Source organism: Paenibacillus ginsengihumi DSM 21568, assembly GCF_000380965.1.
GTDB lineage: Bacteria > Bacillota > Bacilli > Paenibacillales > NBRC-103111 > Paenibacillus_G > Paenibacillus_G ginsengihumi.
Genome location: NZ_KB905590.1, coordinates 1 through 41,718, shown reverse-complemented (window position 1 = coordinate 41,718; position 41,718 = coordinate 1). Strand labels below are relative to the sequence as shown.

The following is a 41,718-nucleotide window of genomic DNA, read 5'->3' as shown; positions in this document are numbered from 1 at the left end:
CCTTGTACGGATCGAGTTTCGATCCCCGTTTTGCACGCTCCTTCGCCTCCGGAATATGACCGTCCCGTACATATTTTCGCACGGTGTTTCGGGAGTGGCCGGTTTCTTTGGCAATTTGACGAAGACTCTTCCCATCCGCTTTCATTTCGTGTAATCTCAAGACAGTCCCGCCTTTCAGCACTTGATATTCTCCTCTCTCAGGTTCCTTGGTCGGAAATCTCTGAGAGAGAGATTCGCTGAAGGTGGGTCATTTTCATTCCGGCGCCGGTGGGTCAATTATAACCCGGCTGTGACATCCGCAAGTACTTCATCGTACTATCGATTGACTCATGACCGAGAAGCTTGGACAGGGTGTAGATGTCGATTCCTGCTTCAAGGCCATGAATTGCAAAAGAATGCCGAAATGAGTGGGGGCCTAATCGATCTTTGTCTTCATCTTTTATTGATCGAGCCTCTCTGATGATGCTTTTCATAAATTGCTGGATGGCTCTGGAAGTGATAGGTTTATTTCCTCCGGTGCAAGAGAATATATAAAGCTGCTGATAATCGGTATCGGACATCACTTCACGAGCTTGACTGTACTTCTTCTCAATGAAATCTGTGACCATCATGAGTGCAAGTTGATTGATCTTTCGAGCTTTTTTGGTATTCTCAGCACCCTTGGGTATTACTTTGATGGTTTGGGTTTCCGGATCGATGTCTCCGATCTTCAAGTGACAGAGCTCGTTAATTCGAATTCCGCTTCCGAGGAAAGTCCAGATGATTGCCGTGTATAGACTGTCGTGGTTACGGGACTGGGCGATTCGCAAGATTTCAGCAATCTGAACTTTGGTAAAGGCTTTTGGAGCTTCGTCGTTTGACCATCGAACTCGAAGAATGGTTTTTAAATCCCCTAAATCTTGATGGCCATAGAATTTTTTATAGGTGTTCTTAATAAAGGTGCGAAGAAATGAGGATTTCTTTGCTTTCGTATTTATATCCGATTGCAGATGAATGTAATCGGATAAGAATTCGCCGTTAGTCACATCTTTAAATTGAGGATTATCACCTAAATGCTCCTTCACATATTGCTGAAACAGCTTCATCTCCGAGCGATATGTAGTTTGGGTCGTCTGACTAAATCCAATAAATTTACAGCTTTCAAAAAAAGCATCAACCGCCTCAAGAAATGAAACATCTCGCGTCACTGTTGTGAACTCCACCGTTGAGTGTGACTGAACAGGCAGCGTTTCCATCACAAGCCGCATTTTTTCGGGACCGTAATGGCTTAGAAGCTGGTTCAATTGTTCTTTGAGTTCGGAAAACTTCGTATCGTGAATTACTTTCGGCATGGGAATCTCTCCTTTAGTAGTTGATTTTGTTCACAGCATTTTGTAATTGGGACGTACTTCGATGAACGTATCGGGCAGTGTTTTCCGGTCGGTCATGTCTCGCAAGATACATTAACAATTGTGGCGGACAATCTGCACGATCCGACAATCTACTGATAAATACATGTCGGAGTAAATGGGGACCTCCCGGGTAATTCCAGCCTGAAACAAAAGTATAAAGCTTGTAACGTTTGCGTAATTCACGAATGAAAGCTTGGATATTGTCTCCAAATACATAGCTATCCTGAGAGTGCCCTCCAGAGAGGTTTGCGAAGTACTCTTGTAATGGTTCAGGAAGAGGAAGAATCACAGACTTCTCATTTTTCCCGAAAATTGAGATGGTTTTATTCTCCAAATTAACATCCTTATACCGGGTGCCTGCCACTTCATGGATTCGCAAACCAAGACAGAGCATCAACCCAAAGGCTGTTAGTTCTGTTACAGGGTCATCGGAATAGCGTTGAATCGTTTGGAAAAAACGCTGAAGTTCTGTATCACTTGGCAAATCCCGATGAAGATACTTATCATAGGCGATCCCTGTAATATCCAAAGTAATATCCCTGGAAAGCCATCCTAATTTGTATAGGTTTGACATCAGGGAACGGATATCGTAAAAACGATCGCTGACCGTGTGCTTGCTGTAGACACCTTTCGTTGCCAACCGTAATAAGTACTGTTTAAATTCGAGCAGATGCTCTTCTGTAACTTTGGATAGAGGGATGTCATCGGGTGAAATGCTCTGGAACTGGACGTAATTGTAATGCAGCCAGTGCAAAAACATGGCATAACTGGCCTTGTATTTGTTATGCACTGACTTTGCTTTCACCCCCGATCGGAGCAAATCTTTTATATGCGCGTTGATAGCGGGATGATTAATCTCTTGGTTCCGCCCTCTCGTGGAACGATTGTGCATAGATGTCTGAAATTCAAGCTTATGCGAGAGTAATTTTTTATCAAGAGTAAAAATTAGATCTCTCTGGACGAAGTTTGGATAAGATTGCTCTGCGAACTTCATGAGGATATCTTTGTTTGCCAGTTCTTTGTCGCCAATGAATCGAGCATCAAGTTCCAAGTGAGTTTTGAAAAAATGAATGAGCTCCAGTGCGTACTCAGTTATGGAAAAGAAGCTGGTGGATTTCATCTTTTTTTTCTTTTCCAAGTAATCAAGTAGAACAGGGGCAAAAATTTGGCCTTGGATATGGGTTGTAAAGATCCATTCATTCAAACCAGGAGAACCTGAAGAACAAGTCTTGGCATTATGTTCAGGCCAAGCGAATGCGTACATGCTATTCAAGAACGAGAGCACCTTCTCCCAACTTAGGTTCTTGATATCATGGTTTCCGATATCTTCCTTTGTTAAACATTCTTGCGAAATAGAGTTCTTTGTTGAAGCATTCGACGAGAGAGTTTTCGCTAATTGCTTCCAATGTTCCGATTGGAATAAGCCATAGATGTAGCTGTTCGAAGTTTTCGTATGTTCGTCCATCATTAAGCAACTCCTATCAGATTCAGTTTTTCTCGACCATTCTCAGCCCAAGTTTTTGTGATTGATAAAGGAGGTGGAGCCAATGGTCTTCATGTTATTCGTAAAGTATCATTTACTGCTCACACTGTCCCGTTTGCTCCACAAATGGAGCATAAACTTGTTGGAAATAGAAGCGGTAAGGTTCTTTTCGGTCGATGCAAAGCTGAATCTGTTCCATTTATGGAGTTTCGATGATGGAGCGGCTTGAACAGGACTATAATGTTGGGGAGTAAAACATAAGTTGAAAGAAAGCCGTCTTCTTCAAAGATTCATGAATAATGAAATTGAAGAAACGACTTTAATGAATAGGCTAGGTAAAGATTGGGATCAGCTAAAGGAAATTGCATACACTGATCCTGATAGATTTGGAAATCTATTAAGAAAATTATCTTTGCCGAATCGGCGGAGATTTCTAATCCAAGTGTTTAACTTGGGTTCTGCGGAATTACGACTGTTGCTGCTTGGCAAATACTCAAGGTCTGCTTCAACTATTTCTGATCTATCCAATCCATTAAAGGCGGGAAGAAGGTTCAGTAATGAACTGTTAGCAAAGTTTGCAATTTTAACTCGAGTACCTTTCGACTATGTATACAAGAATCAAATAGGCAGAAATCGATGGGACTATAAAAGTTTTGACTTTGCTGGAAAAGTCGTTTTCAGTATCGAGGAAATAAAGGATCGACTCATGTTTGCTGCAGGAGAATATAGACAAATCAATGGATATGTTCTGGAATCGAGTGATGGACAGGTCTACTATCTCCGTTTAGAGAGGCGAACAGAAGCCATTATTGTGGATTTATATAATCCTGACATGATCCAAATGAGTCATTTCATGAACTTACTGAAAGCTACTTCCCTCACATGGTCGGTATTTATCAATCAATCCGTTGTACCAGGGTACTGGCACTGGATGTTCATTGGAGCTGAACATGAATCAGCTATTATCCGGATAAAGGAAACGGAGTTCAAATCTATTCAACATACAATGCGGTTGTGCTAGGACAATCGTCCGGCGGAATAAGGTGTATTGAGGTGAGGAGTATGGAGCGAATGCCGACTATTAAAATCGTATATGTGCCTCAGCCTTTCGCGGTTCCAAAACCCTCAAGCGCCTTATCCGCCAACGAAGCCAAAAGCGCAGTAATCGACTATATCTTAAAACGATTGATCTTGAAACCGACTGAATAAGCCGGTTTTTTTGTTGCTTGGGATGTCAATACTTGGTTGTGTAAGCAAGGGTTAGAAGGGAGCATATTTCATGTACACCGCGATCTACTCCAGGGTTTCAACGGGTATGCAAGCGTCGGAAGGCACCAGCCTGGATGCGCAAGTTGAGATTTGCTTTCGAAAAGCCAGAGACATGGGGCTTTCAGAAGGAATGCTAAAGGTATATCGTGAAGAGGGCTTTACGGGCGAGGATATCGACCGTCCGGCGTTGAATGAATTAAGGCAGGATGTCGCGCAAGGAATCATCGATCGATTGATTGTTACTCATCCCGACCGTTTGACTAGAGATTTGACCGATAAATTAATCCTCTGCCGCGAACTGGAGAGAAGCGATGTCGAACTGGTTTTCGTGGATACGGAGTACCGAAATACTCCGGAGGGGCAGCTGTTTTTCAATCTAATGAGTTCGATTGCTCAATATGAGTTGTCCTTAATTAAAAAACGGACCGTTCGCGGCAGACTCAAAGCGGTGGAGAAAGAGAAAAAAATTATGCCGATGAGGGTGGCACCGTACGGATATGACCTTAACGAGCATACGTTAGTGATCAATGAAGAGGAAGCCGAATTTGTTCGCAAAATGTATCATTGGTATGTCTACGATAATTATACGCTTAGGGAGATCGGGGAACGTCTGTATTCGCTCGGAGCCGTGCCGAAACGCGGCGAAAGCCGAAATTGGAGCGCCAGTTCCATTCGGCGCGTGTTAACGTCAGAAGTGTATATTGGCAAGTTTTATTATAATCGTCGGGAAACACGCAAAATTCGGGGAGAAAAAACGAAGAACGGGACGCCGAAAAAAACCTATAAGTTCCGCGGTGAAAATGACTGGATCTTGGTCGAGGTGCCTCCCATTATTGACCCGCAATTATTTGCATTGGCGCAAGCGCAGAAAGAGAAAAACATGAAGAAATCGGGAAATGTCAAATATGATTACTTGTTAAAATCAATGATCCGTTGCGGACATTGCGGTCGGATGTGGCAGGCAACGACTTACACCGGTCGAATGAATAAAGCAACGGGTGAAAAAATCCGTTACACCTGTTATCGGTGTCCCAATAAATTTCCCAAAAAGTATGGCGAAGGCGTCGAAAAGTGTCCAACCCAAACGCTGCGCGCCGATATGCTCGATGATTACGTATGGCGGCTAATCTTGGAAACACTGTCCAACCCCGATGATTATATCGAAAGGCTACACAGCCGATCGCAAGAAATTCATCAGGAGTTGCGGTCTGCCGCGGACCAAATCAAACGGCAAATCGAGCAAAAAGAAAAGGAAAAAGAAAAAATTAAAGTCATGTTTAAGCGGGAAGTCATCGACGAGCAAGAGATGTTAAGCGAAATGCAGCACATCAACGCCGGGTTAAAGTCGCTGCAACAAGAGCTCGCCGTGTACGAAAAGCAACTAACCGAATTGTTGGAGAAAGAGCTTTCCGCGACCCGAATGGCTGAGCTGACGCAAACGATCCGCATGTTTGTGGAGAGCGGCGGAGATCAACTGACCTTTGAGGATAAACGTCATATCGTGGAAACGTTGGTTGATGAGATCCTGATCCGTTTTGACGGAAATGAAGTACAGGTCACGGCCGTGGGCGCCCTTGACGATTTGAAACGGCAACAGTTTCTTCAACATGAGAATGACATCGGTTCGTGTTCACAACCTCAAGAAATTCGACAACACCGGGGAAGACCTTGAGGATTTGATCTCCATCGGGACGATCGGGCTGATCAAGGCGATCGAATCGTTCAGTCCAGACAAGGGGACGAAGCTGGCGACCTTCGCCGCGCGCTGCATCGAGAACGAAATCCTCATGCATCTGCGTTCGCTCAAAAAAACGCGCAAAGACGTCTCGCTTCATGATCCCATCGGGACGGACAAGGAGGGAAATGAAATTTCGCTCATCGACATTCTCGGTACGGAGGCCGACGATGTCGTGGATAAGGTGCAGCTGAAAATCGAGAAATCCAAAATATACAAAAACCTGGACATTCTTGACGAAAGAGAACGCGAGGTCGTCGTCGGCCGGTTCGGGCTGGAGGCGGGTGGCGAGGAGCGGACGCAGCGGGAAATTGCCAAGGAACTCGGTATCTCGCGGTCGTATGTGTCGCGGATCGAGAAGCGGGCGCTGATGAAGCTGTATCATGAGTTTTATAAGCAAAAAAGGTGACAATGGATCAATGCGGTCTTGATATAAGGCTGCATTGATTCTTCTCGTCGCGGATCAAGAAGCTTGCTGACGAAGCTGTATCTGCTTGATTTTATATCTGTAGGAAAATAATGGTTGAAGAGCAAACGCCCGCATGTTATCTTTTAAGTGCAGTAAACACATAGGAATTAACGGTTATCTACCGGAAAACTGGAGACCACACCTTTAACGGTGCTGTGTCTCCTTTTTTTGTTGGAAAACCGGGTCTGGATTGAGGGGCTTGGGTGAGGGATAACGGTGTTTATGCCCTATCGTGTTTACTTATAAAATCCGGGGAGGAATAAACATGAGTGAAATTGTACGGGAGAACAAGGTGGCGCTTCGCTTTCAGCCGGCTGCCGGAAGGATCGGAGCCATCGTCACTGGCGTGCGTCTATCGGCTGATTTGAGCGCCGACGTTGTGGAGGAATTAAACAAGGCGCTGCTTAAGTATAAGGTTCTATTCTTCCGCGATCAAAATCATTTGCAGGACGCCGACCAGGAAGCGTTAGCGAGCCTGTTCGGGGAACCGGTTGCCCATCCGACCGTGCCGAATAAAGAAGGAACGAGCTACACGCTTGAGCTTGATTCCAATCATGGGGGGCGCGCAGATTCTTGGCATACGGATGTGACGTTCGTGGACGCATATCCGAAAGCCTCCATTCTACGGGCCGTTATCGTGCCTGAGAGCGGTGGAGATACCGTTTGGGCGAATACGGCGACCGCTTATGACAATTTGCCGGAGCAGCTGAAGCAGCTTGCCGATCAGCTTTGGGCGCTGCATACGAATGACTACGATTATGCGGCACGCCGGGCATCGACGACTCCGGAGGAAGTCAAGCGGCATAGAGAGGTGTTTGCCTCCAGGATTATCGAGACGGAGCATCCAGTCGTTCGCGTGCATCCGGAAACAGGAGAGCGCACGCTGGTGCTCGGCCATTTTGTGAAAAAATTTATAGGGCTGTCCGTTGACGATTCTGCGCAGCTTTTCTCGGTTTTGCAGAACCATATCACCAAGCTGGAGAATACGGTGCGCTGGCGTTGGTCTGCCGGAGATGTCGTCATTTGGGATAACCGGGCGACCCAACATTATGCGGTCAATGACTATGGAAACCAGCATAGGGTCGTTCGCCGCGTTACCGTTGCCGGAGAGGTGCCTGTCGGTGTAGACGGAAGGAGAAGCGTGACGCGGTCTCCAGGCTCCGAGCATGGAGCATCGGCATAGACAGCCGGGAAACGAAAACATACGATTTCAGAGGCTGCATTTTGGATTGCAGGCCTGCTTGGCGTCCCCAAAATCTAAGGGAGCCGCTTAAAAATAAATGTGTTGACATAGACAAATGCCATGTGATATTATCCTTTTAAATCACAGAAATTCGATGGGAATTGAATGAATAATCCACAACCGTCGTCGACTGGAAAACCGGAGACACAGCATTCGCGGAATGTTGTGTCTCTTTTTTTATAGAAGGGGAGATTTGAATGTCTACTGCCAATCGGGACCTTGCCTTGAAGAAGATCGAGCTTGTGCCAGGCAAGAGGGTACGCCAAAAATCGAAGCTGCTGCAGTACATCTGGTTTAACCGATATCTGTACTTGATGCTGGCTCCAGCGGTCATCTACTATCTGATTTTTCATTACGCCCCCATGTATGGAGCCGTTGTGGCCTTCAAAGATTTCAGCATCACGAAGGGGATTCTTGGCAGCGACTGGGCCGGATTCAAACACTTCGAGTATTTGTTTTCGCAGGATAAATTTTGGCAGGTTATTCAAAACACCATCATTATTTCCGTTTACCGGCTTATCTTCGGTTTTCCTGCGCCGATCATTGTTGCCTTATTGCTGAACGAGGTGAGGGCGAGGCTGTTCAAGCGAACGGTGCAAACGGTGATCTATCTGCCGCATTTTATATCCTGGGTCATCCTTGGAGGAATCCTGATCAATTTGCTTTCAACCGACAACGGGGTGATCAATAACATCATTAAAGCGTTCGGCGGCACACCGATTGGCTTTATGAGCGATGAAACTTATTTTCGCGGCACGCTTGTGTTCTCGATGATCTGGAAGGAATTCGGGTGGAACACGATTATCTACATGGCAGCCCTGGCCGGAATTCCTCCGCAGCTTTACGAGGCCGCAGTGATCGACGGGGCAAGCCGCTGGCAGCGTCTCCTTCATGTGACGATTCCGCTCATCCGAAGCACGATCATCCTGATCCTTATTCTCCGGCTGGGAGGCATCATGGAAGCGGGCTTCGAGCAAATATTCGTGCTCTATCATCCCGGTGTATACAGCGTCGCGGATATTATCGACACCTATGTATACCGCATCGGCTTAACGGAAGGCAGATTCAGCATTGCGGCGGCGGTAGGACTGTTCAAGTCCGCGATCAACTTCGCTCTTCTGGTTCTTGCCAACAGGCTCGCACGGTTGATGGGGGAACAAGGGGTTTATTGACACAAAGGAGGAAGCGACAATGCACCGCACCAGCCTTGCCGGGAAAATATTCGATACGTCCAATCTGCTGTTTTTAACCGTCGTTGCCATCGTCACGGTATACCCTTTTTGGGACACCTTGGTCGTATCCGTTATTCCGCTTGAAGAGTACTTAAGCTCAAGCATCCATCTGTTTCCGAAAAGCGTAACGTTCGAGGCTTATGCCTATTTGTTCTCGATGAAGGAGCTGTGGACTTCGTACGGCGTAACCTTATTCGTGACCGTTGTAGGCACGGCGATGAATATGGCGCTCACCGTGATGGCCGCTTATGCGCTGTCGAAGCCTCAGCTGAAGGGCCACCGCTTGATCATGTTTCTGTTCGTTTTTACGATGATGTTCAGCGGAGGGATTATCCCGACTTATCTCGTCGTGAAAAATTTAGGGATGATGAATACCGTCTGGGCTTTGATCATCCCAAGCGCCATCAATACGTATAACCTGATCATCATGAAAAACTTTTTTTCAACGCTGCCGGAAGGTCTTATTGACGCGGCCCGAATCGACGGCTGCAACGATATGACGGTGCTTGTTAAAATCGTCATCCCTTTATCCATGCCGGCCATCTCCACGATCACGTTGTTTTACGCGGTTTCCCGGTGGAACGAGTTTTTTAACGCCATCTTTTTTATCAGCGACAAAAATCTTTGGCCGCTGCAGCTATTTTTACGAAGCATGCTTTTCGAGAACGAATCGTCGTACTCCGGCGGCGGGGACAGCCTTTTCCTGCTGGGTCCGTCGATCAAAATGGCTACAGTCATGGCGGCATCGATTCCGGTCATGCTCATCTATCCATTTTTTCAAAAGTACTTCATTAATGGCGTGTTGATCGGCGGGGTCAAGGAATAATTCCTTATTCCAAAAAAATAAAAAAATCTTACCCGGTATGGAGGAGGAAAGATGAGGAAATTAGAACGTTCGCAATCGAAAAAATGGATCGCCGGCGCAGGAGCGGCTGCTTTACTGGCCGCGTCAGGCTGCTCCAGCCTGCAGGCGGCGGGTGACGCCAAGGACGGCGGTTCCGGCTCCAATGAGCCGTACGAACTCGTTTACTTGACGACGGGGGACCAGGGAGCGAAGCCTTTGGTGCCGAACGACCGCATTATCGCCGAAATCAATAAGCGGCTTAATATTAAGCTGACCGTAAAAATAGTGCCGGAGTTTTCTTACGACAAAATTAACGTTGCCATTGCCAGCGGCGACCTTCCGGACGTCGTCACCACCCGGTACCCTTCCAATTCCGTCTCCCAATGGATCAAGGAAGGAATCATTGTTCCTTTGAACGACTATTTGAACGATACGCCGACATTGAAGGCTAAGCTCGAAGATGGCCTGCAGTGGACTGCGGTGGACGGCCAATATTACGGATATCCGTTTGTGAGCGGACGGGATAAGTCGAACTACACCGTTCAGTTCCGGCAGGATTGGCTCGATCGGCTCGGCATACCGCATCCGAAGACGCTGGAGGAATTTCACGACGCACTGAAAGCCGTTGTCGAGAAAGACCCGGACGGCAACGGCAAGGCGGATACGTTCGGATACGTGACCAATAAGCCTGCTGAAGGCGATCCTTTGACCGCCTTCGATTTTGTCCTGTATGCCCATGGACTTCCTTATGCGGACTATGCCTTGAACGACCAAGGGGAGGTGATTCCGAGGTTCGAGCATCCGTCCTTCAAGGCAGGGATGCTGGAGCTGAGAAAATGGTACGCCGAGAAGCTGATTGATCCGGAATTTATCGTATATGACCGCCCGACCAAGGAGCAGAAATTTTTCCAAGGCAAGGCCGGCTTCATGGACGGTCCGTTGTTCCGCCACGTGAGCCGTATTGAAGGCAGCCTGCAGCAGGTCAATCCGCAGGGGAAGCTCGGGTATGCGCCGCCGCCGGCAGGACCGGAGGGCAAGCAGGGAATGGCAGTCCGTTCGAAAAATGCGCTGTTCACCTCCATCACGAGAAAGGCGGAAAATCCGCAAAAAGCGGCGCAGTTTATCGACTTTTTGCTTTCTAAAGAAGGCCGCGATCTGCTTCAGTTAGGAATTGAAGGCGTTCATTATACGAAAGAGGGCGATAAGATCATCTACAACGAAGCCGAGCGCGAAAAGGACGGTTTTGCCGCAAACGGATGGAGCCATCCGCTCGCTTGGGGCAACGTGACATGGCCGATCGACGAGAACTACCTGCCGCAAACGGAGCCTAGAATCGAGCGGGCCCTTGACTCGGTCAAGGTCGCTTCCCAATATTTCGTTCCGAATCTCGTGAACAGGAAAACCGATGCGGAGATTGAATACGGCAAAGCGGCCAACGAAGTATACAACCAATATTTTGTGAACCTGCTGAACGGCAAGCTTGACATCGACAAAGGAATTGCCGAGCTCGGTCAGAAGTGGCGCCAAGCCGGCGGCGACAAGATCCTTAAGGAGGTCGGCGAAGAATACAAGAAGCAGGAAGCCCCGAAGTAACGGTAAAGCAGGCATCGCGAAGAAATTTCTACTATATATAAGTGAGGAGAATGTCCCATGGCAGAGATCATTGCGAATCAGGAGCGTCCGCTTCAAATCCCCGACCGCGGTATCAAGGGAGGGCCCCGCATCATTCGGCGTTTGCCGGAAGGAGTAGAGGAGAAGCCTTACACTCTGTTCCGTGTCAAGCCTTACGGACCGCTCATCGGTGCCGAAATCGAAGGGGTGGATCTGCGAAATCCGGTATCCCCGGAGCTCCAAAAGGAGCTGAACCGCGCCCTGCTGGAGTGGAAGGTAATATTTTTCCGCAATCAGGACATTACCAGCGAACAGCAGCGGGCGTTTGCCCGTCTGTGGGGGGAGCTCGAAACGCATCCGTTCCTGCCTCAAGGAAATTCGGATGAGGTGGTGAGGTTCGCCAAAAATGAAACAAACAAAGGCCACGAGAACAATTGGCATTCGGACGTCAGCTGGAGGCTGACGCCGGCTCTCGGAGCCATCCTCCGTGTCACGGAGGTTCCGCCATTAGGTGGCGACACGCTGTGGGCGGACATGGCTGCCGCTTACGATAATCTCCCGGATGAGGCGAAGGAGCGAATTGACGGTCTGACAGCTATCCATGATTTTACCCATGTGTTCGGGGTCAGGCTTTCTCCCGAGGAGCTGCGGATTCGTCAGCAGGAGTTCCCGGCCGCCGAGCATCCTGTCGTGCGCACCCATCCGGAAACGGGCCGCAAGACGCTGTATGTGAACCCGAACTTTACCGTGCGGATTGTCGGTCTGGAGCAGGAGGAAAGCGAAGCGCTATTGGCGTACTTATTCCGGCATTCGCAGCTGCCTGAATTTCAGGTTCGTTTCCGGTGGGAAGCGAATTCCATTGCCTTTTGGGATAACCGCGCGACTCAGCATTATGCGGCATCGGATTATTACCCGAACCGCCGTGTAGCGGAACGCGTGGCGATTGTAGGAGACCGTCCTTATTGATTGGAGGTGCATTTTGGAGGAGCATTTTAACGTGTCAGCGAATGTTGCAATTTATGCAACAAAATGGGGGGAATGAACCGCATGTGCGGGTCAATGCTGTATAAAGTGCAACATTTCGGGCGATTATCACCGATTTGAAGCCGGTCGATCCCAAATTGCTGCACGAAATACAACATTCCCCTTTCTTAGCAACGAAGGATGGGGAAAATGTTGTAGTTTTTACAGGATTCATCCCATAAAGAACCTCGCCGAGGGCGAGGTTTTTTCATATTACCAGATATTTAGTTATGATGAATCTTCCTGAATTGGTTGGGACTGATTTGTTCGAGCTTTTTAAAGACGGAGCAAAAATAGTTCGCATCTTCAAAACCGACCAAAGCGGCGATTTCTTTAATTTGCATAGGGGGGGGTTGCAGCAGAAGCTCTTTGCTTTTCTTGATTCTAACGGAATGAATATATTGGAATATTCGTATATTTGTTGATTTTTTAAAGACGGTGCATAGGTGCTGCGGCGTCATTCCGGTAATTTCGGCCAGATCCTCCAGAGCAAGAGGCTTGTTAAAGTTCTGTTCAATATAATGGAACAAGGGCTTAAGCTTGAAATTCAGATTACTGGCGCTATTGTTAGCATTTACAGAGGTATATTGCACAATGTCCGTAAGCAGGGAGTAGATAACGCTGGAGCATTGAATGCTTTTTAACGTAATCTCCGACTGCAGGATATCCAATGCGCTTTGAATTTTCGACAGGAACATATCGGGCTTGGACACATAGAACACGCCGGAGGTAGGAATCCCTGCCGTACGCTTTAAAAAAGGCTCGACCTGATGCCCGTCAAAGACGATCCAATCGACAATCCAGGAAGGGCTTACGGCGTAATACTCGTGGGGGACCCCCTTGAACAGGAGCATGGCCATGCCTTCCTTCACTCGATACGTTCTTCCCTCCGTCAGCAATTCCCCTTCGCCCTTGATGCATTGAATCCACTGGTACAAATACCCCTTCGGTCGTACGACATGTTCCTGGTTCCAATTCGACCCCACATCGACAAGATAATAGGGAAGCTCTTTATCCGATTCTGTAATGACAGGGATGCGCCTCTTGTACATTCGATCACCTTAATATTTTGCTATTACTCTTAATATTGTTAGGTTGTACGGCTTATTATTGAATCCTATAATGTGAATATAACAAAGTAATTTCTATAAGGCAACGAAAGGATGGCAATCCGTATGAGCCGAATTGAGACCAAAATGATGAGCGGTTGGGAATTTACATTAAAAGAGCCGGAAGATCAAAACTTCGAGCCGGTTCAGCTGCCTCACGATTGGGCAATCGCTGCCCCGATCAATAAGAACATGAAACAGGGGGCTGCTCAAGGATTTAGAGACCGGTGGGGAATGGGATGGTACAGAAAAACGGTGGTTTTTAAAGAAATCAAGGAGGATTATGTTTACCAGCTCCAATTTGACGGAGTTTACGAAAACAGCACGGTATGGGTCAACGGTCAAGAAGCGGGCGGGCGAAAATACGGATATTCCCGATTTACGCTGGATATTACGGATTACATTCATGAAGGCGATAACCTCATCCTGGTGAAGGTGGATAACACAGCTTTCCCGGCAGACCGATGGTATTCAGGGGCAGGCATTTACAGAACCGTCAAGCTGCTGGAGCTGCATAAACATCATCTCAAACCGGAAGCCATTCAAGTGAAAACCGCAATCAACGGGGATACGGGCATCGTTACGATCATGACAGGGGTCTCATCCTTGGTAAAAGCATGTATTTCGGATGAAAATGTGCGCATTACTGGCGAATCGGACAGCGGACTGATTCGTGTTGAAATCCCTAGCGTCAAGCTGTGGAGTCCTGAGCAGCCGCATCTGTATCATTTGGAATTATCGCTTTTTGAGGGAAATCGGCTCGTCGATACGTATGGGTTGCGCATCGGTGTCAGAGAAATCAAGATGATTCCCGGCAAAGGCATGTACATGAATGGCAAATCAATAAAGATAAAGGGACTATGCATTCACCAGGATGCGGGCTGTCTCGGAGTTGCCGTCCCGCCGGAAATCTGGAAGGATAGACTGATCCAATTCAAAGCTATAGGATGCAATGCGATTCGCACGGCTCATCACATGCCCGCATCGGAGCTTCTGGATCTATGCGATGAACTCGGACTGCTTGTCTATGAAGAGCCGTTTGACAAATGGACCGGCGGCGCGTACAGAAGGTATTTTGAGACGGAATGGCAATCCGACCTGGAATGCATGGTCACAAGGGACCGCAACCATCCGTGTATCTTTATGTGGGGCGTCGGCAACGAGGTTGAAAATCAAGGGCAGGAATCCATGCTCCAAATACTGAAAATGCTTAAAGAGCATCTGGTAACGCTCGACGATACGAGACCGGTTTCTTATGCGATGAACCCTCACTTTAAATACGAGAGTAACGCGGATCTTTCCAAGGTGAAGGATATACAACAGTTTGTAGATGAAGTGAGCGATACGGAAATTTATGATTTGGGGGAGCGAATTGAGCGTATCCGCAGAATTGCCGAGCATGTCGATGTGATCAGCTGCAATTATCAGGAGCAGTGGTATCCTGCCATCCACGAGGCTATTCCCGATAAATTGATTTTGGGAACGGAGACTTACCAATTTTTCCGGGGGCATTCCGATCAGATGCAAAACTTCAGCGAGGAAGTCCCTTGGATGGATGTGGAAAAGCATGATTATGTCATCGGCGGCATGCTCTGGACAGGTATTGATTATCTGGGTGAATCGATGGGATATCCTTCTAAAGGCTGGGCCGGTTCATTGTTCTGGACGAACAACGAGCGCAAGCCGCTTTCTTATCTTTATGAAAGCTATTGGTCTGAGGAACCGATGGTCTATTTGGCCGTTATGGACTATTCCTTGCAGGATGAAGGGGTGAAAGAGCATTGGGATGCTCCAAGATATGCGAGCCATTGGAACTTCCCTCAGTTTCACAAGACGGTCATTCCCTATATGATCGCGACGAATTGTGAAGAAGTCGCCGTCGATTTGAACGGGAAACGATTCTATGTGAATAAACCGTCTTCGTTCCCCAACCGGATGATGACAGGCTATCTTCCCTACTTGCCGGGAACCGTTACGGTCAGAGGCTTCATTGGCGGACGTGAAGTATGTCAGCATACGTTGAAAACAGCGGGGCCGGCGGCGAGACTCGGCTTTGATGCAGAAGAAATCAGACTGGAAGCAGGGGAAGGCTATCAAAAATTGTTTACCGTTCGGGCAAAGGACAGCGAGGGAACGCCGGTCTTTCGCGAAAGCTCCAAAGTCATTTTCAAGGTTGACGGACCGGCGGAGATCATTGCTGTAGATAACGGGGATCTTAGTTCAAGCGAGCCGTACAACAGCGATTGGATGCATATGTATCGCGGATGTGTCAGTACGGTCATCCGATTCACGGGAGACCGAGGGCGTGTCGTCTTGTCCGCGTTCTCCGAAGGAATGGTTCCTGCTCAGCTTGTTATCCATGTTATTTGAATGATATCTAGAAATAGTAAGCAGTTATCATTCGGAGTTATTCAATCTGCATCCCAAGAATTTAAGCAGCAAAGCCGTACTAATATCCAGCAGGGGATATAAATCAAACAAAAGCGAGCTTACCCATCAAGCCTCCGGTCCATTAAATCGTATCATTTCGTATTTGGAGAAGATCTCCTCGTCCCAGATCGTTGTTAACGAACCGATCAGGCAAGTGATAGAAACCGAGAACGGGTATACCCTGCGATCAGATACGAATAAGTATACATCTCGCGCAGTCATCATGGCGATTCCGCCAACCGTTGCGAGCCGATTGACTTTTAGCGAAGGCTTGAAGGGACGTTTCCATCAAGCTTTCAACAGTTATACCGACGGAGCGACGATAAAAATAACTTGGGTATATCCCAAAGCGTTCTGGCATGAATACCTTCTCGAAGGCGCGACCAAGCGAGTAAAGGGCGTTATCTTTACGGATCCAATGGGGATTACCGTAGTCGATTCGTCGAAAATCCATGAGGAAAGCCGCTTGACGATGTTTATTGGGGCGGATACGGCGAAACAGCTGGCAAAAGAGAATAAAGAAAGAAGGATCGCTTTCGCCATCAAGCTTTTGGAGAATGTTTTTGGAGAAGAGGCACATCATTATTCGGATATGGAAGAAAGCGTATGGGTGGACGATCCGTACTGCGGCGGCGGATACAGCGCTAAAATTCATTATACCGGATTGTATGATGCGGCTGATTTGCTCAGACAACCGTATCAAAAGGTTATATTCGCAAGCAGCGAAATATCGCAGGCGTTTCCTCATTTTATGGAAGGCGCCGTGCGATCGGGCCAATACGCCGCTCGCTGTATATTAGAAAAATTGAATAAACCTACTTCCCCTGAGCCTCAATGACACTCCTCAGCACCTTAATAAACTCCTGCGCCGCCTTCGAGACATGCTTGCTTTTGAGGCGGATCCAGCCGAACGAAAGCGTCAGATCGTTATCTTTGATATCCAGCAGAATGATGTCCCCTGACAGCACGTAGGGGTCCTTTTTGATGGAGAAATCCGGGTAAAATCCGATGGCGACGCCTTCGGCGATCAATTTTTTGGCCGCTTCCGTATAGCCGATGGTCAGCAGCACATTCAGCCGATCGGTCTTCAGCAGCTTCTTCAAATATTCCTCCTGCCGGTAATTGGGCTTGAACGTGATGATCGGTTCCTCGGCAATCGCTTCGGCGGGCATCGGGTTGTACAGAGGAACGGGAGAATGCTTGCCGATGCAAACCATATACGTCCCGGTCAGCAAGCGGTGAAACTCGATCCGGTTGTCCAGGAGGTCCCACGGCTGGGAGGAAATGAGGCCTAAATCCGCACGCCCCGTGATGACGTCCTGTATAATCTGCTTCGTACCGTCCTCGTTCACTTCGAGGCGGACATGCGGGTGCTTTTTCTTGTAAATGGACAGGACGTCGCTCAGGAAGGCATTGCACATGCTCGGAATGGCCGCGATGTGCAGACTTCCGGTTAACGAATGGGATTCGGCGCGGGCTTCGTCGTAAATGTCCTGAATCAGGTTCAAGGTGCTCTGCGCTTTCTTCAGCAAGGCTTGTCCCGTCTTGGTCAGCTGCACGCCGGAGCGCGAGCGCTCGAACAGCCTGACATTCAATTCTTTCTCCAGATCGCCGATCGCCTGGCTGATGCTCGGCTGGGAAATATGCAGCTGTTTGGCGGCAAGCGAGAACGATTGATGCTTGGCCACTTCCACGAAGTATTGAAGCTGCTCGATTCTCATGCGTTTCGCTCCTTTGTATAGGCAGTGCCTATGCTAATATTAACATTCCGTATTTTACTTCGGCAATATTTATATTTATGATGAGGATATATCGCTTTTAGACAACATCAATACTTGCAGAAGCAGGTGATCGTCAGAATATGGGACCGCTTTCAGGGATAAAAGTGATCGAAATCGCCCATTGGCTTGTAGCGCCTTACTGCGCCAACATGTTATCGGATCTGGGCGCCGAGGTGATAAAAATCGAGCCGCTTTCGGGAGATCAGGTGCGCAGCTCGGGAAGCTATTTTAAAGACGGGGAAAGCTATCTGTTTGCCGCTTACAATCATGGCAAGCAGTCGATTTCCTTGAATCTGAAAGATCCCGACGGACTGAGCGTCGCGCGGGATTTGTGCCGCAAGGCAGACGTCGTGCTGGAAAATTACCGCCCGGGCACATGCGACAGGCTCGGGCTCGGGTACGACAGCCTGCAGCGGCTGAACCCCGCTCTCGTCTACTGCTCGATTTCCGCCTTCGGCGATACGCCGGGGTACGCGCAGCGGCCGGGGATGGACCCGATCGTCCAGGGGATGGGCGGAGCGATGAGCGTAACCGGCGAGCCCGGAGGCAAACCGGTGCTCGTAGGCATCCCGGTTGCCGACAATTCGACGGCTTATCTCGCCTTCGGGGCGATCTGCGGCGCGCTGCTCGAACGGGAGCGGACAGGGCGGGGCCAGCGCATTCAGCTGAACCTGATCGATACGATGGTGTTCAATCTTTCCACGCGGTTCGGACAGTACGTCGCTTCCGGGCAGTCGCCTTCGGCTATGGGCAGCCAGCATGCCGAGGTCGTGCCGTACCAGGCGTTCCCGACGTCGGACGGCTGGCTCATGGCGGGAGCCCAGAGCGATCCGGCGTGGTCGGCGTTCTGCACGGCGATCGGCAGGCCGGATTTGATCGATCATCCGGATTATCGCACCAATCCGCTGCGCGTCAAGCACAGAAGCCGGCTCTCCGAGCTGCTGAACGGCGTCTTCGCTCAAAAGCCGACGGAGGAATGGTGCGCGATTTTGACTGAGCATAATGTGCTTCACGGCCCGATCTGGAATATCGGGGAGCTGGTGAACAGCGATTTGATTCGCGATCACGGCATCATCGAGCAGGTCGACCATGCCGTGTTCGGGAAATTGCCGGTCATCCGGACGCCCATTGCCTACTCGGCCAGCCGTGTGAAAGTTCAAGGGCCGCCTCCGCTGCTGGGAGAGCACAGCGTCGATATTTTGCGCAAGCTTGGCCGGACGGAGGAAGAGATCGCCGATTTGATCGCGCGCAAGGTCGTCTATGCCAAGCCGGATCAGAGCGGGACCGCAGGCTATGCGCGACAGGCGGGAGGGAGCGGCGCATGACATGGCCGGAGCAAGTCCAGATAAGGGAAGTCGGCCCCCGGGACGGCTTGCAGAATGAAGCTAGGTTCATTCCGACGGCATCGAAAATCGAATGGATCAATCAATTGTCGGCGGCCGGATTTCGTTATATCGAGGTCACTTCCTTCGTCAGTCCGAAATGGATCCCGCAGCTGTCCGATGCGGCTGTGGTCGCGGCAAGCATCGAGAGGGCGCAGGGCGTTGCTTATGCCGCGCTCGTTCCGAACCTTCGCGGGCTGGAGCAAGCGGTGGAAGCGAAGATCGACGAGGTTGCTGTCTTTATGTCCGCGAGCGAAACGCACAATCGGAAAAACATCAACAAGCCGATAGCGGATACGTTTCCGGTGCTTAGCGAGGTAGTACGCGAAGCGGGGAGCGCCGGCAAAACGGTCAGAGGCTATGTGTCGACCGTATTCGGTTGTCCGTACGAAGGAAAGGTGGAGCTTGAGCAGGTGATCCGCGTTGCCGATAAGCTGCTTGAGATGGGCGTCGGCGAAATATCGCTCGGCGATACGATCGGGGCGGCGAATCCAAGGCAGGTGCAAACAACGCTTGAAGCTCTGCTCAAGCGATATCCGGCGGAAAAGCTTGCGCTGCATTTCCACGATACGAGAGGGACGGCGCTGGCCAACATCGTTGTTTCGATGGAAATGGGGATTGCCCGCTTCGACGCGTCCGTCGGCGGATTGGGGGGCTGTCCCTACGCCCCGGGAGCTTCCGGAAACGCGGCGACGGAAGATGTCGTATACTGCCTGCGCGAAATGGGCATCGAGACGGGCATCGATTTCGGCAAGCTGCTGTCGGCGGCGAAGTATATTCAGGAAAAAACGGGACGAACGCTCCCCAGCCGCAACCTGCAGGCCTATTTTGCGGTTTAGGAAATAAAGACAGGAGGTGTCGGCCTTGGAAAACGATTTGCTGGAGCAGTTGGAAAGCGGGCTGCCGGAGGCGACATGCGAAGCGGGAACAGGCATGACCGAAATGGTCAGAATGCGCGACGGCGTTCTCCTGTTCACTAGGGTGTTTTTTCCTCAAGGAGAGGGGCCGTGGCCGGCGATTTTGATCCGCTCTCCGTACCCCGGACTGCTCGCTAACCTCGAAGCGACGGCCGTCGCATGGTCGAAGCGCGGATACGCGGCCGTCGTGCAGGATTGCCGGGGAACCGGGAAGTCGGAAGGCGAATGGGTGCCGTTCGTCAACGAAGGCGGCGACGGGCTCGACACGATCGAATGGTTGAAGCGCCAAGGCTGGATGAACGGGCGGATCGGCACGTACGGGCATTCCTATTTGAGCGCCGTCCAATGGGCCATGGCGGATCGCGTTCCTCCGGAAGTCAAGGCGATGTGCATTTCCGGCTTCACCACGGAACGGTACCGCCAAAATTACATGAACGGCATGTTTCGCCACGATATCTACACCGGCTGGGCGATCGGCAATTCCGGCGTGAAGGACGCCCCCGCTCAAGGGCTGTTTCAGAGAGCGATGCAGATCAAGCCGCACATCGAGATGGACCGCGAATTGTTCGGCGTGGAGCTTCCCTGGTATCGGCAGTGGATCACCAACGTCAGCCCGGAGGACGATTACTGGCGAAGCGGATTTTGGGCCGAGCTGAAAGAAATTCCGAAGCGCCTTCGAACGCCGGTTCTGATGCTGGACGGGTGGTTCGATCAGCATCTCGACGGCATGGTCAAAGATTTCGGCAAGCTGCCGGAAGCTGTCCGCAGGAGCAGCCGATTGATTCTCGGCCCCTGGACGCATGCGCTGGCTCCCGACGGAGACCTGGATTATCCGAATCACGACCGCGTCCGTCTGCTGAAGGAAGCGCTGCTCTGGTTCAACCACCATTTGAAAGGGGAGCCTTATCCCGGCCCGCTGGGGGAGCTACAAGCCTACGTGATCCGGGATGGAGCCTGGAGGACTTGGCCCGGATCGCTCCCTGCGGAGAAAACGCATCGCTTTTTTCTTGATATGGACGAAGAGAGCGAAACGTTGGCATTGCAACCATCGGCGCCCTCCGGCTCGGGGAAAGCGACTTATATCTACGATCCCAGCTACCCCGTTCCGACCAAGGGAGGCGCGGCTCTGCTGCGTTATCTCGGAGGCGAGGCGGATGCGGCCAAAGCGGCCAGCGTCATCCAGGAGCCGCCGGGATATCGCGACGATGTGCTCTCCTTCGTATCCGCGCCGCTGGAGGAGGACCTGCGCATTGCCGGCAATATGATGATCCGCTTAAGCGTCAGCAGCGATGCGGAAGATACCGCTTTTACGGCCAATGTCATGGAGGTGCTTCCGGACGGGATGGCCTACAACATCCGGGACGGCATTGCCAGCTTGGCCTACCGTGGCGGAGCGGCGCGTCCCGTGCCGTATCGGCCGCACGATATCGTCCAACTCGACATCGAATGCTGGCCGATCGCGTGGACGATGAGGCGGGGCTCCCGGCTCCGCGTCGACATATCGTCGTCGAACTTCCCGGCCTATCACGCGCATCCGAACATTGCCGGACCGTGGGCCTTGCTGAAGGAGGTCAGGTTCGCCGAGCAGTCGGTGCATTGCGGAGGCTCCTGCCCATCCTATATCGAAATCCCGGTCGTTGACGAAAAGGAGGAGGTCTTGGATGCAGATAGATGATGTCGTGATCGTCAGCGCCGCAAGAACGCCGATCGGAAGCTTCGGCGGCGCGTTCAAAGAGCTGTCCGCCGTGCAGCTCGGCGCCATCGCCATCGAGGCCGCAGTGAACCGCGCCGGGCTCGAACCGGACAGCGTCGATGAGGTGATCATGGGGAATGTCCTGCAGGCCGGACTCGGGCAGAACCCGGCCCGGCAAGCGGCGATGGCCGCCGGTTTGCCGCAGGACATACCGGCAGCGACGGTCAACCAGGTGTGCGGCTCCGGCTTGAAAGCGGTTCAGCTGGCCTGGCAGTCGATCCGCTCCGGGGAAAGCGAGATTGTCGTCGCCGGAGGCATGGAGAGCATGACGCGCGCTCCCTATTTGCTGACAGGGGCGCGGGCCGGCTACAGGATGGGCGATCAAAGCCTTGTAGACAGCATGATTCGCGACGGCTTATGGTGCGCATTCAACGATTATCACATGGGAATGACCGCGGAAAATGTGTGCGGACGGTATGCGCTCACCAGGGAGATGCTGGACCGCTTTGCGTACGAGAGCCAGCGGAAAGCGGCGGCGGCCCGGGCTGCGGGGAAATTCGACGAAGAAATCGTTCCCGTCGATGTTCCCCAGCGCAAGGGGGCGACAATCCGCATGGAAGCGGACGAGTATCCTCGTCCCGACACAAGTCTGGAAGCGCTTGCGAAGCTTAAGCCGGCGTTCAAGAAGGACGGCATGGTCACCGCAGGCAACGCCTCCGGCCTGAACGACGGCGCCGCGGCGCTGGTTGTGGCGAGCGGGCGCAAGGCCGCGGCGCTGGGGCTGACGCCGCTCGCCGTCATCCGTTCGCACGGAACGGCCGGCATCGATCCGGCGGTCATGGGCCTCGGCCCGATCCCGGCCACCGAGCAGGCGCTGAAGAAGGCGGGGCTCGCTGCGGCCGATCTCGGGCTCGTCGAGGCGAATGAGGCGTTTGCCTCCCAGTCGCTCGCTTTTGCCGGCCATTTTGACTTCCATTCGGACATTGTTAATGTCAATGGCGGCGCCATTGCGCTGGGCCACCCGATCGGAGCGAGCGGTGCCCGCATTCTCGTCACGTTGCTGCATGAAATGCGCCGCCGCGGCGATGTGCGTTACGGACTGGCCGCGCTCTGTATAGGCGGCGGTCAAGGCATTGCAACGATTATCGAGCAGGCCTAAAGCTTGCCGAAAGGAGGCGCTTAACATAATGAAGCCCGTTTTTGACTCTTACGCGGATGCCGTTCAAGAGATTCGGGACGGAGCGACCCTGATGGTCGGGGGATTCGGTCTCGTTGGCATTCCGGAAAATCTGATCATGGCGTTGGCGGAGAAAGGCGTCAAGAATTTGACGGTTATTTCGAACAATTGCGGCGTCGACGACTGGGGGCTCGGACTGCTGCTGCGCAACAGGCAGATCCGGAAGATGATCGCTTCCTATGTCGGGGAAAATAAAGAATTCGAACGCCAAGTGCTTTCGGGCGAGCTGGAAGTGGAGCTTCTGCCGCAGGGGACGCTGGCTGAGAAAATCCGCGCGGGAGGAGCGGGAATTCCGGCCTTCTTCACCCCGGCGGGCGTCGGCACGCAGGCAGAGGAAGGGCGGGAAATACGCCGCTTCGGCGGCAAGGACTATTTGCTGGAAGAGGCGCTGACCGCCGATTTCAGCCTGATTCGCGCCGCAAGGGCGGATACGATGGGCAATCTGGTGTACAACAAGACCGCGCGCAATTTCAATCCGATGATGGCCGCCGCCGGCCGGGTGACGATCGCGGAGGCGGAGGAGCTGGTCGCTCCGGGCGAGCTGGACCCGGAGTCCATTCATACGCCCGGCATTTACGTACAGTCCTTAATCGTCGGCAAGCAGCGCAAACGCATCGAAAAACTGACAACCCGTTAGGAGGGGGGGCGCAAATGAGCGACGGGAAAACGTCCGTACGGGAGCGAATCGCCAGACGTGCGGAAAAAGAAATCAAATCCGGCGACTATGTCAACTTGGGCATCGGCATGCCGACCTTGGTCGCCGGCTGCATCTCGGCCGGCAAGCGGGTCGTCCTGCATTCGGAGAACGGCCTGCTCGGCATCGGGCCGTATCCTTCACCGGAGGAGGTCGATCCCGATCTGATCAATGCCGGCAAAGAAACGGTAACGGCCATCGCCGGGGCGGCCTATTTCAGCAGCGCCGAATCGTTCGCCATGATTCGCGGGGGACACATCGATCTGGCTATCCTGGGGGGAATGGAGGTGTCCACGTCGGGGGATTTGGCGAATTGGATGATTCCCGGCAAGATGATCAAAGGGATGGGCGGGGCGATGGATCTGGTGCACGGGGCGAAGCGGGTTGTCGTCGTCATGGACCACGTCAGCAAGGAAGGGCGGCCCAAAATATTGGAAAGCTGCACGCTGCCGTTGACCGGCAAGCGGGTCGTGAACCGGATCATCACCGATCTTGCCGTCATCGATGTAACGCCCGAAGGTTTGAGGCTGGCGGAGGTTGCCGGCGGTTATACCGTAAGCGATGTCCAAGGGGCAACCGGGGCCAGCCTCATGATCGACGAGCGCGTTTTGTTGGAAGCATATTGAATAAGGATATCGGGGAGGGGCAGCAATTGAAAGCGAATAAGACTATCACCTTCGTCTTGTCTCTTGTGCTCGGGTTATCTTTTGTCTTATATGGCTGCAGCGACCAGACCGGCGGCTCCGGGCAAAGCGACGGCAAAAAAGAAAGCGTATTCAGAGTAGCGCTCGGGACGAATCCGAAAATACTCGGCTATCCGGCCGAGGTGACCAATAACGGCCCGCTGCCGTTCCTGGACCCGGCCCTGCAGCAGCTTGCCAGGTTCGACGAGAAGGGGAATCTGGTGCCGCTGCTCGCGGAAAGCTGGGAAACGGATGCAGCGGCCAAAACGATCACCTTCAAGCTGAGGAAGGGCGTCAAATACAGCGACGATACGAGCTTTGACGCGGAGTCGGCGAAATGGAACATCGAAAGATACATTGAAAACAAAAGAAGCGAAACGAACAACATCGCCTCGATGGACGTGGTGGACGAACATACGCTTCGTCTCAACCTGAAAGAATGGAACTCGAGCACGCTGCAGGCGGTCGCCTTTTTTGTGCGGTACATTTCTCCGACAGCGTTCCAAGCCCACGACAAGGAATGGGCCTATAAAAACCCGGTCGGCACCGGACCGTATGTGCTCGATCAATGGCAGATCAACGTATCCGTCAGCTATGCCAAGAACCCGAATTACTGGGAATCCGGCAAGCCCCAGGTCGACCGCATCGAGATGCTGATCATCGAGGATGCGCAAACCGCCGCGTCGGCCCTGAGAGCCGGGGAGGTCGACGCCATCCGCGCAAGCAATATCGATATCGCCAAGGAGCTGATCGACTCCGGGCAGTACGATGTAGTCGTGCACAAGAACGGGATCGGAGCGGTCGGCACCGGCATCATTCCGGACAGCGTAACCAAGGGGTCGCCTTTCGCCGACGTGAAGGTCCGCCAAGCGCTGGCCTACGCCATCGACGAGAAAACGATAGCCGAAACGTTCGGCAAAGGATATTACGTGACGACGAACCAGTGGGGCTCTCCCGACGCCAATACGTACAACCCGGATGTCGTCGGTTATCCTTACAATCCGGACAAAGCGAAGCAGCTTCTCGCCGAAGCCGGATATCCCGGCGGCTTCAAGACCAAATTGTTTTCCGGCGCCGGGACGAAAGATATGTTTACCGCCGTCCAAAGCTATTTGGCCGCGGTCGGCATCGATGCCGAGCTGATCGTCGTCGATGAGGCGAAGGTGCAGGATCTGTACTTCAATACGTGGGAAGGCGGGTTAATGGGCCACTTCCATTCCGTGCAGCCGGATCTGGGGCTCTATATGTACCGGCATCTCGATCCGAACGGAGCCTTCTACGCCAAGGGCATTCCGCATCCCGAGGACGTGCTGGAGCTGCTGAGGCAGAACCAGCAGGCGCCAAGCGATGAGGTGAAGAAGGAGACGTCCATGCAGATTCAGAAGCTCGTGTACGATAAGTACAATATTTTCGGCAAGCCGCTCTTCATTCCGTCGACGATCTATCTCAAGCAAAAAAAGGTGAAGGACGACGGCTTCGGCATCACGCATAACGACAGCTGGACTCCGGGGAACGTTCGCTTGGAGGGGAATCTCGAATGACGTTATTTATCGTGCGGCGCTTCGTCCAGACGGCGGTTGTTCTGCTCATTGTGACGCTGCTCGTGTTCATGATCATGAGGTCCATGCCGGGCGATCCTGTCGTTATGTTTTTAGGCCCTGACGCTTCGCAGGAGCAGATCGATCACTATACGGCCGTCTTCGGACTCGATCAGCCGCTTGCGGTGCAGTACATGAAGTGGCTTGGCAATATCGCCACGGGGGAGTTCGGCAAGTCCATCGTGTACCGGCAAGACATCGGTCCGTTTATTTTGGAACGGCTGAAGGTGACGCTGACGATCGCGATTCCGGCTTTTCTCATTTCGGTCGTTGCCGGGGTGCTGCTCGGCGTGACGGCTGCCGTCCGGCGCGGGCGGCTGCTCGATTCGCTCATCACCGTGATGGCCAATCTGGGGATGGCGACGCCGATTTTTTGGCTCAGCATTTTGTGCGTGTATATCTTCAGCCTGAAATTGGGGTGGCTGCCGGTTCAAGGCTTCACGTGGCCGACGGAAAATTTCTCCCTCGCCGTCCAAAAGATGATCATGCCTGTGCTGCTCTTGTCGCTCGGACCGCTGGCCTCCTATGCGAGGCAGGCGCGCTCGGCCATGCTGGAGGTGATCCGGCAGGATTATATTCGGACAGGACGCTCCAAGGGGCTCGGCGAGAGGACGATCATTTTCAAGCATGCGCTGCGCAATGCCTTGATCCCGATCATTACGCTAATGGGCCTGCAGCTCGGCCACCTGATCGGCGGCTCGGTATTGATCGAGCAGGTGTTTGTCATTCCCGGCATGGGCAATATGCTGATTACGGCGATTTTGAATAAAGATTACCAGCTCGTCCAAACCGGCGTCTTCGTGATCGCGGCAAGCGTATCGTTGTGCAATTTGCTCGTCGATATCGCTTACGGATATGTCGATCCGAGAATACGGATCAGTTGAAAAGGGGGAACAGCATGCAGATTGAAGCCAAACCGATTCATAACGCGGCCGCGCCGGAGGAAGCCGCCTTCAGCCCTCCCGAGACGAAAGCGTATGTACGCTTTTGGAGGACGCTGCTGGCGAGAAAGATCGTCGTCGCCGGCCTGGCCGTACTGGTGCTGGCAGTGCTGGCGGCGATTTTCGCCCCTTTGCTGGCTCCTTACGATCCGGTCGCGCAAAACTTGTCCAATTCGCTGCAGCCTCCGTCCTCCGAGCATTGGCTGGGCACGGATAAGCTGGGAAGAGACGTTCTTTCCCGCGTTATCTATGGCGCGCGCGTGTCGCTGGCGGTCGGGTTCGTCTCGGTGGCGATCGCCGGCAGCATCGGCATGCTGCTCGGTTTGATCGCAGGGTATGCCGGAGGATGGATCGAGAGCGTCGTCATGCGCTGCATGGATGTGATGATGTCCATTCCGCTGATTATTTTGGCGCTGTTTATCGGCAGCGTGCTGGGCAAAGGGCTCGGCAACGTGATGCTGGCCATCGGGATCGGCATGATTCCGACCTATGCGCGGCTGACCCGCGGGCAAGTGAAAAGCATCAAGCAGCTGGATTACGTCACGGCAGGCACGCTGGGCGGCGCAAGCAAGCTGAAAAACGCCTTCGTTCATATTTTGCCGAACTGCATCTCCCCGAATATCGTGCTGATGACGATGAACCTCGGATCGGCCATCCTGATCGAGGCGGCGCTCAGCTTTCTGGGGCTCGGCATCAATCCGCCGATGGCCTCCTGGGGGGCCATGGTAAGCGACGGCTACAACCATCTTCGCACCTTGCCGCTGTTATCGATCGCCCCGGGCGTCGTCATTATGATCGTCGTGCTGGCCTTCAACATTGTCGGCGATGCCCTGCGGGATACGCTGGATCCGAGACTGCGCGGTTCGCTGTAAACAAGGAGGGGGATAGCGATGAAGCATCTGTTGGAAGTAAGCGGACTGGAGACGAGGTTCAAGCAGGAAGGCGGCCTGTTGAAGGCGGTCAACGGCGTTTCCTATTATGTCGATGAAGGGGAAATCGTCGCGTTCGTAGGGGAAAGCGGGAGCGGGAAATCGGTGACCCAATACTCCGGCCTGCAGCTCATCGAATCGCCGCCCGGCGAAATTTCCGCGGGGCAGGTGCGGTTTGCCGGCGACGATTTGTTAAAGCACGATCCCCGAGGCAAAAAGATGCAGGAAGTGCGCGGCGGTCAAATCGGCGTTGTCTTCCAGGAGCCGATGACCTCGCTCAATCCCGTAATGACCGTGGGCAAGCAGATCGAGGAATCCGTCATGCTCCACTTGAAAATGAACCGTCAGCAGGCCAGAAGCCGGGCCGTGGAGCTTATGAAGCAGGTCGGCATTCCCGATGCCGAGCAGAGGGTGAACTACTATCCGCACCAGTTCAGCGGAGGCATGAGACAGCGGATAATGATTGCCATGGCGCTTTCCTGCGATCCGAAAATATTGATTGCCGACGAAGCGACGACGGCGCTGGATGTAACGACGCAGGCGCAAATTCTCGAATTGCTGCGAGAGCTGGTCAGGAAGACGAAGACGGCGTTGGTGCTGGTGACGCATAACCTCAGCCTCGTCGCCCGCTATGCCGACCGGATCTATGTCATGTATGCGGGAGAAATCGTGGAGTCGGGCGCCTGCCGGGAGCTGTTCGCCAATCCGCGCCATCCCTATACGATCGGATTGTTAAAGGCCGTCCCGAGCCTCAACGATCCGAAGGACCGCAAGTTGGTGCCGATCGAAGGAATCACCCCCGACTTAAGAAACCGGAAGGACATTTGCCAATTTTTGCCCCGCTGCGCATTTGCGACGGAAGCCTGCGCAAGCAAGCCGGCGCCCAGGCTGAAGGAAATCGCTTCGGATGGGCAGCGTCATTTGGCGGCCTGCCATCTCGATATCGATAAAAGCTTAGCGCCGGCCGCCACCAGGGCGGAGACCGTCCGCGCCGTCAAAGAGGTCGTGCATGAGCCTAAGCGGGAGGACGTCATTCTTGACGTGCAGGACCTCAAGGTATCGTTCCCGATCGTCAAAGGGATTCTCCAGCGAAAAGTCGGAGAGCTGCGGGCGGTTGACCGGGTCAGCTTTCAAGTAAGAAAAGGCGAGACGTTCGGGCTTGTCGGGGAAAGCGGCTGCGGCAAGAGCACTTTGGCAAGAACGCTGCTCAGATTGAACGAGCCTTCCGGCGGAAAAATGATCTTTAACGGAATCGATTACGCCGCGATGCCCGAGCATAAGCTGGGGGCGGTTCGGAGAAGGATGTCGATGATCTTTCAGGATCCTTACGGTTCTCTGGACCCGAGACAGCGGGCGGGCGATATCGTCGGAGAGCCTTTGAAAAATTACAAGCTGGTCCACAATGAGCGGGAGTATCGCGACCGGGTCTCCGAGCTGTTCCGGCTGGTCGGTCTCAATCCCGCGCTGCAGGATCGGGTGCCGCACGAATTCAGCGGGGGCCAGCGCCAGCGCATCGGCATTGCCCGGGCGATCGCCAGCAATCCGGATTTCATCGTATGCGATGAAGCCATATCCGCGCTGGATGTATCGATTCAGGCGCAAATTATTAATCTGCTGGAGGATTTGCAGGAGCAGCTCGGCCTCACTTATTTGTTCATCGCTCATGATTTGACCGTTGTCAGGCATATCAGCGATCGGATCGCCGTCATGTATCTCGGGCAGATCGTGGAAATCGCCGACTGGAAGTCGCTGTACGATCATCCGCTGCATCCGTACACGCAAGCGCTGCTCGATGCCGTTCCGGTTCCCGATCCGGCCCTGGAGGCGCAGCGGGAACGCACCATCATCAGGGGCGAGGTGCCGAGCTTAATGAACAAGCCGGCAGGCTGCGCCTTTTCCAACCGATGTCCGTTCGTTACCGAGGAATGCAGGCGGGAAGCTCCGCCGCTGCGGTATGTGAAGGAAGGGCACGGCGCGGCCTGCTTCAAGGTGTAGAGGCGATGAATTGACCTTTAAAGGATGGAGAGAGATGGAGCATGCAGCGCGGCGCAAGCAATGTCTTGTGAAGATGCGGGATGGCGCAAGGCTGTCTACGCATGTCAGGCTGCCGAAGGACGGCGGGCCTTGGCCGGTAATATTCGGACGCTCACCCTATCCGGGGGCGCTGCCGGCTTGGCTGGAGAGAGCGGAATATTGGGCGGAGCAGGGCTACGCTTTTGTGTATCAGGAGTGCAGAGGCACCGGGCAATCGGAAGGGGATTGGATTCCCTTCGTGCATGAAAGGCAGGACGGGCTCGACAGTCTGGAATGGATCATCAGGCAGGAATGGTCGGACGGGAATATCGGGACCTACGGGGCCTCCTATTCCGGAACGCTGCAGTGGAGTATGGCCGGGCAGCTGCCTGCGGAAGTCAAGACGATGTTTATTTCCGTGGCCGGAATCGAGCGCTACAAGCAGAATTACATGAACGGCATGTTCAGACACGATATTTATACGGTGTGGGCGCTGCGCAATGCCGGGCATAAGCCGGTTCGGGGAGCAGAGAGGCTGTACGAGGAAGCGCTCTCGGTCCGGCCGCCTATTGACATGGATCACCGCCTGTTCGGTCAGACCTTGCCCTGGTACCGGGATTGGGTGACCCGGGTCGACGAGGACAGCGAATACTGGCGCACGGGATTATGGGCGGAGCTGAAGGACGCTCCGACCAAGTGCAAGGTGCCGGTCATGATGGTGGCCGGCTGGTTCGACCATAATCTGGAGGCTTCGACCATCAGTTACGGCAAGCTTCCTGAAGAGATGAGACGGCAAAGCTGCCTGATCATCGGGCCGTGGGTGCATACGCTGGATGTATCCGGCGATTTGGCATATCCCGGCCACGACGTCTGGGGGCCGCGGCAGGACCGGGCCGCGCTTGCCTGGTTCGATCATCATTTGAAGGGCAAAGCCTCGGAGGGCCTCAAAGGAACCGTGCAGGCTTATATCATTGGCGAAGGGAAATGGAGAGCGTGGGACGGCTGGATTCAGCCAAGCGGCAGCGTGCGGCATTATTTGACGGCTTCTCCGCGGCATGGCGCGCACGGCTTGTCATCGGAAAAGCCGGCGCGGCAGGAACGGATTTCGTTCGAATACGACCCTGACCGTCCCGTGCGCACTCGAGGCGGGGCGGCGCTTATGGCTTATTTGAGCAGCGAGCCGGGCGCCTCTCCTCCCGCCAGCGTCGTTCAGGACGCGCCCGGTTCCCGGGACGATGTGATCTCCTTCGTGTCGGAACCGTGCGCGGAAGAGATGCGGATCGCCGGCCGCATCCAAGCCCGTTTGTTCGTAGCTCGGATGCCGAGGATACCTCTTTTACGGTGTGCCTCATGGAGCAGTTGGCCGACGGCGCATCCTATAATATCCGCGACGGCATAACGAGCCTGCGCTACCGCAATAACGCGCCGTCGCCTCAAGCCTATACGCCGAACAGCATCGTCGAGGTCGAGATCGACTTGTGGCCCATCACGTGGACCGTACGCAAAGGCTCGAGGCTGCGAGTGGACGTCTCCTCCTCCAACTTTCCGGCATATCACGCTCATCCCAACGTGGCCGGACCTTGGGCGCTTCAGACGGAGGTCCGCGTCGCGAGGCAAACTGTATATGTCGGGGGAGATTGCGCGTCGTGGATTGAAATACCGACTACGGATTGATTTGAATATTTTGCATCGATCGGGGCGCCTCTGGAACTGCCACTATCCCGCAGCTGATGGAGCGGGAACCGTCTTTCGACAAATCGGACTATTTCGTCAATGTTCTGGACAATTTGCAGCCCGCCGTCCTTTGCAAATTGTCCATAAAATTAACAAATTTACCTTTTATTTAAAATTAAAAGCAGCCCGACTAAGTCCGTATTAGCCCTTGCAGCTGATTCTACGGCAGCACATTGCCCGCCGCACGGTATATCTCGTACCATTCCTCGCGCGTCAGACGAATGTCGCTTGCCTTGATGCAATCCTTCAATCGGGATAGGTTCATCGTTCCGATGACCGGCTGCATATTCGCGGGATGGCGCAACAGCCACGCTAACGCGATGGTCGTGTTACGGACTTCATATTTCTCCGCAATGTCGTCAATCTTCCGGTTCAATTCCGGAAATTTTTCGTTTCCGAGAAACACGCCTTCGAAGAAACCGTACTGGAAGGGCGACCAAGGCTGAATCGTAATATCGTGCAATCTGCAGAAATCGAGGACGCTGTCATCCCGGTTGACGGCGGAGGCATTCTCCATATTGACATTGATGCCGCTGGAGATCATGGTGGCGTTGGTAATGCTAAGCTGCAGCTGATTGGTGATGATCGGCTGCTTTACCGACTTCTTTAGAAGCTGAATCTGCATCGGATTATGGTTGGACACTCCGAAATGGCGCACCTTGCCCGAGCTTTCGAGCTTGTCGAATGCGTCCGCCACTTCGTCCGGCTCTGCCAGCGCATCCGGACGATGCAGAAGCAGAATGTCCAAATAATCGGTCTTCAGCCGCTTCAGAATGCCGTCGACCGACGAAAGAATATGCTCCTTGGAAAAGTCATACATCCCTTTCCGAATGCCGCACTTGGATTGCAAAATGATACTCTCGCGAATATCGTCGTTCATCCGGATGGCGTCCGCGAAGATTTCCTCGCAGGTACCGCCGCCATAAAAATCTGCATGATCGAAAAAGTTCGCTCCATTCTCCAGCGCCGTATGAACGAAGCGCTCAGCCTCTTTCTTATCCAAAGAATGAATGCGAAAACAGCCGACTGCAACGACAGGTACTTCCAAAGTGCTGGTTCCAAGTTTCAAAGTTCGCATGAACGGTTTCCTCCATGGTCATGTTATCACCAGATTCAAGAATCTTTTTTTATATCGCGGGCTTTGTCCAAACGTTCCCAAGGCAGGTCAAGATCCGGTTTACCGAAGTGTCCGTAGGCCGCGGTCTGTTTGTAAATTGGAAATCTGGTCGCAGATTTTGTCTGGATGGACTTCGGATACAGATTTTGAAGTAAAAGCGGTCATTGAGTTTTAAATACGCGAAGAAGCTTTTGTGGCTCAACGGAGAGGAACCTTGCAGCCCAAAGCTTTGCTCCATCAAGATCGTGTTCTCTGTAATTGCCGCATGCTTTTTCGGAGCACCCTGGAACAGCATCAGCAGAAAGGATATCGCTAAGGGTGTTCGTGAAGAGGTATCGGATCTGTTCAATTGTGTAGTCGCCTGCCATGATGAGATAGAATCCTGTACGACACCCCATTGGCGAGAAATCAATCACGTTGGAGGTTTGATCTCTCATGTATTCGGCAACGAGATGTTCGAGTGAATGGAGCGCATCGTTCGGGATGAACTTCTCGTTGGGCTGGGTAAATCGAACGTCAAACTTCGTGATAATAACGTCGTCATTTCCTGCGGGTTCTCCGGGTTCAGGTATTCGCCTGCCCAAGTTCTTCCTGCTGACCAGCCTGATGTACGGTGCCTCGACGGCTTCATGATCCAGATTAAAGGACTCGTTATTGTAGTGCTTCATTCAAGCACCTTCCTTCTTCAATTGTGGTGAGATTATATCAATAACAAGTCTCTTTACCAATTCTGCGGCGTTGAGACTGGCCTCTTTCAGAAATTCGTTAAAGTTGGTCGGCGCCTTACCGTCTGCATCATCAGAGATCGACCTAATGGCCAGGAACTTGATCTTGAAGTTGTAGCAGACTTGGGCGAAAGCCGCGGATTCCATTTCCACACATCGTGCGTCTGGCTTATTCAAGTTGATCCTCTCTTTCCCGATATGGGAATGGATGAACTGATCTCCGGTAGCGATAGGACCTGCATAGACTCTGACGTTCATACCTTCGGAGAGTTCAAGCGTTCTACGAACAAGTCCAGGATCAGCTTTGTAACTTGCCGGCATTCCCGGAACTTGGAACTTCTCATATCCGAAGCCGGTTGCGTCCACATCGTGATGAAAACATTCAGTTCCAAGAACGATGTCTCCGATGTTTTGGTCCCGGCTCAGATTGCCGGCAACGCCTGTGTTGATGACAAGATCTACGGTAGATATCATCTTCTCCTTAATGACTGCATCAGCGAGATGTTGTGCTGCGTTTACTTTGCCGATACCCGACTTGCAGATAATGACCCTTTGACCATTGAAGCTATGATCCCCTGATTCCTCATCCCATTCGAGGACAGACTGAATGGCGTCGTATTCTTCCTGCATTGCTGTAATGATAATGATCGACATTGGCCTCTCTCCTTCCTTGTTCATCATTCATAAGCGGACGCGCCATGGGCTATTCTCTAGCCCATATTGTTCAACTCCAGAATTGTTTTCATGAAGTCGATCGTGCGAATAAAGCCAAGCAGGCAGCTTTCCGCCTCTTGAAAACATGTATATTTTTCCTTCGTAACCTTGAAATCGAAGGGATAGAGCCATATCAATTGCCGTTAAGCCCGAACCGATAATTCCAACAGTATCTTTTTTCCTATTTCTCTTAATGTATCTTTCGCGGGATATGGATGATGGATATATTCCGGTTCCCCCATCAGTCCATAATGATCATCCGGTTTCATGACGCCTATGGTAAGCAGCACAAAATCATATCTTAAGCATTAGCCGTCTTCCGTAAGGATCTCATACCGATCGTCGTCCCGCTTATTTATATCCGTAACCTTCATCATCGTTCCCAAAAGAGTATAAAGCGTTTCCGTGAGATACTCTCCAAAAACTCTCCTCGGGGGCAGTTCACCTGCCAATGTTCTCCAATTTTAATCACCGCCCTTCAGTTTTAGTTAGCTTGATTATTATTATAAATACAATATAAGGTAATAGAAGTACCCAAAATTGGGTATTTCTATTAATCCTATTAATGCTATTAATAACTTCCGAACTGTATCAAAATCGAGAGCATAGCGCACACTCGATTCTCGGATGTGCATCTACCTTTTGCAAGGTGAAGATGCTAAGCGCGGCAATTTTGGGTATTTTTTGGAATGCCCTTCTTCGACTACTGGGCCGAAAAAGGGACGTCTACTGACGATTTCCGCGTCGGGATGTCATCTCAGTCTGATATTGAGAGCGAATTTCTTGTCTGAAGCTAAGACTTTCCGGAAGGTGCAACAGTCGTCGATATCGCCGGTGGTTTGGGCGGACTATTGCTGAGATATTACGGAGAAACCCTACGCTGCACGGTATCTTATTCGATAGACTTACAAAGGAGGTCGTGAACGTACGGCAGAAGAGCTTGGTCAATTGTTTGCCGGAGCTGGCTTACGGCTGACCCGCGTCATCGATACCGGCAGCCATATTTCGATCATCGAAGCAGTGGCCGACTAAAATTCGGGACAGGCTCCCCTTAAGGTAGATCGGCGCGGGATATTAGAATCTGCTACCGAGAGGGGAGCTTCCCGTTCCCATTTTCCGGGAGGAAATCTGCCTTACCAACGTTCGCCAGGAGAATCGCTATGCATGATGAATTCTCGGCATCGGCATCGGCTCCTTGCCCAGCTCCGCCCAGGCGTATTTTAGCAGCAGCTCCGTCTTTAGCGAGGCGTAAGCCGGTTCGTCCCACAGATTATGAAGCTCGTGCGGGTCCTCCTGCAGGTCGAATATCTCCCCATACGTTTGGTTGTAGTAAACCGTGATTTTGTACCGTTCGTCCACATACGTCTTCTGATGAATCGTCGTCGGCTCGTGGCGGAACTCGACGATGGCATGGTCTCTTGCCTTGCTCTTGACGCCGAGCCATACGCCGCTTTGATCGACGCCTGTCATGGCTGGCGGCACGGGAATGCCGCAGAGGGACAGGAACGTCGGGGCAAGGTCGACCAAGGACTGGATCGCGTCCGACGTCAAACCGGCCGGCACGCGGCTCGGGTACCTGACGATCATCGGAATTTTGATCAAATCCTCGTAATGGAAGCCGCCTTTCGCCTGCAGGCCGTGCTGTCCGAAGAAGTGACCGTGGTCCGTCGTGAAGACGACGATGGTGTCTTCGGCCAGTCCCAGCTCGTCCAGCTTGTCGAGGATGCGGCCGATATATTTGTCCATCAGGCTGATCATGCCGTAGTAGACGGCGACGAGCTTCTTTTTATCGTCGTCCGTCAAGCGGAATTTGGTGCCGTACTCATAATAATGATGGGAACGGTAGCCGTGAATTTCGCGGCCGGTTTCCATCAGATGGGAGAAGTCGGGACGCTCCTCCTGCGTCAGCCCGAAATGCGGCGGGTTCCGGTCATGCTCTCCGGGAACGACGCTCGGAATCGTGAGCCGATCCGGATCGTACATCGCATCCCACGGCTCGGGCGCCAAATATTCGGGATGCGGATCGAAAAAGCTGGCCCACAGCAAAAAGCTCTCGTCCGAGCGCTGATACTGCTCAAGCAAAGCATTGGTCCGTTCGGCAATCCAGGTGTTGTAGTGGTATTCCTCGGGAATGGGCCAGCGGTAAGTGACGGATTTGTCCATCGTGCCGGTCGGAGGCAGGAAGTAATCCCGCCAATTGGCGCAGCCTTTCTCCTCCATCCACAAGGCGTAATGCTGTCCCACGTGCGCTTCGTTCGTATGGTTGCGGGCCAGCTCGACATGGCCGAAGCCGTAAAAGGGACCGTGAAACCCCCTCCAGAAGTCGAGATCCTGCAGCGTCGGATAAGCTTCGAGCGAAGGATATGCTTCGGTGGACTTCAAGGGCTGGAAATGCGCCTTGCCGACAAGCGCGGTCCGGTAGCCTGCACCTGCCAAATAATCCCCGACCGTAGGCCGGTCCTCCAGCAGCTTCGTGCCCAGCGTCCAAGCGCCGTGCTGGCTCGGGTATGTTCCCGTAATGATGGAAGCTCTGCTGGGGGTGCAGGTCGGATTCGGGCAATACGCCCGCTGAAACGTCGTTCCTTCCCGAACGAGGCGGTCCAAATTCGGCGTGGAAATTTCAGGCTGAAACGCTCCGATCGTATTCCAATGCTGCTGGTCGCTGGTGATCAGCAAAATGTTAGGTTTTTTCTTCAAGCAACATCGCCTCCTATCCTGATCATAGGGGATTTGGTTGACTAAATAAATGCCATCTTGTTATATTCGGTTTATCATTTTGTTATGATCGGATGATGGCTGAAGCGGTATGCACGGATGGGAGCGATCGGCGATGATGCAGGAATACGAATACGAGTATGCGGAATTTGTTTACTACACGCCCAAAGGCTTGGACAAGGAAGGACTGGTTTGGCCCGTTCGGGCGGGACGAAGCCGGGCGAAGCCTCATTACAAGGCCGGCCCGAAAAGAATCGAATGCTGCAGTCTGCATTTTGTCATGGCAGGACGGGTCCGCCTGGAATGGGAGGGGCAGCAGGTGGAGCTGCAAAAGGACGATCTGTTCTGCCTGTTCCCCGGCGTAACCTACAGCTATTGCCTGCTGCCGGCCGATGCGCCGCTGCAATTGAGATGGCTGGCTGTGGACGGTCCGCGGGCTCTGCCGCTGCTGGAGCTGGCGGGACTCCGGCCGGAAACCCCGTATCGGGAACAAGCCTGCACGCCGCATGTCCGGGAGTCGGCGGAGCGCATGATCGGCGCCCTTGGAAAAGCCGGCACATGGAGTCCGGCGCTGTCGCTGAAGCTGCACAGTCTGCTGTTCGAGCTGTTCTCTCATCTGTGCAGGGGAAACGCCGACAGCGAAGAAAATAAGAAAGCCGGATGGATTCGCGAATGCGTCGATTTCATGGAGCTTCACGCCGCGGAAGGCATATCCGTGCAGCAGGTGGCCGATTTCGCGGGGGTGCACCGGTCTTATTTTTCCCAGGCATTCACCGAAGAAATGGGCATATCTCCTTCGAAATATTTGCAGCAGCTGCGAATGGACAAAGCGAAGCGGCTGTTGAAGGACACCGATGCGACGGTCACCGAAATCGCCCTGTCGCTCGGCTATCCGAACCTGTACTCTTTCACCCGGGCGTTCAAGAGCTATTGTTCGTGCTCTCCGCTTGCCTTTCGGCAAAATGAGTCCCGGTCCTGAATCGGACAAGCCTATTTTGCCTCCGGAGGCGTACGGTTTGTGATAGATGCCCATACATTACAGAAGTTGGCATTATCATAACGGAGGATTGCGCATATGGGCTTTCACGGAAGCTGCGGCGGTTTTGGACACGGGGAGGGCGATCCGTATCCTGCCCAGCCTAACCTCCAAGCGATAAGAACGAAAAAAGATCTTATTTCTCCCGATATGGCCCGATTATCGAAAATAAGAGAGAAAAACGATCTTATTTGATCTGCTGCACCCGGAAACGGGTCGATTTGATCGAGATAAGCACGAAAATCAGTCTTATTTTGGCATTTTGCAGATTTTTTCCAGGGATAAGATCGAATTTCGTGCTTATTCAGGATTACAAGGAAACCACGACCCGGATGTCCTGCGGGTAATTGCCGAAGCCTTTGCCGAACAGGCTGACGCCTCCGCAATTGGCGGCAGTTTCGGGGCAGGCGATGCGCAAGAGCAGCTCCTGCCCCGCCTTGACATTCAGCTGGTGAATCGTAACGTCCGAGCAGCGCACGCCATCGATGAAGGTGCCTTCGTCCGTGATGGAGAGCACCTTGAGCAGGCCGTACTGCGTATCGGTCCACCACTCGGGAGTATACTGCCCGCGCTTGTGGCCGAAATCCCCTGGGCACGTCCAGGTAGCGACCTCCGTGCCGTTGATGGAGAACGTAATATCGGACGGCCAATGCTCGTTGTATTGGGGAGCCTCGGAGCAAATTTCCAGAGAAATGGTCAGGCGGGACGCCGACTCTTGTCCGACCAAATAATTAGGAATCCGATATTCCACGTATCCGCTTGCGAACCACAGATGCTCCGCCGTCGTCCGTTCAGGATCGTCGAAATAACGGGGGTCATCCATCATACCGATGCGCTTGTCGGCGGAGGCGAGGCCGCAGGTGGGCCGCACCTCGTACCGGACGTACTGTCCGATCGGCAAATCGACGGTAAACCCGGCCTGGCCGCGCGGCTTTTCTTCTTCATTCGTGAGCAGTACAAGCTCGATGCGATCGACCTTCAAGGAGCAGCGCTTCTGCGTGCCGCGTTTGCCCACCATCGTCTCGGTAGCGATAATGCCGGCTTCCTCCATTTTCTGAATATGCTTTGTAATAATGGCGGACGATACGCCCAAAGCCTCTGCAAGCTCTCCGATGTTATACGGATTCGCATTCAGCAGCTCGATCATCCGCACCCTCGTCTCCGAAGAAAAGCACTCCAGCACGTTCATATTTCTCGTAGTCACGTCAAGCTTCATCTCGACACACTCCTATCTTGAAAATTTGACGGCGATCTGCCGACAAATTTTCATTCCCCGAAGGTGACAACCGATGACGGATGCGAAAGTACCGTTCGTCACAGGTATCTAACTGCTTAGATTATATAACCAAATTGTTAAACAATCAACTTGGTGAACGATTGACAAAAACGGAACATGCGCCTATTATATTAACGTATTAGTAATTATATTAATTTATAAATTAATAAAATGGAGGGGAATTCAAGATGACTCAAGCGATGCCAAGACCGGAGTATCCGCGCCCGCAGCTCGTCCGGGAGCAGTGGCTCAATCTCAACGGAACGTGGGAGTTTGAATTCGACGACGAACGAATAGGAGACGAACAGCGATGGGCTTCAGGGGCGAAGGAATTCACCCGGCGTATTCAGGTTCCCTTCGCTTACCAAAGCCGGTTGAGCGGCATTGGCGACCCCGCTTTTCACGATCTGGTATGGTATAAGCGGAGCTTCGCGCTTCCAGCGGGTTGGGCCGGTCAGACGATTCTTCTTCACTTCGGCGCGGTGGACTATGCAGCCACCGTATGGGTGAACGGGCAGCAGGTGGCCTATCACGAAGGGGGGCATACGCCGTTTCAGGCGGACATTACCGCCGCCCTTAGGCAGGGAGACAACACGGTTGTCGTTCGCGCCGAGGATTTCAGCCGGGACGTTACGCTTCCGCGCGGAAAGCAGTACTGGAAGGAAAACTCGGCATCGATCTTTTATACGCGAACGACCGGCATCTGGCAGACGGTCTGGCTGGAGCCGGTGAACCGGCTGCACATCAAGAAGCTCAAATTCAAGCCCGACATCGACAACAACGAAATTCAAATCCGGACGTTTCTGAACCAGGCTCCTGCCGGCGGCAGCGTAGAGGCCCGCATCGATATTCGCTTCAAAGACGAATATTTCACGAGCACGACATTCAGCGTGCATCATGCCGAAGAGACGAGAACCGTCCGGCTGCACGATATTAACGATCACGGCATGGGCCGCTGGTGGTCGCCACACAAGCCGAACCTGTACGACGTGACCGTCACCTTGCTGGTGGATGGACAGCCGGTGGATACGCTGCAGAGCTATTTCGGCATGCGCAAAATTTCCGTCGAGGCAGGCAAGATCATGCTCAATAACCGCGTGTATTTCATGCGGCTTGTGCTGGATCAAGGCTACTTCCCCGATGGGAATTTAACGGCTCCCAGCGACGAAGCCCTGAAGCGGGATATCGAATTGGCGAAGGAGATGGGCTTCAACGGGGCCCGCAAGCATCAGAAGATCGAAGATCCCCGCTTTCTGTACTGGGCGGATCGGCTGGGCTATCTCGTCTGGGGCGAGATGGCGAACGCCTACAATTACTCGGAGGATTACGTTCGCAGAATCACCTCCGAATGGCAGGAGGCGATCGAGCGGGATTACAACCATCCTTCCCTGGTCGTGTGGGTGCCTCTGAACGAAAGCTGGGGCGTCTCGAACATTCTGGTCGACAAGCGGCAGCAGCAGCACGCCTTGGCGATGTACCATTTGACCAAGTCGCTCGACGATACGCGGCTGGTCGTCTCCAACGACGGTCTGGGAGCAGATGCGCACGGACCTCTTAACGATTCACGATTACGAATGGCGGCGGGAAGACCTCGCGGAGCGTTATGGTACGCTGGAAAAAACGCTCGGCGCCAAGCCCCATCGCCGCGAGCTGCTGGTCGGAGGCACGGCTTACGAGAACCAGCCGATCCTTGTGACCGAGTTCGGAGGGATCGCCTTCAAGCAGAGCGAATGGGAGGGCTGGGGATATTCCGGAGCCGAGAACGAAGAGGATTTTCTGAGAAGGCTGGCCGACGTGACGGAGCCGCTGCTGCAATCCCCGCATGTGCAGGGCATCTGCTACACCCAGCTGACCGACGTCGAGCAGGAGATTAACGGGCTGCTGACCTATGACCGCACGCCCAAAACGTCGCTCGAGAAAATCAGGACCATCGTAAGCGGCCGGGCTCAATACTAATAGGCAGGCTGGGACCTCTGGCAGTGCGAGCTGAGACCGTCGTCCGTGTATGCCTTTGAGCTGACCTTGTTGCAGCCTAGCGATTACAATGTATAAATCGAGAAGCAGTTCATGCGAGCAGCGGCCCGTTTCAGGCGATTCTGAAGCAGGCCGCTGCTTTTTTTGCTTAAGGTCAATGATCTAAATTCAGGATGTTTATGGAATAATTATCCGATGGAAGGGGATCATAAGACAACTTGCATCATCATGGGAAGCATTATCTTTAAAAGGCAGGTATTCACTGCGTCTATGGCAGCTTTAGGAGTAACGGTGCTCATCCTTCTTCTGCTCATCGCGACGATGCCCAAGAGGTTATCGGCGATCGAGTATTATAGCACGACCCTGTTCGCTTTTTTCTTAAATGCGACCTGCGATTATTGCCTGAATTTGCAATTCAATCTGTACGGCTATTTTGAACAGGGGATCGATATCGGCGGCTACATCATTGTGTATATTGTAGGGCCTTGCATCAGCATGCTGTTTCTTAATCCTGAATTTCGAAAGCCCATAAAGGCGGTCAGTTTGTAGCAGAACGAGTCGGTAACTGCTGTAATAAACAGGGAAATTCCCAGTCGGATGGCGCGTTGATTCAGAAATGAGGGTAAACTCCCCCCCTCCCCACAAGCCAGGGCTGAACGGTTTCCATGTAAATTTGTGGTAAACGTCATTCTATGGCAGCGACTTTGGCGGCGATACGTT

At 52.8% G+C, this 41,718-nt stretch carries 32 protein-coding genes and 3 pseudogenes; 24 read left to right on the top strand and 11 right to left on the bottom strand.

The window, feature by feature from the left end:
• The 3 genes and pseudogenes from F591_RS32390 to F591_RS0118845 all read right to left on the bottom strand — a co-directional run.
• Positions 1 to 145: pseudogene (locus F591_RS32390) on the bottom strand (IS21 family transposase); the annotation flags it as partial.
• 127 nt (positions 146 to 272) lie between these two features.
• The gene (locus tag F591_RS0118850; protein ID WP_019536177.1) at positions 273 to 1,331 is read right to left on the bottom strand and encodes a tyrosine-type recombinase/integrase; all 1,059 of its coding nucleotides are present in this window, start codon (positions 1,329 to 1,331) and stop codon (positions 273 to 275) included.
• Positions 1,332 to 1,344: 13 nt separating this feature from the next.
• On the bottom strand, positions 1,345 to 2,859 hold the full coding sequence (locus F591_RS0118845; RefSeq protein WP_019536176.1) for a tyrosine-type recombinase/integrase: 1,515 nt from the start codon (positions 2,857 to 2,859) through the stop codon (positions 1,345 to 1,347).
• Positions 2,860 to 3,136: 277 nt separating this feature from the next.
• Here F591_RS0118845 and F591_RS0118835 point away from each other — a divergent pair, with 277 nt between their 5' ends.
• The 8 genes from F591_RS0118835 (at position 3,137) to F591_RS0118795 (ending at position 12,243) form a co-directional block, all read left to right on the top strand.
• Complete coding sequence (locus F591_RS0118835; protein ID WP_019536174.1) at positions 3,137 to 3,895, top strand: hypothetical protein; 759 nt, start codon at positions 3,137 to 3,139, stop codon at positions 3,893 to 3,895.
• A 258-nt stretch (positions 3,896 to 4,153) separates the two neighbouring features.
• Positions 4,154 to 5,815: a recombinase family protein gene (locus tag F591_RS29675; protein ID WP_019536172.1), complete on the top strand. Its 1,662-nt coding sequence runs from the start codon at positions 4,154 to 4,156 to the stop codon at positions 5,813 to 5,815.
• Positions 5,751 to 6,287, top strand: coding sequence for an RNA polymerase sporulation sigma factor SigK (gene sigK / locus F591_RS28475; protein ID WP_083935548.1), 537 nt, complete (start codon positions 5,751 to 5,753; stop codon positions 6,285 to 6,287). The genes F591_RS29675 and sigK overlap by 65 nt, the downstream gene beginning before the upstream one ends.
• A 325-nt stretch (positions 6,288 to 6,612) precedes the next feature.
• On the top strand, positions 6,613 to 7,530 hold the full coding sequence (locus tag F591_RS28470; RefSeq protein ID WP_019536170.1) for a TauD/TfdA dioxygenase family protein: 918 nt from the start codon (positions 6,613 to 6,615) through the stop codon (positions 7,528 to 7,530).
• A 257-nt stretch (positions 7,531 to 7,787) separates the two neighbouring features.
• Positions 7,788 to 8,762 (top strand): ABC transporter permease, encoded by a 975-nt coding sequence (locus F591_RS0118810; protein WP_019536169.1) that lies wholly within the window; start codon positions 7,788 to 7,790, stop codon positions 8,760 to 8,762.
• Between the two features lie 19 nt (positions 8,763 to 8,781).
• Entirely contained in the window at positions 8,782 to 9,648 is an 867-nt protein-coding gene (locus F591_RS0118805; RefSeq protein WP_019536168.1) for a carbohydrate ABC transporter permease, read from the top strand.
• 51 nt (positions 9,649 to 9,699) lie between these two features.
• Positions 9,700 to 11,259: an extracellular solute-binding protein gene (locus F591_RS0118800; RefSeq protein WP_019536167.1), complete on the top strand. Its 1,560-nt coding sequence runs from the start codon at positions 9,700 to 9,702 to the stop codon at positions 11,257 to 11,259.
• 57 nt (positions 11,260 to 11,316) lie between these two features.
• The gene (locus F591_RS0118795) at positions 11,317 to 12,243 is read left to right on the top strand and encodes a TauD/TfdA dioxygenase family protein (RefSeq protein ID WP_019536166.1); all 927 of its coding nucleotides are present in this window, start codon (positions 11,317 to 11,319) and stop codon (positions 12,241 to 12,243) included.
• Positions 12,244 to 12,524: 281 nt separating this feature from the next.
• On the opposite strand, the gene F591_RS0118790 is transcribed toward F591_RS0118795, so the two are convergent.
• The gene (locus F591_RS0118790) at positions 12,525 to 13,238 is read right to left on the bottom strand and encodes an AraC family transcriptional regulator (protein ID WP_245581079.1); all 714 of its coding nucleotides are present in this window, start codon (positions 13,236 to 13,238) and stop codon (positions 12,525 to 12,527) included.
• A gap of 237 nt (positions 13,239 to 13,475) precedes the next feature.
• Between F591_RS0118790 and F591_RS0118785 the strand changes: the two genes are divergently transcribed.
• Complete coding sequence (locus tag F591_RS0118785) at positions 13,476 to 15,779, top strand: glycoside hydrolase family 2 TIM barrel-domain containing protein (protein WP_019536164.1); 2,304 nt, start codon at positions 13,476 to 13,478, stop codon at positions 15,777 to 15,779.
• 13 nt (positions 15,780 to 15,792) lie between these two features.
• Positions 15,793 to 16,677: a flavin monoamine oxidase family protein gene (locus F591_RS30610; RefSeq protein ID WP_083935547.1), complete on the top strand. Its 885-nt coding sequence runs from the start codon at positions 15,793 to 15,795 to the stop codon at positions 16,675 to 16,677.
• On the opposite strand, the gene F591_RS0118775 is transcribed toward F591_RS30610, so the two are convergent.
• Positions 16,655 to 17,560: a LysR family transcriptional regulator gene (locus F591_RS0118775; protein WP_019536162.1), complete on the bottom strand. Its 906-nt coding sequence runs from the start codon at positions 17,558 to 17,560 to the stop codon at positions 16,655 to 16,657. The two genes, F591_RS30610 and F591_RS0118775, sit on opposite strands and share 23 nt — an antisense overlap.
• Before the next feature lie 140 nt (positions 17,561 to 17,700).
• On the opposite strand from F591_RS0118775, the gene F591_RS0118770 reads away from it, so the two are divergent.
• The 11 genes and pseudogenes from F591_RS0118770 (at position 17,701) to F591_RS28465 (ending at position 31,381) form a co-directional block, all read left to right on the top strand.
• Positions 17,701 to 18,945, top strand: a complete 1,245-nt coding sequence (locus F591_RS0118770; RefSeq protein ID WP_019536161.1) for a CaiB/BaiF CoA transferase family protein — start codon at positions 17,701 to 17,703, stop codon at positions 18,943 to 18,945.
• A complete protein-coding gene (locus F591_RS0118765; RefSeq protein ID WP_019536160.1) occupies positions 18,942 to 19,841 on the top strand; it encodes a hydroxymethylglutaryl-CoA lyase in 900 nt (299 codons plus the stop codon). The genes F591_RS0118770 and F591_RS0118765 overlap by 4 nt, the downstream gene beginning before the upstream one ends.
• Before the next feature lie 25 nt (positions 19,842 to 19,866).
• Positions 19,867 to 21,594 carry a CocE/NonD family hydrolase gene (locus F591_RS0118760; RefSeq protein ID WP_019536159.1) on the top strand — a complete coding sequence of 576 codons (1,728 nt, stop codon included), beginning with the start codon at positions 19,867 to 19,869 and terminating at the stop codon, positions 21,592 to 21,594.
• Positions 21,581 to 22,771 carry an acetyl-CoA C-acetyltransferase gene (locus F591_RS0118755; RefSeq protein WP_019536158.1) on the top strand — a complete coding sequence of 397 codons (1,191 nt, stop codon included), beginning with the start codon at positions 21,581 to 21,583 and terminating at the stop codon, positions 22,769 to 22,771. The genes F591_RS0118760 and F591_RS0118755 overlap by 14 nt, the downstream gene beginning before the upstream one ends.
• Positions 22,772 to 22,799: 28 nt before the next feature.
• The gene (locus F591_RS0118750; protein WP_019536157.1) at positions 22,800 to 23,486 is read left to right on the top strand and encodes a CoA transferase subunit A; all 687 of its coding nucleotides are present in this window, start codon (positions 22,800 to 22,802) and stop codon (positions 23,484 to 23,486) included.
• 14 nt (positions 23,487 to 23,500) lie between these two features.
• A complete protein-coding gene (locus F591_RS0118745) occupies positions 23,501 to 24,169 on the top strand; it encodes a 3-oxoacid CoA-transferase subunit B (RefSeq protein WP_019536156.1) in 669 nt (222 codons plus the stop codon).
• A 26-nt stretch (positions 24,170 to 24,195) separates the two neighbouring features.
• Complete coding sequence (locus F591_RS0118740) at positions 24,196 to 25,767, top strand: ABC transporter substrate-binding protein (RefSeq protein ID WP_245581078.1); 1,572 nt, start codon at positions 24,196 to 24,198, stop codon at positions 25,765 to 25,767.
• Complete coding sequence (locus F591_RS0118735; protein WP_019536154.1) at positions 25,764 to 26,708, top strand: ABC transporter permease; 945 nt, start codon at positions 25,764 to 25,766, stop codon at positions 26,706 to 26,708. Before F591_RS0118740 ends, F591_RS0118735 begins: the two co-directional genes overlap by 4 nt.
• Before the next feature lie 14 nt (positions 26,709 to 26,722).
• Positions 26,723 to 27,637 (top strand): ABC transporter permease, encoded by a 915-nt coding sequence (locus tag F591_RS0118730; RefSeq protein WP_019536153.1) that lies wholly within the window; start codon positions 26,723 to 26,725, stop codon positions 27,635 to 27,637.
• An 18-nt stretch (positions 27,638 to 27,655) separates the two neighbouring features.
• Positions 27,656 to 29,689 (top strand): ABC transporter ATP-binding protein, encoded by a 2,034-nt coding sequence (locus F591_RS0118725; RefSeq protein WP_019536152.1) that lies wholly within the window; start codon positions 27,656 to 27,658, stop codon positions 29,687 to 29,689.
• Positions 29,690 to 29,723: 34 nt separating this feature from the next.
• Positions 29,724 to 31,381, top strand: a pseudogene (locus tag F591_RS28465) (CocE/NonD family hydrolase).
• A gap of 220 nt (positions 31,382 to 31,601) precedes the next feature.
• Here the strand turns inward: F591_RS28465 and F591_RS0118715 are convergent.
• From F591_RS0118715 to F591_RS0118685, 5 genes are all read right to left on the bottom strand, one after another.
• A complete protein-coding gene (locus F591_RS0118715) occupies positions 31,602 to 32,519 on the bottom strand; it encodes an aldo/keto reductase (RefSeq protein WP_019536150.1) in 918 nt (305 codons plus the stop codon).
• A 99-nt stretch (positions 32,520 to 32,618) separates the two neighbouring features.
• Positions 32,619 to 32,723: an S-adenosylmethionine synthetase N-terminal domain-containing protein gene (locus tag F591_RS33580; protein WP_083935546.1), complete on the bottom strand. Its 105-nt coding sequence runs from the start codon at positions 32,721 to 32,723 to the stop codon at positions 32,619 to 32,621.
• Complete coding sequence (locus tag F591_RS0118710; protein ID WP_019536149.1) at positions 32,720 to 33,226, bottom strand: S-ribosylhomocysteine lyase; 507 nt, start codon at positions 33,224 to 33,226, stop codon at positions 32,720 to 32,722. Before F591_RS0118710 ends, F591_RS33580 begins: the two co-directional genes overlap by 4 nt.
• Complete coding sequence (locus tag F591_RS0118705) at positions 33,227 to 33,937, bottom strand: 5'-methylthioadenosine/adenosylhomocysteine nucleosidase (protein WP_019536148.1); 711 nt, start codon at positions 33,935 to 33,937, stop codon at positions 33,227 to 33,229.
• A 1,218-nt stretch (positions 33,938 to 35,155) separates the two neighbouring features.
• Positions 35,156 to 36,694, bottom strand: a complete 1,539-nt coding sequence (locus tag F591_RS0118685) for a sulfatase family protein (RefSeq protein ID WP_019536146.1) — start codon at positions 36,692 to 36,694, stop codon at positions 35,156 to 35,158.
• Between the two features lie 133 nt (positions 36,695 to 36,827).
• Here F591_RS0118685 and F591_RS0118680 point away from each other — a divergent pair, with 133 nt between their 5' ends.
• Positions 36,828 to 37,691, top strand: coding sequence for an AraC family transcriptional regulator (locus F591_RS0118680; RefSeq protein ID WP_019536145.1), 864 nt, complete (start codon positions 36,828 to 36,830; stop codon positions 37,689 to 37,691).
• 367 nt (positions 37,692 to 38,058) lie between these two features.
• On the opposite strand, the gene F591_RS0118675 is transcribed toward F591_RS0118680, so the two are convergent.
• Entirely contained in the window at positions 38,059 to 38,964 is a 906-nt protein-coding gene (locus F591_RS0118675; RefSeq protein ID WP_019536144.1) for an ArsR/SmtB family transcription factor, read from the bottom strand.
• Positions 38,965 to 39,212: 248 nt separating this feature from the next.
• Between F591_RS0118675 and F591_RS28460 the strand changes: the two are divergent.
• Both F591_RS28460 and F591_RS28455 read left to right on the top strand, forming a co-directional pair.
• Positions 39,213 to 40,980 (top strand): annotated as a pseudogene (locus tag F591_RS28460) (glycoside hydrolase family 2 protein).
• 213 nt (positions 40,981 to 41,193) lie between these two features.
• A complete protein-coding gene (locus F591_RS28455) occupies positions 41,194 to 41,547 on the top strand; it encodes a hypothetical protein (RefSeq protein WP_019536143.1) in 354 nt (117 codons plus the stop codon).
• Positions 41,548 to 41,718 lie beyond the last annotated feature (171 nt).

Bases quoted from the DNA above. Each gene is read 5' to 3' on its own strand.
- F591_RS0118850 (WP_019536177.1), bottom strand. From the start codon at position 1,331: ATGCCGAAAGTAATTCACGATACGAAGTTTTCCGAACTCAAAGAACAA.
- F591_RS0118845 (WP_019536176.1), bottom strand. From the start codon at position 2,859: ATGATGGACGAACATACGAAAACTTCGAACAGCTACATCTATGGCTTA.
- F591_RS29675 (WP_019536172.1), top strand. From the start codon at position 4,154: ATGTACACCGCGATCTACTCCAGGGTTTCAACGGGTATGCAAGCGTCG.
- sigK (WP_083935548.1), top strand. From the start codon at position 5,751: ATGAGAATGACATCGGTTCGTGTTCACAACCTCAAGAAATTCGACAAC.
- F591_RS28470 (WP_019536170.1), top strand. From the start codon at position 6,613: ATGAGTGAAATTGTACGGGAGAACAAGGTGGCGCTTCGCTTTCAGCCG.
- F591_RS0118810 (WP_019536169.1), top strand. From the start codon at position 7,788: ATGTCTACTGCCAATCGGGACCTTGCCTTGAAGAAGATCGAGCTTGTG.
- F591_RS0118805 (WP_019536168.1), top strand. From the start codon at position 8,782: ATGCACCGCACCAGCCTTGCCGGGAAAATATTCGATACGTCCAATCTG.
- F591_RS0118800 (WP_019536167.1), top strand. From the start codon at position 9,700: ATGAGGAAATTAGAACGTTCGCAATCGAAAAAATGGATCGCCGGCGCA.
- F591_RS0118795 (WP_019536166.1), top strand. From the start codon at position 11,317: ATGGCAGAGATCATTGCGAATCAGGAGCGTCCGCTTCAAATCCCCGAC.
- F591_RS0118785 (WP_019536164.1), top strand. From the start codon at position 13,476: ATGAGCCGAATTGAGACCAAAATGATGAGCGGTTGGGAATTTACATTA.
- F591_RS0118775 (WP_019536162.1), bottom strand. From the start codon at position 17,560: ATGAGAATCGAGCAGCTTCAATACTTCGTGGAAGTGGCCAAGCATCAA.
- F591_RS0118770 (WP_019536161.1), top strand. From the start codon at position 17,701: ATGGGACCGCTTTCAGGGATAAAAGTGATCGAAATCGCCCATTGGCTT.
- F591_RS0118765 (WP_019536160.1), top strand. From the start codon at position 18,942: ATGACATGGCCGGAGCAAGTCCAGATAAGGGAAGTCGGCCCCCGGGAC.
- F591_RS0118755 (WP_019536158.1), top strand. From the start codon at position 21,581: ATGCAGATAGATGATGTCGTGATCGTCAGCGCCGCAAGAACGCCGATC.
- F591_RS0118750 (WP_019536157.1), top strand. From the start codon at position 22,800: ATGAAGCCCGTTTTTGACTCTTACGCGGATGCCGTTCAAGAGATTCGG.
- F591_RS0118745 (WP_019536156.1), top strand. From the start codon at position 23,501: ATGAGCGACGGGAAAACGTCCGTACGGGAGCGAATCGCCAGACGTGCG.
- F591_RS0118735 (WP_019536154.1), top strand. From the start codon at position 25,764: ATGACGTTATTTATCGTGCGGCGCTTCGTCCAGACGGCGGTTGTTCTG.
- F591_RS0118730 (WP_019536153.1), top strand. From the start codon at position 26,723: ATGCAGATTGAAGCCAAACCGATTCATAACGCGGCCGCGCCGGAGGAA.
- F591_RS0118725 (WP_019536152.1), top strand. From the start codon at position 27,656: ATGAAGCATCTGTTGGAAGTAAGCGGACTGGAGACGAGGTTCAAGCAG.
- F591_RS0118715 (WP_019536150.1), bottom strand. From the start codon at position 32,519: ATGCGAACTTTGAAACTTGGAACCAGCACTTTGGAAGTACCTGTCGTT.
- F591_RS33580 (WP_083935546.1), bottom strand. From the start codon at position 32,723: ATGACCGCTTTTACTTCAAAATCTGTATCCGAAGTCCATCCAGACAAA.
- F591_RS0118710 (WP_019536149.1), bottom strand. From the start codon at position 33,226: ATGAAGCACTACAATAACGAGTCCTTTAATCTGGATCATGAAGCCGTC.
- F591_RS0118705 (WP_019536148.1), bottom strand. From the start codon at position 33,937: ATGTCGATCATTATCATTACAGCAATGCAGGAAGAATACGACGCCATT.
- F591_RS0118680 (WP_019536145.1), top strand. From the start codon at position 36,828: ATGATGCAGGAATACGAATACGAGTATGCGGAATTTGTTTACTACACG.
- F591_RS0118675 (WP_019536144.1), bottom strand. From the start codon at position 38,964: ATGAAGCTTGACGTGACTACGAGAAATATGAACGTGCTGGAGTGCTTT.
- F591_RS28455 (WP_019536143.1), top strand. From the start codon at position 41,194: ATGGAAGGGGATCATAAGACAACTTGCATCATCATGGGAAGCATTATC.